Raw genomic sequence first — 56,196 nt, forward strand, 5'->3', positions numbered from 1 at the left:
TTCGTGCTGGAGGGTTTCCTCTTCCAGTCGCACTTCCAGCTGCAAGCGGCGGACGCGGCGCGTTTCGACCCGGATCGCACCGCGCTGGGCCTCGAGACGGGCGCCATCCTGAGCTTCTGAGCGAGGGCCTCCGGCGCCTTCCGGAGGTCCCTACCACTCACGTTCCTTGGAGAGATTCGTGTACGAGCACGTGAAGTGGAAGAAGAACATGAGAACGAGCGTCACCAGGACCCTGAACTGCTGCTCACCGATGCTGGAGAAGCCATAGGCGCCGGTTCGACGGTTGTAGGTGAACGTAGCGGCGTTGAGCTCTTCCTTCAGCGACAGCTGCTTGATCTTGACGCCGCCCTTCACCGGAATGGCGGATTTGATGTCCTCGCCGCGGCGTTTCTGTGGAGGGCGAGCGGGCAAGGCCATGGTGCCGCCCATGGGGTACTGGAGAGCGAAGGGATCCACGCCCTCCAGTACCGTCGTGGGCCGGGTGAGCGGAATCCCCGTGTCGAGGCTGAACTTGAGACCGCCCGCGATCGAGATGTCGGCGAGGTGGATCTCGATGCGGTCGATGTACTCTTCGTAGACGGCCGAGTAGAGGATCTTGAGCTGGCCGTTGAAGGGCACCCATCCGGTCTTGGGCGTGATGCTCAGCGTACCAACGAGCTTCATCGCACAGGTCCGGATCGGATCGGTCGGCCGCCACGGACGTACACCGCCGGTCAAGTCATCCTTCGTGTTCCAGATCTCCAGCTGGGCTCCCGTGTAGTCTCCCCACAGCGCGTCCTGGAGCTCTCCCAGGCCGTTGTTCACGACATTGGCCACCACACCGCTCACACCCTCCCGCTTTGGCTTCTTGAAGTTGTAGCTGAGCGAGGCGTTGCATTTGAACTTGATATCCAGATAGGAATTGATCAGCTCGGTCAACGATGAGGTTGGGAAGATCCGGCCGAGATACTCTCGGGCGATGTACTTGCCGACGTCATCGAGCTTGACGCTGACCTTCGCGCCGCCGCCCGTGGTGGTGACGGAGATCTTCATCCCGAAGAGCTCGAACGGAATCGTGGCGCTTGGCACGCGGATGACGCGACCACCGGGGAGTATCAACATGGCGCTTGCTCTCCTTGCTCAGGCAGCCAAAAGAACACAGCCGTTCCAACTCCAGCAAGCACTCCCCTGGCCGTGTTTCGTGAAGCTGTCCCCAAGGTTCTCAGAGTCTGAGCGGCCGCATCGCCGTCTCGGATTGTGAAGGGATTGGCTGTGCATTTCGGGGCGGACACGGTATAGTCCGCTCTGTCCGGAATGACCGGACCAATTCCCATAGGAGCGACAACATGACGAAGCAGGCCAAGGGATTCTGGGCAATCGCTGCACTCGTGGTGGGGTTGGGCATGGGCTTCAGCGCGGGAGCGCGGCAGGAGCCGGCCACGCAGCAGGGCGCGGTGGAGTGTGTCCGGGACTCCCAGTGTGACGCTCGCTGTGACGGTCCGGGCAGCGGCGCCTGCCAGTCGGGCCGGTGCTACTGCCGCTGGTAGCCGTGGACCCGGCATCGCTCGCGTGCCTCGCGCGTGAGCGATGCCACTCCGCCTCCCTTGCGATGTGTGTTTCGTCCTGGCTCGCCCTTGTGGCCCGGCGTGCCATCTCCGCACAATGCCGGGCATGACGACGCCAGGCGCGACGAGCAGGCTCCCCACCCTCATCATCATCGTGGCGGGCAGTCTGTTGCTGATGCTGCTGCTGGCCTTCGGCGCGCACTGGCGTCTGAGGCAACGGGCCCGCGAGGCCGCGGACGTGGTGGTCGCGGAAACCCGCGAGCGCACCGCCGCCGCGCAACGCGTGGTGCGCCCCTCCCATCTGGACACGCCCGTCCCCGGGACACTCGCCGAGGCACTCGGGCCGCTGGTGCCGGAGCTCATCACGCTCCGTGATGCCGAGCCCACCCCCTCGCAGGAGGTGGACGCGGTCTGCGCGGACGTCCGCAACGGCGTGCGACCCGTCTCGGAGCTACCCCGGGAGTGCCGCGAGGCCCTCGACAGGGGCCGGCCGCTGATGCAGCGTGCGCTGAGGGCCTCCCGTACCGAGGTCGGCGGGTTGCCCGAGGGGCTGCGAATCCTCGATGACCCCCGGCACCCTTCCCAGCGCACGCTCTTGTTGCCGTTCCTGCACATCCTCAAGCTCGCCGCGCTCGAGACGCGCTCCCAGACGGCGCGAGGAGAGGCCGATGCGGCCCTGGAGACCTGTCTCGACGGGCTCGCACTCGCACGGGACCTGTCCTACGGCAATGCACTCATCGGGGCGATGGTCTCCGCCACCGGTCACAAAACCCTGTTCTTCCCTTGCGCCGAGGCGCTCGATCAGGCCTCCCCCACCCGTCGGCAGCAGGCCCGGTTGGCACTGCGTCGCATTCGCGCGGGCATGGCCCCACTCTCCACCGCCCTCCGGGATGAGCGCGTCTACATGCCCCTCTACCAGGCTGGCGCGATGTTCGATCAGGAGCAGCTCGACGCGCTTCCGGCCGGAGCCAGGGCCCTGGCCTTCCACGCGTCCGCCCAGAATCCGGACGCCACGGGCATCCTCGCACGGGAGTTGCTGCTGCAGTCCTGGCCCCTCGTGCATGAGTACATTGGACAGGCCCTGCCCCTGATGGACCTTCCCAGGGACCAGCGGGCTCCCCGGCTCGCCGCACTGGCCAGCACCATCACGTCCTCCTGGAACCCGTTCCTCTATGAGAACAACGACGGCTACGAGAAGTTCGCCACGCGCGTGGACAACCAGCGGGCGCAACTCGACCTCCTGCTCGCACTGGCCCTGGTGAAGCAGCAGCGCCAGGAGAGCGGCACGTGGCCCTCCGAGCCTCCGACGCTCTACCCCGGGCAGGAGGTGCTACTGCCCACCGCGCTGAAGCTCCAACCCGGTGAGGGAGGCAAACTGGTGCTCTACCCGGAGGACATGGAGCCCGAAACACTCTCGGTGACGGCGACACCGGATGCTGCTGAAGGATGAAGAACTGCTCGCGGGCAGCCTCACGCCCTGGAGAATCCGCCATGGATCCTCGAGTCGAAAACATGATCACCCGGCTGCTCGGGGACGACATCCTCGGCATGTATCTCTTCGGCTCGGCCGTGAACGGCGGACTGCGGCCGAAAAGCGATATCGACATCCTGCTCGCGGTCAAACAGCCCATCGCCGACGACCGGCGTGTACGGCTGGTCGAACAGCTGTTGGTGCTCTCGGGCGATCCAAAGCGAGGCGACCGGGCCCGGCCGCTCGAAGTGACCGCGGTCGTCATCACTGACGTCAAACCGTGGCGGTATCCGGCGCGGCGCGATCTCCAGTTCGGCGAGTGGTTGCGCGATGAGCTCGTGGCGAAGCGGATTCCGCCGCCGACCTTCGATCCGGATCTCGCGATCCTGCTCGCCATGCTGAGACAGCACAGCGTCGCGCTGTTCGGACCGCCCGCGACTGAGCTCTTCGACCCGATTCCCCTGGCCGATTTGAACCGCGCCCTCGCCGAAACGACCGCGCAGTGGACGAGCGAAGACACCTGGAAAGGAGACGAGCGCAACGTCCTGCTCGCACTCGCGCGCATCTGGGTGACACGCACGACGGGAGCGATCTTCCCCAAAGACGTCGCCGCGACATGGGCGCTGGAACGGCTGCCGCCGGCGCATAGGCCGGCGCTCGAACTGGCGCGCGCCGCCTATCTCGGCGAATGCGAGGACGATTGGACGAATCGCACCCAGGAGGTGGAGGCCTGCATGCGGCACATGAAGGGCGCCATCGAAGCGACGACCCGAAGCGGCCGTTCGCCCTGAAGGGGAGCGAAGAGGTAGAAGGAGTGCAAGGGCGCTTCGCCCAGCAGCAGGTCCGCCGCTTCATCCAGAGGCGCCGGTGAATACTTGCACGAGGGAGCCATGATGGGCATGCCGATGGAAGTTGCCGACCCCTATGGGCTGCTGAGCCCCGAGCGGAGGCAGAACCCCTATCCCTTCTACGCCCGGCTGCTGCGGGAGGCGCCCGTGCACTTCAGCGAGCCGTGGGGGGCCTGGGTGGTGACGCGCTACGCGGATGTGAATGCGGGCTTCCGCGACATGCGCCTGTCCTCGGTCCGCACGGGCATGTTCTCCAAGGGAATGCCCGAGGAGGTCGTCCGGAAGCTGGAGCCGATGGGCCGCAACATGGCCTCCTGGCTGCTCTTCCATGATGCGCCCTCGCACACGCGCCTGCGCTCGCTCATCAACAAGGCCTTCACGCCGCGCATGGTGGAGGCGCTGCGTCCTCGTATCCAGGCGCTGGTGGAGGAGCTGCTGGACGCGGCGAGCGGCAAGGAGCGGATGGAGGTCATCTCCGAGCTGGCCAACCCGCTGCCCGTCATCGTCATTGGCGAGATGTTGGGGCTGCCGCGGGAGGACCGGTACCGGCTCAAGCAGTGGTCGGACAAGCTGGCGAGCCTCATCGGCACGGGCCGTCCGACGCAGGCGGAGGTGGAGGGAGCGTTGGCGGCCATCCTCGAATTCGAGGACTACTTCCGGCCGCTCCTCGCCCGGCGGCGCACCCAGCCGGGAAATGACCTGCTGAGCGCGCTGGTGCAGGCGGAGGAGCAGGGCAACCTGCTGAGCGAACAGGAAGTGCTGTCCACCTGCACCCTGGTGCTCTTCGCTGGGCATGAGACGACCACGAACCTGATTGGCAACGGACTGCTGGCGCTGCTGCGCCACCCGGACCAGTGGGAGCTGCTGCGGGGCGCGCCGGAGCTGCTGCCGGACGCGGTGGAGGAGCTGCTGCGCTACGACTCGCCGGTGCAGTTCACGAACCGCGTGGCGGCGGTGGACCTGGAGTTCGGAGGCCACACCTTCCGGAAGGGGGACCGGGTGATGCTGATGATCGCGGCGGCGAACCGGGATCCGGCGCAGTTCCCGGAGCCGGACCGGCTGGACGTGCGGCGCAAGGAGCTGCGTCACCAGGGCTTCGGCATGGGCCCGCACTACTGCGTGGGCGCGGCGCTGGCACGAGTGGAGGCACAGGAGAGCTTCGCCGCGCTGCTGCGCCGCTTCCCACGAATGCAGGTGGCGCCAGGGGCCTTGCCGGAGTGGGTGGACAACGTGGGCTTCCGCGGCCTCCAGTCGCTGCCGGTGGTCCTCGGCCCCGCGGCGTGACCCCCAAGCTGAGCGCGGTGGCCAAGGCGCCGCTTCAGCCAAGTGCCGGCTGTGGCGCCCAGTCGTATTGCATCTGCCGCGCCGTCGTGCGCGCCAGGTCCACGCCGAGGATGCGCCCGACGATGTGCAGGCTCATCACGATGCCGGCCGAAATCCCGGCCGAGGTCAGCAGCGCGCCTTCGTCGACGAAGGGCACCGAGTCGACCACCCGCAGGCCGGGGTGCCTGGCGCGCAAATCCTCGATGTCCTCCCAGTGGGTCGTCACCGTGCGCTCCACCAGCAGCCCCAGCTGCGCGAGGATGAAGGCGCCGGTGCAGACCGAGGCGGTGAGCACGGCCTGGCCGGCGGCGCGTGCGACCCAGTTCAAGGTGGCCGGGTCGTTCAGCGGCTGCGTCACGATGCCGCCCGGCACGATCAAGACGTCGAAACGCGGGGCATCGGCAAAGCCGTGGCACGGCACCACCTGCAGTCCATGGCGTGCGGTGACCGGCGCGCGCGTGGCCGCCACGGTGGCGACCTCGAACGCCAGTGGCGCCTCGGGCCGGCGCCGGCGCGCCATGCGCGCGGCGACCGAAAACACCTCGAAGGGCCCGGCGAAGTCGAGCACCTCGACCTCGGGGAACAGCAAGATGCCTACCTGCAGGCTGCGGCCGGCCTTGACGAGGCCGGCCAGAGTGGCGTCGGTGGAAGTCATGAAGAAGCTCCGGAAGAATGGGGGTGCAGGGCCGGCCCCGCGCTGGTGGAAAACCGGTCGCGCCAGTCGCCCGGCGACACGCCGAGCCGGCGCAGGAACACGCGGCGCATCACGTCGCCGCTCTTGAACCCGCAGCGCGCGGCCACCGTCTCGATCGAGGCGCCGCGGTGTTCCAGCTCGCGCTGCGCGCGCTGCAGGCGGGCTTGCTCGATGAACTCGCCGGGGGTCATGCCGGTCTCGCGCGTAAACACCCGGGCGAAATGCCGCGGGCTCATGTGCACGCGCCCGGCCAACAGCTCGACCGGCAGGTCCTCGTCGAGATGCGCCAGCACCCAGGCCTGCAGCGCCTGCATCCCGGCGTCTCGCGTGGCCTGCAGCTGCAGCTCGGCACTGAACTGCGACTGCCCGCCGGGCCGCTTGAGGAACATCACGAGCTCCTGCGCGGTGCGCAAGGCGAGCGCGCGGCCGTGGTCCTGCTCGATCATCGCGAGCGCGAGGTCGATGCCGGCGGTAACGCCGGCCGAGGTCCAGACGCCGCGGTCCTCGACGAACAGTGCATCGGCTTCCACCTGCACCGCCGGGCGGCGCTCGGCCAGTCGGGCGGTCCAGTTCCAGTGCGTCGCCGCACGTCGGCCGTCGAGCAGGCCGGCCTCGGCCAGCAGCAGCGCGCCGCTGCAGATCGACCCGATGCGGCGCACCCGGGAGGCCATGGCGCGCAGCCATCCCGTCAGCGCCGGTCGCTGGGCAGCCGCTGTGGCACCCGCGCCGCCGGCCACCAGCAAGGTGTCGACGCGGCCGCAGTCCTGCAAGCCGCGGGCAGCCTCCAGCGCCAGCCCGGAGGAAGCGCGCACGAGGCCCGGCTGCTCGGCGACAACCTGCACGCGGTAGCCGACGCCGCCGAGCGCCTCGGCATTGGCAAAGGCCTCCAGCGGACCGACGGCGTCGAGCAGCTCCATGCCGGGGTAGGCGAGCATTGCAACGGTGCGGGGTCGGCGGGCGGCAGGGTGCGAACTCATGCCGTTATCGTCGCGACCGTCGCCTCTGTCCACAAGGACAACCTTCCGACGATTTCTGCCATGCCGCCGCTACCGGCGGTGCCCGGTCAGGGCTGGCCGTGCAGCGCGGCGGCGGGTGGGCTTGCCCCGATTACGTGGACAGTAGGGCGGCCCCCACTTGCGGGAGCCCTTCCTGTTGCCCTCTGTGAGCACCCTTACTCCTATCGGGTGAAGCGAGTCACAGCCCCACGACGGGCTCGATGACAGAGTGGAGCATGTCAGGCAGCAAAGCCAGACATCCACGCGGAGGGAAGCCATGTCGAGTACGGCGCAAAAGCTCCAGCTCAATCCTGCCAGCCCCGAGAATCTCCTCGATCCCAACCCGCTCTACCAGGTCCTGCGCCACAACGCCCCCGTGTACTGGTCGGACGCGGCGAATGCCTGGTTCATCACCCGCCATGACGACGTGGTGGCCTGCTTCCACGACCCGCGCCTGAGTGCCGCCCGGGAGATGTTCTACGAGGCGCAGCTCCAGGGAATGGACCTGGAGGCCATCCGCAACTTCCTGGAAATCGCCGGCCGGCAGATGGCCATGAAGGATGGTGCCGAGCACCTCCGGCTGCGCCGGCAAGTGAGTCCCTCCTTCTCGCACCAGGCAATCGAGGTCTGGCGGCCCGTCATCCGCCGCATCATGGATGCGCTGGTGGACCGGGTGCGAGACTGGGGGCGCATGGACCTGGTGCGGGAGCTCTCCTACCCGCTCCCGCAACTCGTCATCGCCGAGCTGCTCGGCATCCCCGCGGAAGACCGCGAGCTCTTCCAGCGCTGGTCGCAACCCATCGCCGAGTTCTCCGCTCCGGCGGCCCATTCGGACAGGAGGGAGGTGGCTCGCCGGGCCAATACGGCCATGGTGGAGCTCAGCCGCTACCTGACCCGCGTCATCGAGGAGCGCCGGCAGGCCCCGGGCAAGGACGTGCTCAGCCGGATGATCCAGGCCCAGGCGGCGGGAGGGATGAGCAACGAAGAGCTGGTGGCCAATGCCATCCTCCTTCTCTTCGCCGGGCACACCACCACCACCGACCTGATCAGCAACGCCGTCTACGAGCTGCTCACGCACCCCGACCAGCTCCAGAAGCTGCGGGAGGACCGCACCCTGCTGCCCTCGGCGGTGGAGGAGACGATTCGCTTCCGGCCGGCGGTGCCCAACATCTTCCGCATCGCCAAGGAGACCTTCCAACTGCGCGGAAGCACCCTCCGAAAGGGCGACCTGGTGTTCCTCGTGCTCGCGGCCGCCAACCGGGATCCGGAGGTCTTCCCCGACGCGGAGCGCTTCGACATCACCCGCGACCACTTCCACCAGAAGCATGTGAGCTTCGGCCTCGGAGCCCACTCCTGCGTGGGCGCCGGAGTGGCCCGCCGCGAGCTGGAGATCGCCCTCGAGGTGCTCCTCGAGCGCATGCCCCACCTGCGGCTGGAGGAGGGGCGGCTGCCGGAGCTCAAGTGCCACCACCTCACCTTCCGCGGCTTCGAGTCATTGCCCGTGCGTTGGTAGCCCGGCGGGGAGGGGCCGGATGAGAGACGTCCAGGAGCGAACGCCTGGTCCGTTCTGGAGAAGGCAGCCTTTCTTTCAGCGAACGGGAGCCACTGCTTGCCCCAGGCCAGGAGTGGCCGAGAACACTAGCTTGCCGGCCATGACCCTGCTGACTGTTGACAATCCCTACACCGGTGATGTCGCCTGCTCCGTCAAGCTCGCGGACGAGGCGGCCATCAACACCGTCCTCGATCAGGCCCGGGCCGCCGCCAGGGCCGCGCGTGCCACCCCGCTCTCCGAGCGCAAGGCCTGGTGCGAGCGCATGGTCGCCGCCATGGAGGCCCGCGCGGACGCCATCGCCACCGACATCTCCCGGATGATGGGCAAGCCCCTGAGCCAGGCCAGGGGGGAAATCCGGGGCATGGCCGAGCGCGCCCGCTACATGATCTCCATCGCCGACGCCTCGCTGGCGGACATCGTGCTGCCGCCCAAGCCGGGCTTCGAGCGCCGGATCGTCAAGGAGCCGCTGGGGGTGGTGTTGGATCTCCCGGCGTGGAACTACCCGCTGCTCACCGCGGTGAACGTGGTGGTACCGGCCGTGCTGGCGGGCAACGCGGTGGTGGTGAAGCACTCGCCCCGCTCGCCGCTGTGCGGAGAGCACTTCGCCCGCGCCTTCTCCGAGGCCGGAGCGCCCCCCCACCTCGTCCAGGCGCTGCACTGCGACCACCCCACGAGCGAGCGCCTGGTGGGAGACCGACGGGTGGACCACGTGGTGTTCACCGGCTCGGTGTATGGCGGCCAGCGGCTCGTGCAGGCGGCGGCCGGGCGCTTCCTCCACATGGGCCTGGAGCTGGGTGGCAATGACCCGGCCTACGTGGCGGCGGACTGCGACTTCGACAAGACGGTGGAGAACGTGGTGGACGGCGCCATGTACAACGCGGGCCAGAGCTGCTGCGCGGTGGAGCGCGTCTACGTGCACCGCTCGCTCTACAAGCGCTTCACCGAGGCCTGCGAGGCACTGGTGCGCGGGTACGTGCTCGGCGATCCGATGGATGACAAGACGAGCCTGGGGCCCATTGCCCAGCCCCACCACCCCGCCGAGCTGGAGCAGCTGGTGGACGACGCCCGGGGCAAGGGAGCCCGCGTGGTGGTGGGCGGCAAGCGGACCCAGGTGGACGGCCGGGGCCGCTTCTTCGAAGCCACGCTCGTGGCCGACCTGAACCCCTCCATGCGGCTGATGCAGCAGGAGTCCTTCGGGCCCATCCTGCCCCTGTCTCCGGTGGACTCGGACGAGGAGGCCCTGGAGTTGATGAACCGCTCCGAGCTGGGCCTGACGGCGAGCGTGTGGACGAAGGACCGCGAGCTCGCGGCCCGCTTCGCCACCCAGCTCGAGTGCGGCACCGTGTACATGAATCGCTGCGACTCGGTGGATCCGGCGCTGCCGTGGATTGGTGTGAAGAGCTCGGGTCGTGGACACAGCCTGAGCGCGCTGGGCTTCGACCAGCTCACCCGGCCGAAATCCATCCACTTCCGGCTGTCGTTCTGACTCAGCCGCAGGAGAGGTACGGAGGCGTGTACCTCTCCCAGCGCTCATCCCCCAGGCCGACGAGTCCCGCGTCGGCCTCCTCGCGGGCGAAAGTGGACGTCTCGGGCAATCCCGCCTCCCGGGGGCCCTCGAGCGTGAGCACGACCTGACCGTCCCGCAGCGAGTACGAGCCGTCATTCATGATGTCGGTGACGATGAGCAGGGCACGGCCGTTCGCGCACAGGTCGAGCGTCTGGTAGCAATTGACACCCGCCGCGCTCGCGCGCTCGCAGTTGGTATCACCGGCGAAGAACGTCCGGCGGTAGTAATGGCTCTCTTCGAAGTGCGTTTCGCCCTTCTCCTTCTCGGGGAGCTGCTCCCCTCCCCCACAGCCAACGAGTAGTGCCCCTGCCAGGAACAACGTCTGTGTTGTTTTCATGTGCCCTACGCAATTGCAACGCAGGTGCCAGCCCGCGCGAGAGGGACCTCCCCAGGGCGCGTCCCTCTCTCCCCGGCCACTGGAGACGCTGGGAGCGTCGGATATTTGAGGGAGCCGGTGGAAATCAACGTCGCGAGGCATCGGGGCAGACTCACCGGGGCGGTGAGCGTCTCACAGTCCTGTGCCCACCCGCGGGCTCCTCGAACAGGGCCGGGCCGAGCAACGCGAGGCACTCGGAGAGAACCTCGCCCGGGTCGCGCTTCCTCCCCGCGAAGAACGGCTGCTCCAGCGCGAGGCGTCCCGCCGTGGCCAGGACGGCGCCGGCCAGACGCGCCCGCTGCGAGTCCGGGGAGATACCCAGCCACTCGGCGGCGACGTGCGCGAGAGCGACCTCCGCGTCGGTGAGGATCTGCAGCCACACCGCGCGGAGACTCTCCGTCTCATTCAGCACGGAGAGGAGGTTCTCCCAGTTCATGGAGCTCTCCTCCGCGAGGGACCGGCTGAGCGCATCCGCCAGCGCCTCGCGCAGGGTCTTGCCGCGGGGTGCGGCGCGCAGGTCGGAGACGATGCGCGCGAGCGACGCGTCGACGGCGGGGCGGATGGCATCCTCCTTCCGGGGGAAGTACCGGTAGAAGGTCCGCTCGGAGAGGCCCGCGTGGGCCGCGAGCTCCTTGACGGAGAAGTCGCTCGTGCGCTCCCGCAGGAACAGGCCAATGACGGCGCGCGAGGCCTCGAGCATCGCCTGGTCGCGCCCCTCGCGCGGGGCAATGGTGAGGGGCGAAGACACCCGGTCCGCACCTGCGGCCGGCCGTTCCTGGGGTTGGGGGCGCACTCGCTGGGGCATTGGCGCGGAGCCTAACAAGTCGTGGCAGGAACTGTCACAACGGGGGGAGCCGTCATGTCGCGGTCGCGCACCCATCCCCACCCTGACGCACGTGGCGGTTTCTGCCAGTTCTGTGGCATGAACTGCCACGAAACCCAGGTGCCTTCGCATGAGGCACCGGAGCACCTGCCCGAGAACTCCACGACCATGAATCCGGCACCCTCCATCGGCACGACCCGTACCCTCCACGAGTACGCTCCCACCACCCTCGAGCTGCTCAAGACGGTCCGGCGAGAGGGGTTCCTTGGCTGGATGACGAACACCTGGCGCCAGCACGGGGATCTGATCCGCATCCGGATGGGTGCGCGGTCGTTCCTGCTGGTGACCCACCCGGACCACGTGCGCCACATCAACGTCACGCGCCGCGAGAGCTACGACAAGGCCGAGAGCTACGACGTCCTCCGCGAACTGCTGCTCGGCAATGGCATCGTCACCGCCACAGGCGAGGACTGGCGCCGGCAGCGCAAGCTCATGGCGCCGTTCTTCACCCCTCGCGGCGTGGAGAAGTTCTACCCCATCTTCCTCTCCGACACGCAGCAGCTCATCGAGCGCTGGCGGTCCCTCCACCAGGGCTCCGGCCGCCCTGTCGAGATGCTCGACGAGATGATGCGGGTCACCGCCTCCGTCATCCTCCACTCTGTCTTCAGCACCGATTCGGGCGACACCCTGCTGCGGATCAAGAACTCGATCGAGACGCTGGTCTCCCACATTTCGGGCATGCAGATGCGCCCCGTCCAGGTACCAATGTGGGTGCCCACTCCCGGGAACCTGCGGTTCCGCCGGGCCCAGAAGCTCGTGACGGCCTACATCCACGAGCTCATCGCGCGGCGCCGGGCCATCCCCACCGAGCAGTGGCCGGATGACCTGCTGACGAAGCTGATGACGACCCGGGACGAGGAGACGGGAACGTTCATGGCGGAGCAGCTCCTCGTCGACAACGGCCTGACCATGTTCGCCGCCGGGCATGAGACCACGGCGCGGACGCTCTCGTTCTTGTGGTACGCGCTGTCCCAGAACCCGGAGGTGGAGCGGCGGCTGCATGCCGAGCTGGACTCGGTGCTGGGCGACGCGCCTCCGACGCTCAACGACTTGAAGAAGCTCCCGTACACCCTCCAGGTCGTGAAGGAGGTCCTCCGGCTCTATCCGGCCGCGCCGATGTACGCCCGTGACGCCGTTGCCGATGACGAGCTCGATGGGGTCCGCATCCCGGCCGGCACGAGAACGATTGTCTTCGCCTACGCCACCCACCGGCACCCGACGTTCTGGGATGAGCCGGAGCGCTTCGATCCCGACCGCTGGTTGCCCGAGCGCGAGGCCGAGCGCCATGCTCACGCCTATCACCCGTTCGCCACCGGACCGCGCATCTGCCTGGGCAACAGTTTTTCACTGCTCGAGACACACGTGATGGCGGCCATGCTCGCACGCCGCTTCAAGCTGCGCCTGAAGCCCGGCCACGTGCCGCAGTTCGACATGTTCGGCACCCTCGGAGCGCGCAACGGCTTGCCGATGCTGATCGAGGCGCGGTAACCAACCCCGAGCAGTTCATCCTGGGCCGGCCGGAGCAGCACATGACGTTCAACACGGGTCCGCACCGGTGCGTCGGCCTGAATCTGGCCCGCCTGGAGATGAAGGTGTTCTACCAGGAGTGGTTGAAGCGCGTCCCGCCATTCCGGTTGGATCCCCAGGCCCCGCCGCGGTTCTCGGGTGGCTTCGCTCTGGCCATCACGAGCCTGCCGCTGGTCTGGGCATAGAGAGAGAACAGCTTTCTCATTCCCCGCCGGAGAGCATCCGCTCCAAGCCGACGACCTCCGCATCTCGACGATGATAGTCCATCATCGCCACCAGACTTCGGCCCTTGCGGAGGTGGTCGGACGCCTTTTCCCTCTGTTCCTCGGCTCCTTCCGGGGAGCCTCCACGACCCGCCAACCGGCTCATCGCGAAGCGCAGCCGGCAGGCTTCGAGGTGATAGTCAGCCAGATAGAGCCTCATTCCCGTCTTCTCCGCGACATCCAGCGCATCGTCCAGATCGGATTGGGCCTCGGCGAGCGCTCCGTGCGCGCGGCGCAACGCGGCGCGCGTCAGCAGCGCGAGAGGCAGATAATCTTGCCGTTCTGTTCCGCGCAGCCCCTCCACTGCCTCATCGAGGTGTACAGGAAAAGACGCCACCGCCAACGCACCCAACAAGGCCGCTTGAACGGCGGGGGATGATGTCGCTCCACCGCTGTCTCCGGTCATCATCATCACGGAAATCGATTTGTCGGCGATGCCGAGACTTCGTGGCTTCACTCGATTGAAGCCTCCAAAGCCTTTCCTCAAATATTCCAGGGTGAAGACGCGCCCGAGCGTCAGCTTGTGGAGCACGATATCCAGCTTGCTCCCATTTCCCTCCGCGAGGAGCAAAGCCCGATTGGCCCTGCTCCTTGCGTCCTCGTACTTTCCTTGATCCAACAGCAGGTCGCAGAAATCGAAGCCATCGACAGAACACAGAAATGGAATTTCCGGCTGCCGTTGCTTCTGCAGATCTTCCGCGTTCTTGAACCATTCCTCAGCCTGGGTTGCGTCACCCAGTTGATGCAGCACATGAGCCAGGGTCGAGCATGCGGACTGGCGGTGGAACTCATCGCCATCCCGATCGGCATGAGCAATGCTTTTCCTGGCATAGGCGACGGCTTTCTTCAGCTCTCCAAGCTTCAAATGAACACTGCTCAGGTTGTTCGCCTCACCCGATGCCCCTTTCCAGTTCTTCCCCTGGAGCTTCATGTCCAGTCCGGCCCGCATGGGTTCGGTGGCCTCACGCAGGCGCCCCATCGCCGCCAGGCCGTAACCGGCCAGATTGAGAATCCAGGCCTTGTAGGCATCTGACAGCCCGGAAGCGGGTCTGGTCCAGGGTCTTTCGAAGAAGTTTGAAATGACGACCAGGTGTGTACCGAGCGCGCCAAGCTGTTTGACGATGAAGGCCCCGTTCCTGTTGATTCGTTCTCCGTAGATCTCCTGAAGCGCCTCCTGGTGTCTGCCTGCCTGACAACCATGACGGATTGCTTGGAAAAGGGGCTCCATTTCTTCCAGTGTGGCGGGTTGGTGCGTGGCGGGCAACCCCTTGAAGTACTCGTATAGACAATCATGTGCCGCTCGCCACGCCCGCGGATTGTCCGCCCGAAGCTTGACGCCGAAATGCTCGCGGACCAATGGATGGCAGTCCAGGGTGTCCGGTTGCCCTGGATGCTCCTCAGCGATCAATCGTGCATCCCTCAGTCTGGCCAGGGCGAATTTCCAATCCTCGGTCGATATGCTTCTCAACCCGGAGGTCAACCCGTCAATCGGTTCCGCGGCAATGAGTGCCTCGAGCGCATCCAGGCTCGCCGGCCGGTCGAAGAGCCCCATCAGATAGAGAATGTTCCGTTCGGGGGTGTCGCCAATCCACCGCTCGTAGGCCTCCATCACCCTCCGCGCATGCCCACCGTGCTTGGGATCCTTGTAGATGCCGCCAGTCTGTGCGGAGACCTTGTCGCGCTGCCGTATGTCCCCATTGTAGGCGATGGCGATGTGCCGGCCCAGCAATGTCAGTCCAAGCGCATGTCCCTCGTAATCGGCTACTGCTCTTTCGAGCTCCTCTTGGAACCTTTCGGCCTCCAACTCGAAAGGCACCTCTCTTACATCGAGAGAGCGTAGCAGTTCGGCTCCTGCCTGCTTGGAGAGTCCCTCCAGGTTGATGGTTCTCGCGCCTCGGATGTCTTCCACCGGCAACCGCGTGGTGATCACACACAGGCTCTTGTGCTGCGTACGATCCAGTTCCTTCAGTAGCGCCTTGAGTCCGGCGTCCCTCAGTTGCCCTTGCAGGTCGCCGGGTGGGTACTGGAGTGGCTCGAGCCCATCCAGGATCAAGAGGGTGCGCTGTTCTCGAATCAGCTCGGCGAGCCGCACCCCCTTGGCCCAGGATGTATCATCGGCTGCCTCGGTATCACCAAACCATTCGAGGGCATGTGTCAGGAAGGCATCGGCGGAGGCCTGTCTTCCTTCCACCGCGCCCTGGCTGTAGAATGACCAGGCATAGACTCTCTCCGCACCGTCGAAGCCGCCGGCCTTGAGCCGTTCCAACCAGTGGTTGACGAGCGAGGTCTTGCCCACGCCTCCCCACGCCACCAGGCATAGGACAGAAGTGCTGATGTCATTCCAAGCCTCATTCAATTGCTTGAGTTCGTCTTCCCGCCCGAAAAGCGCGTGTCCAGTGGATGGAAGCTTGGATAGAGTCGCTTTGGCGGTGGCCCGTTCAATGCCCGTTGGAGGTGCGATCCTGTTCAGATCGGGCCAGGTCTCGTACGCCACTTCGATGGGGTGGATATAGGTGGTGGAGGGGCCCTTCTCTTCTTCACCGTGTTGAATGCCAACGACCACCTTCCGCCGTGGATCGAAAACCGGTGCTCCACTCATGCCCCCGACCGTGCTGCCGCCCGGCAGGGATGTTTCGAGGTTGTAGACCATCCCGAACGAATGAAGGTTCTGCCCGGGCCGGAGTGTACCGGTGATTCTGTAGCCGTCCGTGAACCCCATTCTGTATCCGAACAGACGCACCTCCGTGTCGGGCTTCGCGGAGCCCAGGGGTACGCACTCGACAGGCTCTTCGAGCGGACTGCTGACCCTCAGGACGGCCGTGTCCTTCTCGAGGTTTGAAATATCCTGCACGAGGCGTGCGTGAAGCACCGTCTCCCTGTATTTGAGGTGGACGTCAGAGGGGTCGAGACCATTGTCGGTGAGAACGTGATGGCAGGTGATGCAGTATCCCGCTGGCGAGACCCAGAAACCGGTGCCGACAATGGTCCAGGACTCAGGACGGAATCTCGACTTCCTCGGGAGCAGGATGCTCACGACGCAACGTTCGACGAAGTCATCGAAATTCATGGGGGCCCTCAATACCAGGCTTCAGCGAACCCGCCCCTCTTCCCCTTGTTGCCGATGCTCGTTCCTCGCACGGGAGGTTTCACGCTCCCGGTGCTGGCCGCGGACTGCGCGACGAGGGTGTTGGCTCCTACGGCCGTGAGATAGATCAGGAACCCATTGACCAATGCCACACCCCAGGTCAAAACCGTGGGATCCTCCACCCGGGAGGTGCCCAGGAACGACAGGGCAAGGGCCAGGAACAATCCGAACCATTTCTTGAGCGCCCTGCTATCCCTGGGTTCAATCAAGTAGCCGATCACGCTGGTGATCATCCAGACGGCTGTCGCCGAGCCGGTCAGGGAGAAAAGGCTATCGAGTGTATATAGTTCGTTTGGCACATCCATGGGTTGCCTCTCGGGCATGGGGCCCAGTGACCATCCGGACGGCCATTCCCGCTCCTGTGGACTGGAGTCCGGGTCAGACACCCCGCCCCGTCTCACTTTCGACAACAGGCATCTTCCAGTAATACTTTCAAAGAGGCTCTTGTCCCGGGTGCTCAGGTAGCGCCCGGCACGGCAGTCCTTTCATGATGAGAGCGCACTGCTCTCGAAGGGCCTGATACCAGGCGTTGCCGGGCAACACGTCTGGAACGGACATCTGGACCTGGGACGTTTCGATGGATGAATGCCATGGGGCCTCCGCGAAGCCCGCCTCGGCCAGGGACAGGACTCCGCCTTTGGGGTGGAGTCGGGCCTCCGGTGGATGTGAGCGCTGGCCCTCTCCCTCCACGGACGTCCCAACTGGGTAAGGCTCTTTGCCCGTGCTCCAGGCGAGCGAACGGCTCAGAAGGGAGACTCTGGGGTTTTGGCAGAGGCTCGAGCCGCCACCGAATTCACCCTGAAGTCACCTGGCCGTCCCACAAGCGCCTCACAGCAGTCGCAAGTCCCTACCTCACATGCGGATCATCTCCGAGCTCACCGAGGAGGGCTCCGTTTGAGAGCCAGCCCCCCTGATCCCTCCACGCCCTCCGCCCGCCCGAAGCTCCAGCCGCGCGGAGTGGTACTCCATGCCGCCGGCCTGCTGGTCGCCGCCGCCTGCCTCCATGGAGCCTTTCGCGAGGTGGACCTGTCGCGCGCCTGGGGCGCCGTCGCGCTGCTCGGCCCCACCGTGCTGCTCGTCCCACTGCCCTATGCCCTCTCGGCGACCGTGGATGGGGTGGCCTGGAGCCGCATCCTCGCCGTGCTCGAGCGACGCGTGGCGCCGCTGAGGCTCCTCTCCTTCCGGCTCTCCGCGGACGCCCTGCTCATCAGCCTCCCCGGCGGCGCCTTCTTCGCCGAGACGCTCAAGCCCATGCTCCTCACGCGCCGCTGTGGCGTGCCCCTCCACGAGAGCGTGAGCGTCCTCGCCGCCCGCAAGTGCCTCATCGTCCTCGGCCATGGCCTCTTCCTGGGCCTGGGCGTGGCGCTCGGGTGGGACTTCCTCGTCACCAGTTCCCAGCGCGTGCTCGGCGTCTCCGGGCTCCCGCACCTGGCGATGGGAGCGGCCCTGGCCCTCATCCTCCTGGCCGGTGGCTCGGCGTGGAGCCTCGGCGGGGGGGCGCTGGCCGGACGGCTGGGACGGCTCCTGGAGCGCCTCCCCAGCCGAGGCCTGAAGCGCTGGCTCGAGGGACGCAAGGCGGGCTTCGCGCGTGCGGACGGGCACCTCGGGAGGATGCTGGCTCCGCGCGAGTCCCTGCTGCCAGCCCTGCTCTACGTGGGCATGTGGGTGGCCGATGCCACCGAGACCTTCCTCCTGCTGCGCCTGCTCGGCCTGGAGGTGGGCTTTGGCGAGGCGCTCGCCCTGGAAGGCATCATGTCGGTGCTCAAGGTGCTCGTCTTCTTCGTGCCCGCGGGGCTGGGCGTGCAGGACGCTGGCTACGCGGCCTTCATCGGAGGCCTCGCCGGCCCGGGGGCGCTGCACCTGGCCGCCGCCTTCGTCCTGCTCAAGCGCGCCCGTGAGGTGCTGCTCATCGCCGTGGGCTACGGGCTGCTGTTGTCACAGCGCAAGGCGCGGAGGCTGGAGATGGCGCCCACGGCATGAGGCCGCTCAGGAGAGGGGGGGTTGCCGTGGCCCCAGTGCGCCCACGAAACCCAGCGACAGCCAGGTGCCGATGAGGGGGGAGACGCCGAAGCCGAGGACAGGCACGGGGAAATGACCGAAAGCGGGGGTGAGCGCCTGAAGCCCGAGGTACATCGCGAGGCCTGCGGTCACCCGCCGCGCCAGCGGGGAGGCGCGACTCCACCCGCGTCCCCCCACGAGAGCCAGTCCCAGCGGGATGAGCGCCAGCGACGCGAGGGCCGCGACGCCCCAGAGCATGCCGGCTTCGGCCGCGAGCCGAACGATGCCCTCGACGTGAGGCACGGGGAGCAACGGGTCCGGGCGCGCCCAGGCGAGCGCGATGGACAGCAGCACCACCGAGCCTAGACCCCAGCGCAGCAGCGGCGCTCCGGGGGAGAGGATGAGGAGTACCAGCGAGGCGGCTCCAAACGCGGTCGCCTGGGCGGCATCCGGCTGAATGAGATGGAGCGCCTGCATCAAGAGGACGACGCCCGCTGCGGCGAGGGGCCTCCCCGCGTCGAATAGGACAGCGGTCCCGAGAAGAACGAGGGGGGCGAGGAGCGACGAGGCATGCACCCGGAGGGGCCCCAACACCCACCAGCGATGAACGTCGTCCAGGCCGGGAGACACGAGCGTCAAGAAGCCGCAAAGGAGCCCGCCGGCGGCAAGCGCGGGGGCCCACGCAAGCACCTTGTCTGGCGGAAGACGGGCAACCCGCGCACCCATCCACCCCGCGAGGATTGCAGCCACGGCCTGGAGCACGATGACGGCGGGTGACACGCCGTGCCGGAGCATCACATAGACGCCGACCACAACCGCGGGCACAGGGGTGATGAGGAGTCCCCGGAGGCCGGAAAGACTGGCGAAGAGAGGGTGCACCGGCTCCGTATGGCAGGGTCACCCCCGGAAGCAAAGACCAGGAAGTCGTAGCCCACCAGGTGACCTCCCTACCGGCTCAACTTCTTTTCCAGAGGGGACACCCTGGCTTACCGTGGCCCGCGCAGTGCTCACTCAGGAGGCACATCACAAGATGCGAAGGACAATCATCGCAGGGTTGATGGCAGCGGGGATGCTGGCGGGTTGTGGAGGCACGTCCGACGAAGAGGTGTACATTTCGTGTGGCAACGGAACCTCGTGCACTGGTTCCGCTGAAAAGTGTGCGGAGCAGTGCGGCTCATCCGATGCGGACACGAAGCACGCTTCCTGGATCATCATTTATTGTTGCGACGGCTCCGAATGCCGTAGCCCCACCTCGGCTTCCGTCTGCTTCGAGTACTGCCAAACCCGCGACGGCGTTTGCTGACGCCGGGGTAACACCTCTCGTTCTGTCATGCGGCGGCCCGCCCCGAACTTTCAGGGCGGGCCGCTGTGCTTCACCCGCAGCGGAAAACCCATTCGCGTCAGGGTAGGCTCGGCGGACATGCGCTCCTCCCTTCATATTCGGCCCTACCACCCGGATGACCGGGATGCTGTGTATGACATCTGTGTGCGTACGGGTGCGGACGGGCAGGATGCTCGGGGTCTCTACCGGAGCGACGAGCTGCTGCCCGACGTCTACGCGGGCCCCTACCTCGAGCTCGAGCCGCAACTGGCGTTCGTGGTCGATGAGGGCGGACGCGCGGTCGGGTACGTGCTCGGCGCCGCCGACACGCCGGCCTTCGTGGAGGCCTGGCATGCCCGGTGGCTGCCGCGCGTGGCTGGCCGTCATCCCCGCCCGGTCGAGCCGGCCCTCTCCGCGGAAGAGCGGCTGATCGCCAGGCTGCACCATCCCGAGTGGATGCTGGCGCCCGAGCTGGCCCCCCACCCGGCGCACCTGCATGTCAACCTGCTCCCCCATGTGCAGGGGGCCGGTTTCGGCCGGCGCCTCGTGGAGACATTCCTTGCCGCGGCGGCCGCCGTGGGCGCGCCCTCGCTCCATCTGGGCACGAGCAACGACAATACCCAGGCACTGCGTTTCTATGAGCGTCTGGGCTTCCAGAGGCTCACCGTGGCGGGAGACGTGGGTACCACGTATTTCCACTGCCCCACGGGGACGCGCGGTTGACGGGGTCCGAGCCCCCTCTCCCGTTGCCCTCCAACAGGAAATCCACCGTATCCCGGACGCCGGGCAACTGGCCGCCCCCTGCATCCATTCGTGGCCTGGGAGCTTGTGACCGTGGGCGAACCTCTCCTAACCTGGGAGTTTGTCCGTCGATGGACTTGGAGAGGGGCTGAGCATGAATCGCGAGGGAAGTGAGCTCCTGAGCCGTAGACGGCTCCTGGTGCTGGGGTCAGCGGCGGGCACCGGACTGTTGCTCTGGGGTTGCAAGGATGACCCCAAGCCCGCGCCGTTCGATCCGAATGCCGCCGTCCCAGAGGGGCTCCTGGATCCTGAAAACACGGGAACGCTGAGCGCCGTCGAGGCCGCGTCCCTGTGGACCGTATTCTCCGCCATCGGTACGCGCTGGAAGAATGGTGGGTTCTGCACCATTGATCAGGAGGGACTGCGGGAGATCCTCGACCTCAAGACAACACAGACGCCGAGCTATTTCTCGGAGTACCAGCTGATCCATCGCGCTTACGAGCAGCTCAGCCAGCAATACGGCCCGGAGCGTGCCCTTGATGAGCTCTTCGCCATCCCAGCCGATGCTCCAGAGACGACGGTGGCGGGCCACATCCGCAAGTACACGCTGGCGGAGCTCATCAACCTGCAGGTCTCCCATGGCTCATTCCGGCAGATGGGTTACCTCAACTACCCGGGCTTCATGGGTGGAACCTACAACGATCCGTCCCATCTGCCGTACCGGGGGGCCTGAGCATGGCGCAGTCCACACGTACGTTGATCATCGGCTCGGGCGTCGCCGGTTCATTGATTGCCCAGGAGATGCTTCGCAAGGGCCATGGCCCCGTGGTCATGTTGGAGGCCGGCCCGGCCGTCCCCATGCGTGATCGCAGAGCCTGGCTCGACCATGTGATGAACGGGCGTCTGCCGTACACCAGCCTGTATGATCAACCCGATGACTTCTCGTCCTCGGGTGTGGTCCCCTGGCAGATCACGGGAGGACGGATCATCGGCCGTGGAGGCTCGACGCTCCACTGGGGTGGCTGGGCACCGCGCTTCCAGCCGGAAGACTTCCGGCTGAAGAGCAACACGAATCAGGGCATGGACTGGCCCTTCGACTATGCCGCGCTCGAGCCCTACTACTGTAAGGCCGAGCAATTCCTGCAGGTGGCTGGCGACTCCACGCCACCTCCGTTCCGGAGCCAGCCGTACCCCTTCCCGCCGCCGCCATACCCCGCGCTGGCGGCGCCGATCATCCAGTCTCTGCAGTCGTTCGGGTATTCCTTCCAGCACATGCCCATGGCTCGCAACACCGAGCCCATCGCCGGCCGGCCTGCCTGCGTGACGACGGGCACCTGCGACTACTGCCCCATTGGCGCTCGCTTCACGGGCGATCAGCCCCTGGAGCGGCTGGAGACCGACACGCGGTTCACGCTCCAGCTCCATTCCGCGGTCCGGAAGATCCTGATGAGCAGCCGGAAACAGGTGACGGGGGTGGAGTACGTCGACACCCGTAACGGCGAGGTCCACACGATCGAGGCGGAGCACGTCTTCATCTGCGCGGGTGCCATCGAGACGCCCAAGCTCCTGCTGGCCTCGGCCAACACCTATTGGGACACGGGCATCGGCAATGGCGCGGACCTGGTGGGGCGCTACCTGGTCGCGTCTCCCTTCCTGTCCTCGCAGGCGATCGCCAGCTCCAATCCGAACAAGCTCCAGGCCGAGCTAAACTTCCCCACGCTCTGCACGCGCCAGTGGGACACCGCCAGCCAGCAGGCGCAGGGCAAGGTGCTGGTGACGGCGAACTACAACACCCCGTTCCTCAACCTCGGCACCCTGATGAACCAGGGAAAGACGGCCGAGGAGATGGCCGCCGCCGCCACAGGGAGCATGAAATTCGAGCTGTGGGGCTCCCTGCACGAGTTCAGCCACGCGGAGAACCGGGTGCAGCTCGGTCGGGAGACGACGCGCTTTGGCCTGCCCAAGACGATCATCGAGACTCCGCGGGCCACCTATGATCAGCAGGTCGCCCAGGGCCACCTCGACAACATGAAGAAGATCCTCGTGCAGATGGGCCTGACGCCCGTGTACGAGGGGATCTACCCCCAGCGCGGCGACCACGCGATGGGGACCACCCGCATGAGCGCCTCGGAGGCAGACGGGGTGGTGACACCGGACCTGCGGGTCCATGGTGTCGACAACCTGTACATCGCCTCCAACTCCGTCTTCCCGTCCGGCGCCGCGGCGAACCCGACGCTCACGCTCGTCGCCGTCATCCTCAAGGCCCTCGAGTCCTTCCCGGTGAACTGAGAGCCGGGCACAGCTCCGCGGCAGGGAGGCCCGCGGAAGTGGTGGTCCCCCCGGCTGCGGGCACGGCTCGGGACGCTGGCGGGGCGCTCGCCATCTGGGTATTTGCCCCTGAGTGTGAGGAAATCCTATAGTCCCTCTGCTCGGACGTGCTGGTGGAACATGCTCCACGCATGATGGAGCGAGCCGAGTGGGGGGAGCATGAGTCTTCGGCGCGGGCCAACCCCGATCATCACTTTTCCGCGCTCCAGGGAGAGGGACATGACGGGTCGGTTGGTGGGGCTTTGGCAGGCGCGGCGGGGGGCGCGTACGGCGTTTCTCGGATTGCTGCTGGCCCTGGCCGCTTGCAATGAGTCCACTCCCCGAGAGAAACCGGTTGAAGGGCCCGCCACGACCGCGGATTCCCGGATCTTGCGAAAGCGCTTCTCCCTGGAGATCAACGGCTTCAACTACACCGATCTGTACATCGACAGCTTCTCGGTGAATGGGCAGGGTGGTGGCAACATCAACGTCAGCTCACCGACTTCGGGCGGGGGAGGCAGTGTGTGCTGCGTACTCTTCTCTCCGGGCAGCGAACTCCCTTTGCGAGTCAAAGTCGAATGGACACGCGACGGGGATCGCTGGTGCGAGCAGGAAGTGCTGATCACCGGCCCTGTGCCGGCCTCCCCCACGCACCTGGGAATCCATTTCTTCCCGGATGGGCATATCGAGGCCGAGCTCACAGAACACTACCCCACGCCGAAACTCCGGTTGGACAGAGTGGACCCGGGTAAGCGCAAGGAGTCGGGCAATACCGTGGCGGATGAACAGATGGGGAAATGCCGTAATGGCCGCTGAAAAATATCCGAAGCTCCAGCAGTCCAAGGAAGCACTTCAGCAGGCCGCGAAGCTCGCGGACGTGACCACCCAGAAGACATTGGTCATGGCTCCTGGGCTGACGATCTGCGCATTCCCGAGATGGTGGAAGAGTGCTTCCATCTGGCGGCTGGCCAAGAGATCCGCAACTCCTTTCCCCTGGACAGCGTCCTCCAGGGAAACTTCTACCCGAAGAATTGCTGGGAGATGGTCCTTCCCGGCGTCCACTCGGACGTGGGCGGTGGCTACCGCCCTGGCGAAGGGCACGAAGTTCGAAGCCCGGCTCGATGCTGAGCCTCATTCCGCTGCGGCTCATGCGTGACACCGCGATCCACGCCAAGGTGCCCCTCTACCAGACCCTCCCCGATAAGAGGAGGTTGAAGGACTTCGGGATGGATGAGGGCAGCGCGGGCGAATACAAGAAGCTCCTGGAGCGCTTCAATCACTACATGAATGCCGTGAAGGGCGGGGCGGGCGAGCCGCTGGGTCGGCAGGTGCTGGCCCACATGCGCGTCTACTACCAGTGGCGCTTCTACAAAATCGCCGCCAACATGAAGGCTCGGAAGGCCGGACTGCCAACGCAAGACGAGGCCCTTCTGCGTGACTTCGAACCAGGCTGGGCCGCACAGAGGGCAGCAACGCAAGCCGAGATGGACAGGCTGGATGCCGAATCGGAGAAATACCACGATGCCCATGACAAGGCCGTCTGGAGCATGCTCCGGGGGTCCAGGCCCGAGCATCACGGGGGACCCACCCGGGAGCAGCTCGACGAGGTGCGGAAACTCATGGACACCTCGAAGCAGAAGCGAAACGAGTACCTCGCCGTCAAAGCCGTCCATGACACGCTTCCCAGCTCGAATGGCTCGTTGGCAAAGAACCTACGCCTCTACGACGAGCAACTCCTGACCGATGCCCTGATGCTCAAGTTGATGTCCTTCACCGGAAAGCTGCGCCCGCATTACAAGGCACTGCTTGATGCCTACGGGGCCGAGTTCAAACACAGCAAGGGTCTACGCGACGAGAAGCTCATCGCGTTCTTCGACGAGTACGTTCACGACTCGTTGGCCGGCTTCGCCGGTGATGCGACGCTCCCGTCCGACCCTCGCGTCATCTTCATCGGCGGCAACCGGCGGTTGCAGTATGCCGTGAATCAGCTCCACCGGCCCTCGGTCTCGGAGCTCGCCTGAACAGGACCGTTCCCCCAAGCAGGTGTAGAGGAGCCCAGGGAGTGTTTGGGGCCACTAATCCCTACCGCCACCAGCATCAGTGAGGGGGTGCCTGTCGGCGAACAGCCACCCCTTCACCACCTACTTCACCTCGCCGCTCGCGGTGCTGCTCGCTGCCGGGCTCATCAGGATGGGCGGCCGGTCCTTGCCCTCCATCGCCCGCTGCAACTCAATCTCTTGCAGCAGCACCGCAGGGGCCACCGTCGACACCGGCACGTTCCCGCTCTCCGCACCGCAGAAGCCGTTGAACACGCCCTGCTTGCGGCCCGTCGCCAGAATCCGGTTCATCGACGACAACGGCGTGCCCACGATCTCCACCCCGCGCACCAGCGTCTCCTGCCCCGTCTTCACGTCCACCCGGTACACCATCCTCGGCATCCCCTTGAATGCCTGGTACCCGTAGCTCGACGTGTTCGTGTTCCCTCCCGTGATGTCCCGAATGATCAGCCCGTACGGCTTGCCCTGACGCTTCGCCTCGGCGATCAGCTGCTTCTTCAGCTCCGCGTCATCCACCTGCTTCGACGACTCGGCGATCAGGTTCGCCATCCGCGCCACCGGCTTGCGCGTCCCCTGGCTCCTCCCGTGCCCGTTGGACTGCAGGAAGCCATCCACCGGCCTCCTCGACACCAGGTAGCTCTTCAGCACCCCCTTCTCCACCAGCACCGTCCTCTGCCCCTTCACTCCCTCCTCGTCGTACTCGTAGTAGCCGTTGAGCGGCTCGCCCTGCAGCGTGCGCAGGGTCGGGTCATCCACGATGCTCAGGAACGTCGGCAGCACCTGCTTGCCCACCTGTCCGCGGAACGTCTTCCCCTCCCCTTCCCCATCCTGGCGGTCTCCCTCCAGCCGGTGCCCCAACGTCTCGTGGAAGAGCACTCCCGCCGCCTCCGGCGCCAGGATCGCAGGCCCCGTGTACGGATCGATCGACGGCGCCTTGCGCAGCGCCATCAGCTCCTCGATCACCTTGCTCGTCGCCTCCGCCAGCTTCTTCTCGTCCGGCAGCCCTGCCTCGGTGGGCGAGTAGTAGTTGCGCGAGTTGTCCAGCAGCTGCCCGTCGTCCGCCCGCGTCACCGCCATCACGTGCAGCCCGTACATCGTCTGCTCGCTGATGATGCGCCCCCCCTCGCTCGACACGAAGACGCGCGTCACCTTGTCCGCCGTCACCCGCACCTCCGAGTCGAAGATGTCCGGGTGGCCCTTGAACCGCGAGGACACGTCACGCGCCACGCGCACCCACCGCTCGCGATCGAACGGGAAGGCCAGCGGCGGCTGCGTGTACGTCGCCGGCTTCTCCTTGGAGAAGGACGGCGGCTGCTTCGGATCCTCCACCGCGTAGACGTTCTCCGCCTTCTTCTTGAGGAAGCTGGAGAGCGCGGCCTTGTACTTCTCGTCCGTCACCAGCCACAGCGAGGTGCGCAACGCCAGGGGCGAGTCGTCCAGCGGCGCGTCCTTGTTGGAGATGTAGCTGGAGCCCTTGCCTCCTCCAAAGAAGTCGTACTCCTCGGGGCCCGAGTTGTCGAACTCGTACGAGCCCACCCGCACGTCCACGTACAGCTTGCGATCCCGATACGTGTCATCCTGGAAGATCGCCCCGTAGCGGGCGACGATGCCGTACTGCTCCGTGTCCTTGAGCTGGTAGCTCATGAAGTACGGAGGCTCGTGGTTCTGCAGCTTGAGCTGCTGCTGGTTGCGCTGGAGCTCCTCCGCCATGGCGTCCATCAGCACCGCGCGCTTGTCCGGAGGGGGCGCGGCGGCGGTGAGCAGGGCGGAAGCGGCGAGCAGCGAGAGGACTGGCCAGGTTCGTATTCTCACACCCCGACTCTACCCGAGCCCTCCCTCGCTCCCCATCGGAGAAAAACGGAGCGCCCCTCCTGGACGGCTGGATTGGCACTCCTACCCGCCCGAGAAGCGACCGGCCAGGTTCACCCCTTTGTCGGCCATTACCCTCACCCCCCGCCCTCTCCCAGAGGGAGAGGGAGCATGCGCAACACGAGTATGTCCACGAACTCCGTGGAGACTCCATTAGCATGCGCTCCACGAGGAGACGGTCATGGACAAGAAGGTCGTGGTCATCACCGGGGCCAGCGCGGGTATCGGCGCCGCCCTGGCCGAGCAGGTGGGCAAGAAGGGCTGGCTGGCTGTGCTCGCCGCGCGGCGCGAGCCCGAGCTGCGTCAGGTGGCGGCACGCTGCGGGTCCGAGGCGCTTCCGGTCGCCGCCGACGTCTCCCGTCGTGAGGAGGTGCAACGCGTGCTGGACGCGGCGCTCGGCCGCTTCGGACGCGTGGATGTCTGGGTCAACAACGCGGGGCGCGGCATCAGCAAGCTCGTCTCCCAGCTCACCGATGACGACTTCGACGAGATGATGCGTGTCAACGTCAAGTCGGCCCTCTACGGCATCCAAACGGTGCTGCCGCATTTCCAGGCGCGCGGCAGCGGGCACATCATCAACGTGTCCTCCGTGCTGGGGCGGGTGCCCTATGTCCCCGAGCGCTCGGCCTACAACGCGGCCAAGCACGCGCTCAACGCGCTGACGGCCAACCTGCGCCAGGAGCTGCGCGAGCGCTACCCGGGCATCCACGTGACCACGTTCCTTCCGGGCGTGGTGGCCACCGAGTTCGGGGTGAATGCGCTCGGCGGCGGCGTGGACTCGCGCAAGATTCCCGGCGCCCAGCCCGTCGAGGAGGTCGCCTCCGTCCTCGTGGACGTCATGGAGCGGCCCCGCCCCGACGTCTACTCGCGGCCGGAGTACCGGCAGCAGGTCCTCTCCTACTACGCGTCCGAGGACCTGACCTTCCCCGTGCCCGGCGCGCCCCTCATCAAGCGCTGAATCGCATGCCCCAGAAAGAAGAAGGGTCCCGCGACATCCGCTTCTGGCCGTTCATGTCGGCCATCTTCCTCGGGTCGTTCATCTCCGTGTTGAGCTCCAGCTCGATCACGATCGCCATTCCCGAGTTCCAGCGGTATTTCGGTGCCGAGCTCTCCCTGATCCAGTGGACCCTGACGGGCTTCATGCTCGCCATGGGCACGGTCGCGCCGCTCACCGGCTACCTCGGCGACCGCTTCAGCTTCAAATGGCTGTACGTGGCCGCCCTGGTGGGGTTCATCCTGTCGTCCGTGCTGTGTGGGGTGGCCTGGAACACCTATTCGATCGTGGCCTTCCGGATCGTCCAGGGCGCGTTCTGCGGCCTCATCATGCCCGTCACCATGACGCTCATCTATCAGCTCCTTCCCCGGAGCCGACAAGCGATGGCCGTCAGTCTCTGGACCCTGTCCGCGATGCTCGCCCCCGCGTTCGGACCGACACTCGCGGGCTGGTTGATCACCCTGGGCAACTGGCAGTGGTTGTTCTTCTTCAACGTGCCGCTCGGCCTCGTCGCCGTGGGTCTGGCCGTGCGGAGGGTCCCCTACTACCGCCTGCGGGTCCCCAAGTCGTTCGATCTGCTCGGCCTCGTCACCGTCGTCACCAGCACCCTGTCGCTCCTGATGGCCTTCAGCCAGAGTGGAACCTGGGGGTGGACCAGTGGGAAGACCCTGGCCCTGTTCGCGCTCGGAGTCCTGTCACTGGTTGTCTTCATCGTCCGGGAGTTGAGGACGGACTCTCCCCTGCTCGACCTGCGTGTGCTCGCCAACGCCCGCTATCTGGTGACGCTGATCGTCTCGAGCATCATCACGATCAGCCTGTATTCGGGAGCGTTCCTCATCCCGGTGTTCCTGCAGCGGATCCAGGGCGTGACGCCGCTCGAGACCGGGTTGATCCTCCTCCCCGCCTCCCTGGCCATGGCGCTGCTCATGCCCCTGGTCGGCCGCGTGTACGGAACGCTCGGGCCGCGCACGCTCATGGCGGCCGGCGTCCTGCTGATCGCGGGCGGCACGTACGCCTTGAGCCATCTGACGCCGGAGATCTCACACACCTACGTGCTGTGGTGGATGCTGGTCCGTAACGTCGGCATCTCCCTGTCCACCATGCCGGCCAGCAACGCGGGCATGGAACAGATTCCCCCCAGCCTGAGCGGCCACGCCTCGTCCATCAGCAACTGGCTGCGCAACGTGTTCGGCTCGTTCTCGATCGCCATCTTCACGTCGCTCCTGTCCACCTTCGGGGCCCGGGAAGCGGCGGTGCTCATGAAGCAGGGCGTGACGGAGCCTCGTCAGCTCCAGCTGTTCGCGTTCGTGGAGAGCATCAACGACGTCTACCTGGTCGCCACGCTCATCACACTGGCCGCACTGCCACTCAGCTTGTGGGTCCGCCCCCAGCCGGCGGGCCTCGAGCCCTCCCCGCAGGCGCGGTAGGGGCCCCACCCCGAAAGAATAGAGGCCCCGCCCCGGCGTCCCCCCCTCCTTGGACGCCGTAGCGGGGCCTCCTGCTTCACCGGACGGCAACCGGGCCGGCCGGCGTCAGCGTCAGGCCTTGGTCACCTTCTCGCGGCCGGGCCCGATGTTCTTGCAGGCGTTGCGGGTGTCGACGACCACCGGCGCCTGCTTCACCACCATGGCGTAGTCGATGCTCGAGTGGTCCGTGAGGATGACCACCGCGTCGTACTTGCTGATCGTCTCCGGGGTCAGCGGCACCGACTGCATGGTGTAGTGGAAGCCGTGGCCCTCCTCGAGGCGAGGGACGTACGGGTCGTGGTAGTCGACCTCGGCGCCCTTCTCCTTGAGCAGCGAGATGACCCGGAGGCTCGGGCTCTCGCGCATGTCGTCGATGTCCTTCTTGTACGCCGCGCCCAGGCACAGCACCTTCGCGCCGTTGAGCGTCTTCTTGTTCTTGTTGAGCGCCTCCATGGTCCGGGTGACCACGTAGTACGGCATCTGCGTGTTCACCTCGCCCGCCAGCTCGATGAACTTGGTGTGGAACTCGTACTCACGCGCCTTCCACGTCAGGTAGAACGGGTCGATGGGGATGCAGTGACCGCCCAGGCCCGGACCCGGATAGAAGGGCATGAAGCCGAAGGGCTTCGTCGCCGCCGCGTTGATGACCTCCCACACGTCGATGTTCATCCGGTCGCAGAGCATCTTCATCTCGTTGACCATGGCGATGTTCACGCACCGGAAGATGTTCTCCAGCAGCTTGGCCAGCTCGGCCACGCGCGTGGAGGACACCGCCACCGTCTCCTTCAGGGCGCTCGCGTACAGCGCCTGCGCCACCTCGAGGCACGCCGGCGTGTGGCCACCGACGATCTTCGGGATCGTCTTCGTGTTGAAGCTCTTGTTGCCCGGATCCTCGCGCTCGGGGCTGAAGGCCAGGTGGAAGTCCACGCCCGCCTTCAGGCCGTTCTTCTCCAGCAGCGGCTTGAGCACCTCGTCCGTGGTCCCCGGATACGTCGTGGACTCCAGGATGAAGAGCTGCCCGGGCCGGACGTGGGGCGCGAGCGCCTCGCCCGTCTTGATGATGTAGCTCATGTCCGGCTCACGCGACGCCGTCAGCGGCGTGGGCACGCAGATGATGATGCAGTCCATCTCCCGGGCCTTCGAGAAGTCCGTCGTGGCCTTCAGCTTGCCCGCGCCCGTCAGCTCCTTCAGCGGAGCGCTGGGGATGTGCTTGATGTAGCTCTCCCCCTTGCCGATGCTCTCCACCTTCCGCGTGTCCACGTCGAGCCCCATCACGGGGAAGCCGGCCTCCGCGAACGCCATACCCAGCGGAAGACCCACGTAGCCCATCCCCACCACGCCCACCTTCGCCTCCCGCCGGCGGATCTGCTCCAGCAGCGGGCTCACCATGACGCGCATCTGCTTCCACCTCTCTGATGGCGTGCCGGTCCCCCGGTCACACCACGTCCCTGTCTTCAATTGAAGACGACCACCCACCTCAGCCTCGCCGGGGGCGACAGCCGCACCCCGAACACCACCACCAGTGACGCCACCACCTGGCCGTATCCCGGCGAGTACCGGGACGGCTCCAACCGCGGCTCCAGGCCCGACGCGAAGAGCACCAGCGCCTCCGGTGCTTCCGCCGATCCCAGCTCCACTCCAAGCGACTCGAAGCTCCGTGGGGCGTCCGGCACTCGCAGCGCCCTCGCCAGTTCCTCCGGCGTGGGTGCCCTCAGCCGTGCTTCGCGGTCCGGAAGGTGGATCCTCTCCACCACTTCGTGAAGCCCCACCCCCACCAATGCGTCCGTCACCCCGAGCGCACGCTCACGCTTGTCCAGCACGAAGGTGCGCTCCACGCCCACGGGCGCGGGCAGCACGCGGTAGCCGTCGTGCCGCACGGTGAGGCGATCCAGCTCGGCCCCCGGCTGGAACACCTGCACCCGCGCCCGCGCCGTCTCCGGCAGCGCGAACAGCCGGCCCGGCGACAGCGGCGTCTGCTCCACTCCGTCCACCTGCGGGGTGTTGTGCGCCGCCGTGGAGCGGAACGCGTTACGCATCTCCGGGTCGCGTGTGTACGTGCCCGTGCCTGGATCCACGATGACGGGGCGCCCGTGCAGGTGCAGCTCGAACGACAGCTTGTCGTTGTGGCTGTGTCCCCCCACTCCGCCCTGTCCCTGCGGGCCAGCGCTCACCGTCACCACCGCCCCCGCGCCACGCAGCACGTGGAAGCCTCCTCGCGGGAAGCTCACCGACTCCGCGGGCCGGGCCGGCCGCAGCGCCTGGAAGCGCTCGAGCCCGGGCCGTCCCAGCAGCCACGCCGCCTCGTCCGGGAACTCGCCCTCCGCGAGCTCCGCGGCTCCGAAGAGGGCCGCCCCCAGCGGCACCAGGTACCCCTGCTCGCGCGGCTCCCTCTCCCGGAACGGGAAGACGCGGCCCGAGTCGTTGTCCCCTATCTGTGGCGCCAGCCCGCGCTCGGAGCACCAGGCCCGCGAGGCCGCGTACATGCGGCGCAGCCGCATCTCGTATCTCGGGCCCAGCTCCACGCCCAGGCCCCGCCCCACCACCAGCGCCAGCGTGAACAGCTCCACCGCCAGCCGGTGGTACGGCACGGAGCCCTCGAAGGAGGTGCCTTCCGCGTGCACCTGCGACGCCATCTGCGCCCGCAGCCCCGAGACCGCCCGCGCCACCTGTCTCGGCGCGTCCGGCAGCTCCGGGAAGAGCAGCCCCATCATCAGCAGGCCCACGTAGTTGGAGACGAGGTGGTTGTTCGGCACCGCCCCCTTGTCCTCCAGGTGCGCCTCCACCCACGCGGAGTGCTCGGCCAGCGACTCGAGCACCGGCACGAGGAACTCCGGCCGCCGTGCCTCCGGCGCGTCCGCGAACATCACCAGCGCCTGCGCCAGGTTCGCCCCACGCAGCGCCACCTCCATGGCGCACGTCCAGTGCACCCCCTGCCCCACCGGGTTCGCCTGGAGGAAGTCCAGCGTCCGCGTCACGAAGGCCCGCGCGAAGGCCCTCCGCGGCTCCTCGTGGCGCCCCACCCAGTACCCCTGGCCCAGCGCCACCAGGCAGTCCAACCGGCCCAGCTCCCACGGGTACTTTGGATCCGAGCCCGGGCGCTCCAGCCGCAGCTGCTCCACCGGGATGACCGGGTAGCGGTAGCCACTCACCGGATCCCTCGACCAGTCCACCGGCTGGCCCTCGCCGAAGCACACGTGCGTCCCGAAGACGTCGAACTCGCCCCGCAGCGCCGCTCGGGCCCGCTCCAGCGCCCGTGTCTCCGCTCCCGGGATGGCCGCGAGCGCCTCCTTCACCGAGGCCCGCTGCGCCACCTCGCACCACGCCCCACCGGGACGCGACGACAGCACCCGCTCGGCCAGCGCTTCCGCCGTGGAGACCCCGAAGGCCTCCAGCAGCCTCGGCTCGTCGAGCCGCTCGCGCCTCTTATAGAGGGCCTGCCTCGCCGCCCCCTGGACCCGCCTCGCCATCCCCCTGGCGAACCCCCCGGGCGCGAGCCGCATGATCGTCGAGTAGTAACCCAGCGTCCCCATTCCGCTCCGTCCCATCCCGGGCGGCTTCGATAGCAAGTGCCCGGCCAACACCCTCCGAGGGGAAAACCGGCGCCAGCAACGAGGAAACCCTGTAGGCCAGTAAAAAAGTTGGGTGGACGGGTGAATGGGTGGGAAAGAGTTTTCCTTCCGTCATCCCTTTCGTTCCCAGGCAGGGTTGCGTTGCACCATTCGCCCACCGTGCCCATTCCTCCGTGTGTGCAGGCAGGTGCTTGGAGTGGGCGGCGTGTGGGTAGGAGTGCCAGCGCCTCCGAGGTGGAGCGAACGGTCTCGGCTGTCGCCGAGCTGGCGCTACATCACGGGGCGAGGGCCGGCCTCGATGCGCTCGCGGAGGCGGCTGTATTTCTCACGGGAGTGAGCGGCGCCGCGCTGTACGCGGCCGGCCGCCGCGTGGCCCTCTCCGGCCTCGCTCCCCCAACCCCGGCTCGCGCCCATCCTCTACAGATGCAGAAGGATGGGCACACGGCCCTGGTGCTCGGCGAGCCGTGCGTGGATGCCTCGGATCGGCAGCTCCTCACCCGCCTGGCCGTGCTGGGCAGCGCGCTGCTCGCGTGCCAGGAGCGCGAGGACGCCGCTCGGGCCGAGCGGACCCGCCTGCGCTGGGAGCGGCTCCGGTTGGTCGAGCTGCTCGCCCACTGGGACCGGGCGAGATCCCGGCAAGCGCATGACCTGCGCACTCCGTTGCAGGTCATCCAGGGTTATATCGACATGCTGAACCGCGGCATGGCGGGTGCGCTCACTCCCCCCATGCAGCGGTACCTCGAGCGCATCGGCCGCGCCGCCAGTGAGTTGAACGTGCGTCTCCAGCACCGGCCCTCTCGCGAGAATGTTCCCGCGGAGGATTTCCGCGTCCTGTTGAGCGCCAGCTTCGGGCCTGGACGGCCAGGGGATGTGCGGCTGGAGCTGCCCGCGATGCCTGTGCGCATCCGCGCTTCCCGGAGCCGGTTGGAGTTGATGGTCCGGACCCTGGAACGGATGCTGCGCGGAGTGCGCGCTTCGGAGATCGTGCTGCGCGTGGAGGCTCCGGAGAGCACCGAGGCGTGGCAGTTGACTCTTCAGGCTCGTGCCGAGCGCCCGTTGCCCGAGAAGGCTCGTGCGTCCCTGGAACGGATTGCTCGCGCGATGGAGGCTCGGATCTCCGTGAGGGAGGATCCGGAGCTCGAGGTGTCCCTGGTGCTGCCTCGTATCCTCGGGTAGGGGAGTTGTTGACCCGGGGTGTGCGGCTCGGGATGCGAATACCCTCACCCTGACCCTCTCCCAGAGGGAGAGGGGATGGACACGGGGCTACGGATCAACCTCGGGCGTTTGGATCACTCGCGCGGTTCTCAGCAAGGCGCGTCGTTTCATCCAGCGCACGCAGAGCATCCCCAGACCTGCTCCTACCGCCACGTAGAGCAGCCACCTCAGGCCCCCTCGGACGTCCGCCAGCACCGTCGGGCCGAACCGGTAGCCCAGCCACGTCATCCCCATCGCCGCCACCCAGGCCGCCGCTCCATCCGCCAGCAGGAATCGGCGATAGGGCAGTCCCGTCGCTCCCGCCAGCAGGAACGCCGGCGCCCGCAGTCCCGGTAGGAAGCGCGCCAGGAACACCGTCAATGAGCCTCGCCGCGCGAACATCTTCTTCAGCAGCTCGACGCGTGTTGGCGTCAGCATCTTCGCCATCTTCGGGTGCGAGAACACCCGCGGCCCCAGCGTGCGTCCGAGCCGGTATAGCGCGCTGTCCCCCGCCAGGATGCCCAGATACGCGGTGAGCGCCATCGCCGGCAGGCTGCCTCCGCTCCGAGCCACCACCAGCCCTCCGGTGATGACCACCAGCTCCTCGCTCAACGGCGCTCCCACTCCACAGAGAACGAGGAGCAGGAACACCGCCGGGTAGGAGAATCCCGCGATCCACAGCGCGACCTGCGCCTCCACGCCGCCTCCTGGCAAGAATGCCAAGGTGCTCACGCCCGGCCCTGGCGGGAAGAGACCTCCTCAACGAGGCCCCACTCCCTCGCCTGCTCAGGCGCTCGCGGGGAGCAGCTGGCGCACCAGATCCAACAGCTTGCCGCGCTCCACCTCGCGCTTGACGAGGTAGCCGTCCGCTCCCGCCTCCAGTCCGGCCGCCCTCTCCTGCGGACTGTCCAGCGACGTACAGAGGATGATCGGGATGTGCGACAGCTTGGGGTTCGCGCGGATGCGCCTCGTGAGCCCGATGCCATCCAGCCTCGGCATCTGCCAGTCACTCACCACCATCTGGCAGGGCGTCCGCTCGAGAATGCCCAGCGCCTCCTCACCGTCCCCGGCCGTCACCACCGAGTAGCCGGCGATCTCCAGCAGCGCCTTCATGGCGAAGCGCGTGGTGAGTGCGTCGTCGCATACGAGGATGTGCGGACGGCGCACCTCGGTGGCGGCGCGCAGCACCACCGGCGCCGAGGCGGCCCGCAGCAACTCCGGCGCGTTGAGCACCGGCACCACGCTGCCGTCGTCCAGCACGGCCGCCCCCGCCAGGTGCGCCACGCCCTGCATGTGCCGCCCCAGCGAGCGCACGACGATCTCCTGCTGGCCCACCACCCCGTCGATCGCGAACACCGCTCGCACGCCGCCAAGCACCAGCACCATGGCCGTCTGCGGCTTGCCCGTCTCGAGCGCCAACGGCAGCCGCGGCATGCCGATCGCCACCGACAGCGGGTAGAAGGGCAGGTGCTCGTCCTCCACCCGCGCCATCACGTGTCCGGCCACCGTGCCCACGTCCGACGGCGCCAGCCTCATCACCCGCTCCACCGCGTCCGACGGAATGGCCACCACCGCCGTTCCCGTGCGCACCAGCAGCCCCAGCGCGCCCGCGAGGATCAGCGGCAGATCGATGGTGAAGCGCGTCCCCTTCCCCTTCTCGAAGGAGATGTCCACCGCGCCCTGCAACCGCGTGGCCGTGGTCTGCACCACGTCCAGGCCCACGCCGCGCCCGGACATCTCCGTCACCTGCTCGCGGGTGGAGAAGCCCGGCTCGAACACGAGCCGCGCCGCCTGCATGTCCGTCAGCTTCGCGGCCTCCGCCTCCGTGAGCAGCCCCCGGCGCACCGCAGTGGCCCTCACGTTCTCCGGCGACAGGCCCGCCCCGTCATCCTCCACCACCACCGCCAGGCGCGTGCCCCTCGGCTCCACCCTCACCGTGAGCTGCCCGCGCGGGGACTTGCCCGCCGCCACGCGCTCGTTCACCGCCTCGATGCCGTGGTCCAGTGCGTTGCGCACCAGGTGCAGCAATGGGTCCTTCAGCACGTCCACGATGCGCCGGTCGATGCGCACGTCCCCACCGGCGATCTCCAGCTCCACGTCCTTGCCCAGCCGCGCGCACAGCTCTCGCACCGTGCGCTTGAGCGGCTCCAGCATCTGCGAGGCCGGCACCATCCGCAGATCCCTCAGGTCGTCGCGCACCACCTGCGCCACCAGCGCGAGCTGCTCGCCCTCGCGGTGCACTTCCTTGGACAGCTGCACCAGCCGCTTCTGCACCCCCCGCACCTGCCCCACCCCCGCGCGCAGCGACTCCAGCGCCCCGCCTCCACCGGACAGCGCCAGCTGCTGCGCCGCTCTCTCCAGTTGCAGCAGGGCCTGGTTCGTCTGCTCCAGCAGCTCGCGGTGGGCCTCCGAGCGGCGCATCTGCTGCGCCCGGCCCGCCGCCAGCTGCTCCACCTGGAGCGCCAGCGAGTCGAGCGTGCGCACCGACACCCGCACCGCCCGGTCCATGTCCTGCTGGCGCCGGCCACCCGAGGCCGAGCGCGCCGTCACCACCGGCTCCGCCGGGGCCACTGCGGGCTCGGCGGCGACCTCCTCGGTGAGCGACTCCAGCGCGCCCCTCAGCTGCACCAGCGCGCCCGCGATGTCCGAGGCCGCCACGCTCGCCCCGACGCCCGACTCCTCCATCCGCGCGAAGCCCGCGCGCACGGAGCTCGCCAGCGCCTCCACCGCGGAGATTCCGGCGGTGTTCGCCGCCGCCTTCAACAGCTCGGCCAGGCCCACCGCCTCCCACACCGCTCCGGCCCGGTCATCCAGGCCCGGCGAGCACAGCCGGCCCAGCGACGTCTCCAGCTTCTCCAGCGTCTGCAGGCCCTCGCGCCGGAAGTGCGCCGGCACCTTGGGCTTCGCCTCCGTGGGCAGCTCCACCCCGCCGCGCCCGAGCCCGGACAACAGCTGCGCCAGGTTCTCCACCGCCGGCTGCTCCCCGGCGTCCCCGCGGTTGATCGCGGTCTCGATGGCCGTGAGGCTGCGCAGGGTGCTCTCCACCAGCCCCGGCGGAGGGACGTGCCCCGGCGAGCAGCGCGCCAGTGCGTCCTCGATGGCGTGCACCAGCTGCTCGATGTCCGCCAGGCCCAGGCTGGCCGCGGAACCCTTCAGGCTGTGCACCTCCCGCTTGAGCGCGATGAGCTGCTCCGAGGCCTGCTCGGACGTCCCCTGCTCCAGGCCCATCACGGCCGTACCGATGGTCTGCAGCTGCTCGCGCGTCTCCGCGGCGAAGATGGGCCAGAGGCTCCGGAGTACCCGAGGATCCATGTGCTCCGCCTATCCCCGCCCCACGGCGGCGGGATCGGCCAGCTGCTCGAGGTCGAGCACCATCAGCCGCTCCCGGGTGAGGAACGTGAAGGGCCCCGGTGGCGGATGCGACAGCTCCGCGCGGGCCAGCTCCTGCCGTCCGTCCACCTCCTCCGCCGCCAGCCCGAAGAACTCCTCGGACACCTCCACCACCACCACGCGCGTCAGGTCCGACATGCCGCCCCCCTCCAGGCCGAGCACGTGCCTCAAGTCCAACACCGGCACCACCCGCGAGCGCGACACCAGCGCGCCCAGCACGTACCGGGGCGAGCCCGGCAGCGGGCACAGCCCCCTGGACTCCAGCACGTGGTCCACCGCGTCAATGGGCACCGCGTAACGCTCCCCGCCCACGCGGAAGGCCAGCACCGACATCGTCTCCCGGCGCTCCTCGTGACGTGACTCGGCCAGCGCGCGCGCGCGCTCGGCGAGGACCTCGCGGCGGCGCTCCGGGCTGAGCACCTGCGCGCCCTCGAGCACGGCCTGCGCCTCGTCCAGCTTGCGGCGCAGTGCCGCGTAGTCGATCTTCCCGCTCGACTCGTCGCCGGCCATGGCTGCTCTCGCTCCTCTAGTACTTGCTGGCGGGGAGCTTCAGGATGCTGCGCACCTTCTCGCGCAGATCGTCCACCGCCACCGGCTTGTTGAGAAAGGCGCTCGCCCCCACCAGGCGTCCCCGCTGGCGGCTCGCGTCATCCTTGAGCGAGGTGAGCATCACGAAGGGCGTGGCGAAGAGGATCGGATCCGCCCTCACCGCCGCGCACAGCGCGAAGCCATCCATCTCCGGCATCTGCACGTCGGAAATGATCAGATCCGGCTTGATCTCCCGGGCACGCGCGAGCCCTTGCACGCCATTGCTCGCCTCGAAGAACTCCAGCCCCCACCCCATCAAGTACACCTGGATGAGGTTGGTGATGGTCTTCGTGTCCTCGACGATCAGCACCTTCATTCTTCCACTGCCTCCCGACGCGCCGTGTGCTGTTGTCATAGCTGGTACTTTCCAACGAGGTCCGAGAAGCGCTTGGAGAGGTTGGACAGGTTGCCCGCCACCTGCTCGATGCGCTTGGTGCCCTCGACATTGTCTTGCATGGCGATGGTGAGCTCGTTCATCGCCGCGGCGATCTGCTCCACGCCAATGGTCTGTTGCCGGGTGTTGCCGGCGATCTGCCGCGCCGCCGACGACGACTCGCGGATGAGATCCGACAGGCCGACGATGGCCGAGCCCGCGCTCTGGGCCATTTCCATGGCGGCCAGGGCGCGGCGGCTGCCCTCCTCGGTGGCCGTCACGGCGGCACGGGTGCCCTTCTGCACCTCACCGAGCAGGGCGCGCACCTGATTGGCGGCCATCTTCGACTGCTCCGCCAGGGTGCGCATCTCCATGGCCACCACCGCGAAGCCACGGCCCTGGTCTCCCGCCTTGGCCGCCTCGATGGAGGCGTTGAGCGCCAGCAGGTTGGACTGCTCGGCCACGTCCTTCACCGTGGTGATGATGTCGCCGATCTGCAGCGTCTGCTCGTTGAGGTCGGTGATGGCCAGGGCGATGGCCTTCACCTGCTCGCTGAGCTTCTCCATGGCGGACACGCTCTCGCCGACCACCTTCTGGCCCTCGGCGCTCAGGGACTCCGAGCGCTGGGTGCCGCCGATGACCGTGTCCGCGAAGGAGGTGGCCTGCTTGGACGTCTGGGCGATCTCCGCCACCGTGGCGCCCGTCTCGTGGATGGCGGAGGCCTGCTCGTTGGCCATGGCGGACTGCTGCGAGGAGGTGGCCAGCACGTTGGTGGCCTCGCGCTCCATCTCCGCCGCCGCGCTGCGCAGATCCTTGAGCAGGTCCGTCAGCACCTCCGCCATGGTGCCGAAGCTGCGCGCCAGGTCTCCAATCTCGTCGGTGCCGCTGATGTCGATCTGCTGCCGCAGGTCTCCCGCCGCGATGCCGGCCGCCGCGCGCGCCAGCCGCTCCAGCGGGATGATGAGCACGCGGCACAACGCGGCCACCGCCGCCAGGCACCCGGCCAGCGACAGCAGGGCCAGGCCGAGCGCGCGCCACACCATGCGCGACACGGTCCCATCCAGCACGTCCAGCTCCATGCCCACCTGCACCGTGCCCACCTGCGTCTTCGAGTCCGCCCCGCCATTGGGGGCACGCGGCTCGAAGAAGACGGGGGCGGACGCCTCCTGCACGGCCCGGTTGCTGACCAGCAGGACGCGCTCCTCCTTCTCATCCTGCCCCGGGGCCTTGGGGAGCCGCCCCGCGTCCTCCTGGGGCCGCGCCGAGGCGTGGCCGAGGATCTCTCCCTGGCGATCCCTCACCACCACGTACGCCACGTCCGGGTTGTTCCGGAGGGTGGCGGCCGTGGCGCGCTCGATGCCCGCCTCGTCCCGCGCCCACGTGGCGATGGCCAGGTGGTGCGCCAGCTCGCGGCTGGCCGCGGTGGCACGCTTGGAGAACTCGGCCTCGAGCGACTCGCGCACCTGTAGCGAGAAAGCGGCCACGAGGATGCCCGCCACGAGCGTGCCCGAGACTCCGGTGATGGCCAGAATCTTGGTCCGCAGGCTGAGCCGCCGCATGTCCAGCCGCTGGATCGCGGGCGGCTTCATGCCGTTGCCTTCCACAAGTCCTCCCAGCTCCTACGGGCGCCTCTCATCTCGCCCCCGACTTTCCCTGCATCGTCCCCGGCACGAGCGCCCGCCGCAGTCCACCGGCCGTCATCGTCTCCACGCCTCGCAGCACGTGCTCGTCATCCAAACCTTCCAGCGCCCGGAGGGCGTTGCGCCGGGCCCGCTCTGCCTCTTCGGGGTGTCCCAGCCGTCCATACAGCGCCACGAGCATGGCATGGCCGATGGCCAGTTGTGGCTCCAGATAGAGCGCCTTGCGAACCGCGGCCACGGCCCCCTGCACGTCCCCCCGCCCTTCGGACACCATGGCCAGCAGCAGGTAGGCCTCGGGTGACAGCTCCCGAGCCGCCAGCCGGGCGAGCTCCTCCGCCTGCTCGAAATGTCCCTCGCGCGCCGCGGTCAGCGCCCGCGTCAGCGTCTCCGGTACCGGGGGCGGGGAGGAAGCAGGGGAGGACACGGCCGGTGGGAGGGCCTCGGTCACCAGGGCCCGTGGAGCGGCCGGAGCCTCGGCGGCCCGAGCGGTATGGGAGGGAGCCAGCACCCGCCGCAGCGGGCTCGGCGCCCGCGTCGCGATCCGGAGGGGTCCGGGCCTGGAGGCGCGCAGGGCGACCCGCTCGCCGGGGAGGGGCTTGCGCAGGATGAGCTGCCCCCCCACCTCATGCTCCTCCAACCCCAGGCCCTTGGCGAAGGGCACCTCGGCCGGAGAGAGGAAGAGCCAACCGCCGGGCGCGAGCGCCAGGATGAGCCGCTCGACCACCTCGGGGATGACGTGGGTGGGGAAGTAGATGAGGACGTTGCGGCAGAAGACGGCCTGCGCACCGGCCACGGGCGGCGCATCCGTGACGAGGTTGTGCCGCCGGAGCTCCACCCGGGCGCGCACCTCGGGAGGCACGGAGACGGAGTCCGGCCGGAGGGAGAGGAAACGCCGCTCCAGCTCCGGCTCCATGCGCCGCACGGACCAGGGGGAGTACGTGGCCTGCCGGGCGCGCTCGAGGGCCCGGTTGGATACGTCCGTGCCCACCACGCGGACGTTGTCGGGCTGGACGCCCGCGGCCAGCAGGGACATGGCGATGCTGTAGGGCTCCTCCCCACTGGCGCACCCGGCGCTCCAGACGAGGAAGGGCCCCACGTGCAGGGCGGCCAGGCGCGACAGCTCGCGCAGCTGCTCCGGATGGCGGAAGAAGTACGTCTCGCCAATGACGGCGTAGCCGATGAAGGTCTCCACCGCCGCGGTATCCCGGGCCAGCAGCCGCTGGAGGAAGTCGGCGGCGGGCAGCCCCTGGGACTCGGCGGCGCGCGTCAGGGCGGTACGCAGGGAGCGGCGCACGCTGGGGGCCAGCACCATGCCGCATGCCGCGCGCAGGACGGACTCAAGTCCGCTCAGCGTCTGCTCATCGAGACGCTCCACGCGCGCCGGCTCCTTCACGACCCCTCCGAAATGGCCAGCACGGCCGAGGCGCGCAGCAGCGGCCGGATGCCTTCGGGGGTACGGCACAGGCCCGCCATCAGCCCCGTCCCATCCCAGGACGTGGGGGCATCACCCTCGCCGCCATCCACCAGCAGCGGGGACTCCACCAGATCGCGCACCCGGTCCACCAGCAGCGCCACCGTGCGCGGGCCACTACAGATGACCAGATGTGCGTCCAGGTCGGGTTCCCTGCGCACCCGGAGCATCGCGGCCAGATCCACCACCACCGCGGGGGTCCCCCGGTAGAGCATGGTGCCGAGCACGTGGGGCTGGGCCGCCGGCAGGGGCTCGATGGCCACCAGGCGCACCACCTCCACCACGGCCTCCACGGGCAGCAGCGCCGTGGTGCCCGCAACTTCCACTGTCAGGAAGAGACCCGGCAGCCGTTGGGCCTCGCCGAGCGTGGCCAGCTCCCGCCGGAGCCGGACGACCTCTTCTTCCAGCAACGCCAGGCGTTTCTGTACCGACGCACGCCTCGCCTGGGCTTCAGCCGTCATCGAAGGGGAATCGACCATCGCGAGCCCGCGTGAGTCCATGCACGGGAGAATTGAACGGTAGTCCGACATTGCGGGAAGCGTCAATGCGGGCGGCATGGGGTGAACGAGCGGACGGCTGCCGGGCAGGCACTGATCTCCCAAGTCGCGTGTTTCCAGGAGATGTGGTTTCATGACGCGACAGACGATGGTTCTCTCACCCAGGCCAAGACCGGGGGAGCATGACGAATGGTGACCGGCGACTCGCAGGGTCCGAGTGATACCGGGGCGGATCCTCTCATCGGGCGGACGCTCAACGGCCGCTTCAGCATCCTCGAGCCGATTGGCATCGGGGGGATGGGTCGGGTCTACCGTGCCCAGCAGACGCCCTTGGATCGGGTGGTCGCGCTCAAGGTGCTCAACCCCAATTTCCCCACCAGCAAGGATCCGGGCTTCCAGAAGCGCTTCCTGCGCGAGGCCTCGCTGTCCTCGAAGCTCCGCCACCCCAACACGGTGACGGTGATCGACTACGGGCAGACGGACGACGGCATCTACTACATCGCCATGGAGTACCTGGAGGGGCGCACCCTCGGCCAGGTGCTTTCGGACGTGGGGCCGCTGCCCTGGGCGCGGGCGCTCAACATCGCCCAGCAGGTGTGCCGCTCGCTGCGCGAGGCCCACAACCAGGGCATCGTCCACCGCGACCTGAAGCCCGCCAACATCATGCTCCTCAACGAGGCCGATCAGGATCTCGTGAAGGTGTTGGACTTCGGCCTGGTGAAGTCCATTGCCCCGGGCTCCGAGGAGACGCCCAACCCGGAGATCACCCAGAGTGGCACCTTCCTGGGCTCCCCGGCGTACATGGCGCCGGAGCAGGCGCGCAACGAGTCGGACGTGCGCAGCGACGTGTACTCGCTGGGCGTGGTGCTCTACCAGATGCTGGTGGGGCGGCCGCCGTTCGTCTCGAAGGATCACATCGAGCTCATCTTCGCCCACCACAAGGAGCTGCCCCCGGCGCTCAGCTCCGTGCGGCCGGACATCTCCGTGCCCCAGGAGATCGAGACGCTGGTGCGCCGGTGCCTGGCGAAGGATCCGGCGCAGCGCTTCCAGACGATGGACGAGTTGCTGGAGGCGATGCGCGGGGCCAGCATGGCCGCGGGCGGCCACAGCGGCATCTTCAAGCGTCCGGGTGGGCATACCACCACGGGGCCGCACAAGACGCCGCTCTTCGCGGGCATCGCGGGCGAGCCCCCCTCGGGCGGCGACACGATCGCGGTGGACATCAGCGTGGAGGTGCCGCCGGACATGAAGAAGGCGCGCCGGCGCACGCTGCTGCTGGGAGGGCTGGTGGGCGGAGGCATCGCCGTGGCCCTCACGGGCGGCCTGCTGCTGTCCTCGGGCCTCTTCTCGCCCAAGCCCCCGCCGGCGGAGACGGTGGCACCGGCCGCCCAGGCCGCCGCGCCCGCCGTCGAGAAGGCTCCGGTGGAGGTGGTGCGCTTCCAGCTGATGAGCAAGCCCAACGGCGCGCGCGTCAGCTACAAGGGCCAGGAGCGCGGCACGACGCCGATGGTGCTGGAGATTCCCAAGGAGGCGGGCCAGGACACCGTCACCGCCGAGTTCACCTTCGCGCTCGACGGCTACCAGACGGAGACGGTCATCACCGGCGGCTCGGGCGAGGTCGTCTTCGCCCAGAAGATGCAGCGTGCGCGTGGGGGCTCGTCCGCCTCGGCGCGCAACGCGAACGCCGGGAGCCGGGTGGAGCAGGCCTCGGCCAGGTCGGGCGAGTCCCAAACGGTGGCGGCCATGGGCTCGTCCATCTCGGCGCCCGTGATGCTGGAGTCCGATCCGCCCCCGGCGCCGGTGCCCGCGGGAGCCGCGAAGCCCGGGGCGGAGTCCACGGGTGGCCAGACGGTGGCCGCGTCGGCGCTGGCCAAGAGCGCGATCCCCGTGGGTGACGGCCCCGTGCCCTACCAGGACGGCATGCCGCGCCTGGTGCAGCTCGAGGGCAAGGACATCGTCTACACGCGCGAGGCCCTCGCGGCCCGCGTCGAGGGGCTGATGGTGGTGAAGTGCGTCATCACCAGGCAGGGCCGGGTGGACAACTGCCGCGTCATCAAGGGCCTGCCGCACATGAACGAGGCGGTGGTGGCGTCGCTGCAGTCGCGCCTCTACAAGCCCATTGCCCTCGAGGGCAAGCCGGTGGCGGTGGACTACGTCTTCACCGTCCGGCTGGTGGCGCCGCGCCGCCGCTGAGCCCCCGCCCCGCTCACCGAGAGGAGACGTCCAGCGTCGCGTCTCCTCCGCCGCCCGGCACGCCCCAGTCCACCACGGGCCAGCCACGCCGCAGGGCCTCGCGGCGCAGGCGGCGATCCGGGTGGACGGCCACGGGGCGGCCCACCACCTCCATCACCGGCAGGTCCGAGTACGAGTCCGTGTAGAAGGCACACGCGGACAGCTCGACGCCGGCCTCCGAGGCGAAGGACAGCGCGTAGGTACGCTTGCCCTCGCCGAAGCACACCTCGCCCAGGGGGCGGCCGGTGCACAGCCCCGAGACATCCACCTCGAAGCGGTTGCAGAGCACCGCGTGCAGGCCGAGGTCTCTCGCCACCAGCTCGGACAGGTAGCCCGAGGACGAGGTGAGCAGGACGAGCGTGTCTCCGGCCGAGCGGTGCTCCTCCAGGGCGCGCAGGGCGCCGGGCCGGAACTGCGAGCGGACCCGCTCCTCGTAGAACTGGACGGTGCGCTCACGCAGGTACCGCTCGCCCATGCCCTGGAGGTGGGTGATGGCCTGCACCAGCGCGTCCTGCATGGAGACGAAGCCCAGGTGGTAGCGGGCCAGCCAGTAGCTGGCGCGCAAGGCCTGCACCCGGGTGATGTGACCCTGCTCCAGCTCGCGGCGGATCCACAGGGCCCCCGAGTTGACCGCGAGCAGCGTCTTGTCCAGGTCGAAGAAGGCGATCGCCATGCGCCCTTTCTTCCTACTCACGCGACCCGCGCGGGACACGGCCCTGCTCGCCAGGACGCTCGCGGCGCCGGCCGAGCGCCAGCAGACCCAGCAGCGCCACCGGGGCGAGGAGCGCACCGGGCGCCGCGCCGCAGCCCACGCCCGTGCCGCGCGACACCGCCTGGACGTGGCGGCCCAGATCGGGAATCTCACCGCACTGGGTGGGGGGCAGGCCCCGGGGGTAGGCGTCGCAGAAGCCCGCGGCGCTCCCCACGTCGATGATGCGCTTGTGCGTCTCTCCCGGGGGCGCGGTGGGCTCCATGGTGGAACCGGACACGGACACGTGGTCCAGCCCGACGACGTGGCCCAGCTCGTGGGTGACCGTGTTCTGCACGTCCGTGGCGACGCAGTTGGTGGTCTGTATCCCCCCCTCGCACGGCGGCGAGTCGACGGTGGTGAAGAGGAAGCCCCTGCCCTGGGTGCCCGCGTTGAGCTCGATGTCCGCATCGAGGATGTAGCCGGTGCGGAAGCTGAACGTGGTGGTGGTCAGCCCGATGGTGGCGCCACCGTGCTCCCAGCAGGAGTAGTCGTTGGAGCAGGTATCGGCATCGAGGCACGGATCATCCGGCTCGACGACGTCGTTGCAGTCCCGCTCGCGGAAGGTGATGACGTTCTGGTTGTCCTTGCTGTCCTTGTCGTACCCCACCCTGGGCTTCGCGATGTCCGGGCCGCGGGTGAAGGTGTAGTCGCTGCAGGTGCTGGAGACCGCCCGCCAGGAAGCGATCGCGGCCTCGATGGCCACGAGCTCGGAGTCTCCGGGAGTGCGGCTGCTACCAGTGGGATCCAGGTGGTACAGGTAATCACGCCCGGGCCAGACGACGCAGAAGGGCCGGCCGGGAACCAGGGTGCGCTGGTACGTCTGCGCCTCGGCCCCGGGAGCGGCGAGCGCGAGCGCGGCGAGGGCGAACCACGGAAGGGAGCGCATCACGGGCGGGCGCCTCCCCGGCGGCGGCGCCACGCGAGCAGGGCGAAACCGGTCATCGCGGGCAGCCACGTTCCGGCGCCGGTGCTGGAACAACCGAAGGCCGCGCCTCCCAGCTTCGCCGAGCTGGCGCCCGAGTCCGGCGTGGGAGTGAAGCAGCTCTGACTGGCGAGGCCCCTGGGGTACGTCTGGCACACGAAGTCGCGCGAGCCCTCGTCGATGATGCGCTTGGACGTCTCGCCCACCGGGGCCCGTGGAAACATGACGGAGTTGACCGCCTGGGTGTGGTCCAGGCCGATCAGGTGGCCGATCTCGTGTGTCATGGTGTTCTGCACGTCGGTGCCCACGCAATTGCCGGGGTTGCTGGCGATGGGCTGGGGGCAGATGGGATAGGGCGGGCTGTCCACGGTGGTGAAGACGAAGTGGGCCGCGTTCAGCTGGATGTCCGAGTCGTAGATGATGCCGGACTTCTCGTCGTAGGTGGTGAGCGTGAGGGCGATGGTGCGCTCATCGTCCTCCCAGCAGTCGTAGGTGTTGCCACAGTCCGCGTCCGCGTCGCACCTGACACCGGCGGGAACGACGTCCTCGCATCTGTTGGAGCGGAAGAGGACGAGGTTGCGGTTCGGACCCTTGGGGTCGTAGCCCACCTTGTTGCGCTCGCCGTCGACCAGGGGCCCCTCCTCGAAGCGGAGGTTGCCGCAGTCCTCGAAGACGTCCTGCCAGCTCTGGAAGGAGCGGCGGATGGCCGCGAACTCGTTCTGCTTCTGGGCCTCCGAGCTCTTGGGGTTGCCCACACTGCTGAGCTGCCACCGGATGGTGGACGCCGTCCAGAAGAGGCACTGGGAGCTCGCGTTGCCCTGCTGCACCCGGCTGCGAACGTAGGGGTCCGAGCTCTGTCCGAGGGCGAGCGAGACCAGGAGAGAAGCGACGATCACGGCCGCTTCTCCTGGGCGCGGACCGGGGGCTGTTGGAGCGCGGTGCGGATGGACGCCTTCAGCTCCGGGAGCGACAGGGACTGGAGCGAGGAGGTGGTGGGCTGCCGGGTGTCCGGATCCACCAGGAGCGTGTCACCGATGGGCTCGGGCACGGCCATGGCGCGGGTGCCATCCGCCGAGCGCTGCACCTTGTACTTGCCCTGGGCCATGGCGGCCACGCGGAAGGACTGGGTCCCCCGGCGCTCGAGGAAGAGCACCACCTCCTCCCCCGGGGTGAACGAGGCCAGGCCGCTCACCCGCTGGCCGATGTCGCCTACTCGCCCACCAGGCTGGGTGACGAGCACCGTGCCGCCCGCCTGCCCCTTGAGGGTCTCGGTCACCTGGATTTCCACATCGGTGACGATCCGGCGGCCATCACCGCTCCACCGGCTTTCCATCCGGCGCACCGTCCCGTGGACGATGGTATCGGCCGAGCGGGCGAGCTCCGGCAGGTCCGCCCGCAGCATCGTGGTGGCGCCCGCCGACAGGGAGAGCAGGAGAACGAAGGGGAGGAGCGCGCGGAGCGCGTTGGGAAATTTCATGCAAGGACCCTCGGTGCGCGGCAGTTTAATGCATCGGCCACGCCACGGGCAGTGAACTCGGCCGCTCGTTGACCACCCAAGCCCGCTCCTGCTATCCGCGCCCCTTCTATGGCATCCGTACCCCGCGTCCGTTTCGCGCCGTCCCCCACTGGCTACCTCCACATCGGTGGTGCCCGCACGGCCCTCTTCAACTACCTCTACGCGCGGCGCCACGGCGGCGTCTTCATCCTGCGCATCGAGGACACGGACCAGGAGCGCTCCACCCCCGAGTCCGTGAAGGCCATCCTCGACGGCCTCACCTGGTTGGGCATCGACTGGGACGAGGGCCCGGGCAAGGAGGGCCCCTCGGCGCCCTACTTCCAGACGCAGCGGCTGGAGCTGTACACGAAGTACGCCGAGCAGCTCATCGCCGAGGGCAAGGCGTACCGCTGCTACTGCACACGCGAGGAGATCGACGCGCGCCGCGCCGCCGTGGAGAAGGCCACGGGCAAGCCGGGCACCTACAAGTACGAGGGCACCTGCCGCGACCGCAAGGACATCCCCGAGGGCCGCACCTCCGTGGTGCGCTTCCGGATGCCGGACGGCGAGGGCCAGGTGACGTTCGATGACAAGGTGCTCGGGCCCATCACCAAGGCGTACTCGGACCTGGATGACTGGGTCATGCTGCGCGCCGACGGCATCCCCCTCTACAACTACGGCTGCGTCATCGACGACCACACCATGGACATCACCCTGGTGGGGCGTGGGCAGGAGCACGTCAACTCCACCTTCCCCCAGCTGATGCTCTACCAGGCCTTCGGGTGGAAGCCGCCCGAGTTCGCCCACTTCCCGCTCATCCTCGGGCCGGACCGCGAGAAGCTCTCCAAGCGCAAGCACCCCGAGGCGGACGTGATGCTGCACAAGCGCAACGGCGTGCTGCCCGAGGCGCTGCTCAACTACGTCATCCGCCTGGGCTGGAGCCACGGCAACGACGAGGTCATCAGCCGCGCGCAGATGGTGGAGTGGTTCGACTTCGACCACGTGGGCACCACGTCCGGCGTGTGGAGCCCGGACAAGCTGATGTGGCTCAACCAGCAGTGGCTCAAGATGCTGCCCCCCGCGGTGGTGGCCGAGACGCTGGTGGACTTCCTGGTGGCCAAGGGCGTGCAGGTGAAGAAGGGCGACCCGCGGCTGGAGCGCGTGGTGATGGCCTTCCGCGAGCGCGCCAAGACGCTCCAGGAGATGGCCGACACGGCCCTCAAGTACTTCCAGCATGGCGTGACGCTGGACGAGAAGGCCGCGGCCAAGCACCTCACCGCCGAGTCCAAGCCGCTGCTCACCCAGGTGCGCGAGCAGGTGGCCGCGCTGCCGCAGTGGAGCGCCGCCTCGCTGGACGAGGTGGTGAAGAAGGTGAGCGAGCAGGCCGGAGTGGGCATGGGCAAGGTGGCCCAGCCGGTGCGCGTGGCGGCGACGGGTGGCACGGTCAGCCCGGGTATCGGCGAGACGCTCGAGCTGCTGGGCCGCGAGGAGACCCTCCACCGGCTGGACGCGGCGCTCGCCCGGCCGTAGCCCCTCGACGAGGGCCCGCACACGGGGGTGGACACCTCCGGCGTCGGGCCCTATTCTCCCCCGCGATGACACGAGCGCTTGACAGCCTGAAGGGCCTTTTCTATAAGCCGCGCCCGCTCGGGACGGCGGTGGTCGCGGCGCTCTGGGCGTCGGTGGCGGTGGCGGAGGTGGTGAGTGGGGCACAGATGCCTGATGGCGCTCAGAAAGTGGGCGAGAACAGGTATCGGGCGCCGGGGGACCTCGAGAAGACGATGGAGTACTACAAGATCGTCTACCCGGTGAGCGCCTACCCTCGGAGGGCAGTCGTCAACCAGCCGGGCGTGAAGGCGGTTCACATCGCCAACCCCTCGGGGAAGAATTTCGAGGGTCTGAACATTTACGAAGCGAACGACGAGGTCCGTATCTACGTCGTTCCGCTGCAGGCCGCGCCGGCGAAGTCCACACCGGCCAAGCCCGCGAAGAAGGCTGAACCGAAGGGTGGGAAGAAGTCGCGGTAGCCCGGTGGTTCGGAAAAAAGGCAGTTGAAGTGGTAGGGCAGTTGCGGTAGTCAGGAGCGCAGTTCTTGGGGAATCGTCTAACGGCAGGACAGCAGACTCTGACTCTGCTTATCTAGGTTCGAATCCTAGTTCCCCAGCTCGTTGTACCCGGTAGCAAACCGGCCCTGTCGTCTAGCGGTTAGGACGGTGCCCTCTCACGGCACAAACTCGGGTTCGAATCCCGGCAGGGTCACTCGTAGCAAAGGCACCCACCTTCTTGGGAAGGTGGGTGCTTCGTTTTCCGGCCCTGTCGTCTAGCGGTTAGGACGGTGCCCTCTCACGGCACAAACTCGGGTTCGAATCCCGGCAGGGTCACTGAGGCGCCCGCTTCTCGCAAGGGAAGCGGGCGCTTCGCTTTTGCGGGCACCGCGCCGTGCCCGCCCTCCCCTACCCTCCCTGCTGGAGGCTCTTGCGGAAGGCGGCCAGCGCCGTGGCCAGCCCCGCCTGGGCGCGCTGCAGGTTGCGGCGCATCAGCAGCATGCGCACCCGCTCCGGCAGCACCTGGGGCGACGAGGAGCCGAAGCCCACCAGCTCCAGCCGCAGGGTGATGGCATCCAGCAGGTCCGCCAGGTCCGCGTTCGGGCCCGCCAGCAGCACCAGGTCCGGCGCGGCGGACTGGAGGCGCTCGGCGAGCTCCCACCAGCGGGGCGCGCCCGTCTCCAGCACCACCACGGCCGCGCCCAGCAGCGCCGGCGAGTCCGGGGGCAGCGCCACGGCCTCGAGTCCCTCGCGCAGCAGGGCGTCCAGCGCCTCGGGGCTGCCCACCACCGCCACCTGCCCGCCCGCAGCCATCCGGCTGGCCTGCTCGTACGTGGCCAGCTGGGACTCCAGCAGATCTCGCGCCTCGGGCGAGGCCTGCCCGCCCGCCTCCAGCAGCGAGGCGGCCTCGCGCGCCATGCGCCGCGCCAGCTCACGACCCCGCACCCGCTCGGCCCGGCGCTCCAGCGCGGCGCGCACCTTGGCCCGCACCAGCCGCAGGTCCTCGAAGGGCTTGAGGATGTAGTCGCTCGCTCCCGCCGCGAAGGCGGCGATCACCGACTCCGTGCTGGAATAGCCGGTGATCATCACCGCCTCCAGCGCGGGCTGCAGCGCCCGGGCCTCGGCGATGAGCTCCACGCCGCCCAGGCCGGGCAGGTTCTTGTCGGTGATGAGCACGTCGAAGCGCTGGGCGCGGAGCAGCTCCAGGGCCTCCTCGGCATCCTGGGCCAGGCTCACCACCAGGTCCGGCTCACGCGCCAACAACCGGGCGCACACGTCGCGCACCACGGCTTCGTCGTCCACCACCAGAACGGTCGAGGCGAGGGTTCCCCCACGGCCCTGCTCACTCCCGCCACCCTCATCCGTTTCGAAGGGGAGATCCATGCCTTCGAGAATCGCACAGCTCGCGCCGGACTTCGAGCGAAGCGGAACGGGGCCTATGCTGTGAGACGTGGCGAGCTTCGAGAAAGCACTCGAGGAGAACCCCGCGCCCAAGCGGCTGGGCGATGTCCGCCTGCGCTACGAGCCCGGCCGACTGCTCGGGGAGTCCCTGCCGCCCTCCTTCCTGAGGAGGCAGCTGCCCGGCGCATGCCTGGTGCTGGCGGCCCTGTGCACGGCGGGCGCGGTGGTGGGGGTGTTGCTGGGCGGCACCCACGAGGCAGTGCCCTCCGTGTCCCTGGCGCTGGGCACGGTGGCGCTGGCGCTGGTGGGCTACGCGCTGCGGCTGGAGAGCCAGCTGGGACGGCGCCGCTTCGTGCTGCACTTCCCCACCGAGCGCCTGCGGGTGGAGCAGCTGCGGTGGGCGCCAGGGGCCACGCGCACCCAATGGGTCCCCTTCGACGAGGTGTCCGCCGTGGAGATCGTCGAGCGCGCACCCAAGCGCTACGCGCTGGTGGTGGCGTGGCGCCCGGGTGGCGATCAGGAGACGCGGCGCGCGGTGCTGGTGGAGCACATCGGCGCCACCGAGGAAGAGGCCCTCTTCCGCGTGTGGCGCATGCTCCACAACGCCTTCGGACTCAGGGGAGCTGGCCTCGCTTGAGGGTGAGCTCCACCTCGGTGCCCTCGCCCGGCTTCGACGACAGCCGCACGGAGCCACCGGACTGAACCACCAGCTCCTTGCAGATGGACAGGCCCAGGCCGGTGCCGATGCCCACCGGCTTGGTGGTGAAGAGCGGCTGGAACACCTTCTCCTGAAGCTCCTGGGGGATGCCGCAGCCGTTGTCCGCCACGGTGAGCACCACCTCCTGCTCGCGTGACGTCCACCGCACCTCGATGCGTCCCGAGCGGCCCGTGCCCTCCATGGCCTGCGCGGCGTTGACGATGAGGTTGAGCAGCACCTGGGTCAGCTTCACCGGGCCGAACGTCACCTTCACCGGCTCGCCCATGGTGGTGATGCGGGCGCGATCACGCACCTCGGCGCGCGCCAGCTTCACCGCGAAGGACACCACCTCGGCCACGTCCGCCGAGACCTCCATGTCCTCGCCCCGCGCCTGCGCCCTCAGGCCCAGCGCCACTCCGCGCAGGTGGTCCGCGCCCGAGGCCAGGTCCTGCAGCAGCGACGGCAGATCCTCCAGCACGCTCGCCACTTCCTGCGACGGATCATTCGCCAGGTGCTTGGAGGCGTACTGCACCACGCACTCCAGATCCCTGCGCAGCGAGGCCACGTTCTGCGACAGGTAGCCCACCGGGCCCATCAGCTCGTGCGCGATGCCGGCCGTCACCTGGCCCAGCGTGGCCAGACGCTCGGCCTTCATCATCCGCCCTTCCACCTCGCGGATGCGCAGCTCCAGGCGGGCGATCTTCAGGCCGTCCTCGAGCGCGGCCAGCACCTCGGCGCGGTCCCACGGCTTGACGAAGTAGCGGCTCACCTGGCCGCGGTTCACCGCGTCGATCACCGCCTGCATGTCCGAGTAGGCCGTGACGAGCATGCGCTTGGCGTCCGGCGCCAGCGTGCGCGCGCGCTCCAGCAGCTCCACGCCCGTCATCCCCGGCATGCGCTGGTCCGACAGGATGACGCCAATCTCGTTGCGCTTCTGCTCCAGCAGTGTCAGCGCCTCGGCCGGTGTCGAGCAGCGGAAGATGCGGAACTTCGAACCGAAGTTCGCCTCGAACACCCTCAGGTTGAGCGCGTCGTCGTCGACATAGAGGACGGCGGGGAGGTCAGACGGATTCATGGAATTCCTCTCCGGGCCAGGCCGACCGACACCCTCACCACCCTGCCAACCCACTGCGCCCACGCCCCAAGAGATACCACGTCGCGAGCAAAACCCGATGGGCCGTGTTTCAGGATGTAAGAGAACCCGCACGCGCCGGGGACCCCAGCACGCTCGGCGTCCAGGCCACCTCCCCCACACGAGCGCCGGAGCGACTCAACGAGGAGGCATGGGAGCCATCGAAAGCTCTGTCGCCTGCTCGCCTACCTGGGCCTGGGACTCCAGCGCCTGTTGGACCGCATCCAGCGATTCGAACCACCGCTGGGGAAGGTTGCCCAACAGCGACAGGACGACGGCGGGGGTGTCGTTCTCCCGGGCCAGCCAGACGAGCTGCTCCGTGGAGAGAGGAAACACGGCTCCCAACAAGGCCTCATGGAGCGGCTGGGCCAGGGGCGAGGGGCCCCCCATGCGCGTCTCCAGTTCCTTCACGCCCTCTTCGAGCAGGGTGCGTCTCGTGTCGTCGTCGGTCATCGAGGCCAAAGTTAAGCAGCTCACGAAGGACTTGCGTGTCCTTTTCAGTGCCTACCCAGCAAGCAGGTGTGCAACCCACATGGAGACGACCCCCATGGCCGTCTCCCACCTCGACCCCCACCGTAATCCCGGGACCCTACACACGACCCGAGGAGGGACGAGATGGCTGACAACAAGGACCCGAGCTACGCGGAGCACATCGAGCACGTGCAGGCCACCCATCCGGATCCGTGGCCCGGCATCAAGGGGCGCTCCGAGGAGCGTGAGACGGAGCTGCCCACCGGCACGAAGCGCGAGGACCAGGCCAGCGTCACCGATGCCCAGCGCCGGCTGGAGCACGAGATGCACGAGGAGCAGAAGGAGCCGACCCGCGAGTGACGGGCGGCGAGTCCCGGGCGGGCCGCCGGGGAAGGCGACCCGCCGGGACGGCGGTGGCTAGAACAGCAACCGCATCGGGTGCTCGAGCAGGTTCTTGAGCTCCCGCAGGTACTCGGCGCCGATGGCGCCGTCGATGACGCGGTGGTCGCCCGAGAGCGTCACCGTCATCATCTTGCGCACCACCATCTGCCCATCACGCACCACCACCTTGTCCGAGACGGAGCCCACCGCGAGGATGGCCGCCTGGGGCGGGTTGATGACGGCGATGAACGAGTCGATGCCGTACATGCCCAGGTTGGACACGGTCAGCGAGCCGCCGGTGTACTCGTCCGGCTTGAGGCCGCGCTTGCGGGCCCGCTCGGCCAGGTCGCGCGCTTCGGCGGAGATGGCCGACAACCCCTTCTTGTCCGCGTCGCGGATGATGGGGGTGATGAGGCCGTCCTCGATGGCCACCGCGATGCCCACGTCCACCGTCTCGAAGTGCAGGATGGTGTCACCGTGCAGCGAGACGTTGATCTTCGGGTAGCGGCGCAGCGCCATGGCCGAGGCCTTCACGATGATGTCGTTGACCGACACCTTCGACTCGAGCGCCTTGGCCTCCTCGCGGATCTTCAGCGCGGCGTCCATCTCCACGTCCACCGACAGGTAGAAGTGGGGCACGCCGGGCTTCACCTCGGCCATGCGCTGGCTGATGACCTTGCGCATGGTGGTGACAGGCACCGACTTCGGCTCGGGACGCACGCCCGGAGCCACGGCGGGAGCCTTGCGAGCGGCGGCCGGAGCCGGCGCCTGGGTGAGCGCCTTCTCGATGTCGCTCTTCACGATGCGGCCGTGCGGACCGGAGCCACGCACCTGGCTCAGGTCCAGACCGCGCTCCCGGGCCATGCGCTTCGCGAGCGGACTGGCGCGCAGGCGTCCCCCCGGCGTGGGAGCCGGAGCCGCGGCCTTGGGCGCGGGCGCCGCGGAGGGCGCCGGAGCCGGAGCAGGCGCGGCGGCCTGGGGCGCGGCGGCGGGCGCCGGAGCGGCGGCCTTGGCGCCCCCCTTGCCGGCCAGGAACGCGATGGGCGCTCCCACCTTGGCCATCTGGCCTTCCTGCACGACGATGCGAGCCAGCACACCGTCGTCGTAGGCCTCGACCTCGAGGTTCGACTTGTCCGTCTCCACCTCGGCGATGGCCTGACCGGAGGAGACCTTGTCGCCCTCCTTCTTGAGCCACTTGACGAGCTTGCCCTCCGTCATGGTCGGGGAGAGCGCGGGCATCACCACGGGGATGCCGTCTCCCCCACCGGCGGGAGCGGCCGGCTGCGCGGCGGGCGCGGGAGCCGAAGCGGGCGCGGGAGCCGGAGCGGGCGCGGCGGCCTTCGGGGCCTCGGCCTTCGGAGCGGCGGCGGGCGCGGCGGCCTTGGCGGCACCCGCGTCGACCTTCTCTCCCTTGGCACCGAGGATCGCGATGGGCGAACCCACCTTGGCCATCTCGCCTTCGGGAACGACGATCTTCAGGAGGTAGCCGTCGTCATAGGCTTCGATCTCGAGGTTCGACTTGTCGGTCTCGCACTCGGCGATCGCCTCGCCAGAGGAGACCTTGTCGCCCTCCTTCTTGAGCCACTTGACGATCTTGCCCTCCGTCATCGTCGGAGAGAGGGCAGGCATCTGGATGGGCGTGGCCATACGGTTCTCAGGCTCCCTCGCGGTAGAGGACCTTCTTCACGGCGGCGACGATCTTGGGCGCGTCCGGCTGGATCGCGTTCTCCAGGTTCGCCGCGTAGGACATGTTCACGTCGAGGCCGGTCACGCGCACGACGGGAGCATCCAGGTCATCGAAGCCCTTGGACTGGATGATGTCCACCACCTGCGCGCCCACGCCGGCCAGGGGCCAGCCCTCTTCCACCACCACCGCGCGGTTCGTCTTGCGCACCGTGGCGAGGATGGCCTCCTCGTCCAGCGGCCGCAGCGTGCGCAGGTCGAGGATCTCCACGGAGATGCCCTCGGCCTCCAGCTGCTTCGCGGCCTCCTCGCAGAAGTAGTACATGCGCGACCAGGTGATGAGGCTGACGTCCTTGCCCTCGCGCTTCACGTCCGCCTTGCCGATGGGGACGATGTGCTCGCCCTCGGGCACCTCGCCCTTGAGGGCGTAGAGGCGCTCGCCCTCGATCATGATGACGGGGTTCTCGTCACGGATCGCGGACTTGAGCAGGCCCTTGGCGTCCGCCGGGGTGGCCGGAGCCACGACCTTGAGACCCGGGAAGTGGGCGTAGGTGGACTCCAGCGCCTGGCTGTGCTGGCTGGAGAGCCGGCCGCCCGCGCCACCGGGGCCACGGAACACGATGGGGCAGCGCAGCTGGCCGCCGGACATGTGCCGCAGCTTCGCCGCGTTGTTGACGATCTGGTCCATCGCCAGGATGGCGAAGTTCCAGGTCATCATCTCCACCACCGGGCGCAGGCCCACCATCGCCGCGCCGACACCCAGGCCCGTGAAGCCCAGCTCGGAGATGGGCGCGTCGATGATGCGCGCGCTCCCGAACCGGTCCAGCAGTCCCTGCGACACCTTGAAGGCGCCCTGGTAGCGACCCACTTCCTCACCAATGAGGAACACGTTGGCGTCGCGCTCCATCTCCTCGGCGAGCGCCTGGTTCAGCGCCTCGCGGTACATCAACTCGGCCATCTTTGGCTCCGAATGCGAAATCCGTAGGTTGAGAAGTCAGTGTGATGAGGAAGAACTAGCGCTTGAGGCCCGCGGCCTTGTCCGCCTTCTCGGCCTGCTCGCGCGGCTCGAGGTCCCACGTCACCTTCAGCTCCTGGCCCGACGGGTACTTCGGCCAGTTCGTCACCTTCACGCCCAGCACGCGCTCGCGGGGGCGCACGTCCTCCTCGCCCTCCTCGACGATGGTGTCCTTCCACAGCTCGTCCAGGCTGGGCTCGGGCGACTCGTCGGCGAACTTCACCGCCGCGTCCACCTGCTGCTTCACCTCTTCCTCGATGGCGTCGAACTCCTCCGCCTTCGCCAGCTTCTGGGCGATGGCGTAGTCC

General features: G+C 68.1%; 51 protein-coding genes and 3 tRNA genes (2 of these 54 cut by a window edge). 26 read left to right on the forward strand and 28 right to left on the reverse strand.

The features are described from left to right. Positions 1-120, forward strand: the 3' portion of a protein-coding gene (locus NR810_RS25500; protein ID WP_257456081.1) for a hypothetical protein. The gene continues 1,185 nt to the left of window position 1, outside the view; 120 of the gene's 1,305 nt are visible here — the last part of the coding sequence; the start codon falls outside the window, past its left edge; it ends in the stop codon at positions 118-120. 30 nt (positions 121-150) lie between these two features. Here the strand turns inward: NR810_RS25500 and NR810_RS25505 are convergent, their stop codons facing one another. Next, entirely contained in the window at positions 151-1,032 is an 882-nt protein-coding gene (locus NR810_RS25505; RefSeq protein ID WP_257456082.1) for a hypothetical protein, read from the reverse strand. A gap of 293 nt (positions 1,033-1,325) precedes the next feature. On the opposite strand from NR810_RS25505, the gene NR810_RS25510 reads away from it, so the two are divergent. The 4 genes from NR810_RS25510 (at position 1,326) to NR810_RS25525 (ending at position 5,147) form a co-directional block, all read left to right on the forward strand. Then, on the forward strand, positions 1,326-1,526 hold the full coding sequence (locus NR810_RS25510; RefSeq protein WP_257456083.1) for a hypothetical protein: 201 nt from the start codon (positions 1,326-1,328) through the stop codon (positions 1,524-1,526). A 124-nt stretch (positions 1,527-1,650) separates the two neighbouring features. Continuing rightward, complete coding sequence (locus NR810_RS25515; RefSeq protein ID WP_257456085.1) at positions 1,651-2,994, forward strand: hypothetical protein; 1,344 nt, start codon at positions 1,651-1,653, stop codon at positions 2,992-2,994. 41 nt (positions 2,995-3,035) lie between these two features. Beyond that, on the forward strand, positions 3,036-3,806 hold the full coding sequence (locus NR810_RS25520) for an aminoglycoside adenylyltransferase family protein (protein ID WP_257456086.1): 771 nt from the start codon (positions 3,036-3,038) through the stop codon (positions 3,804-3,806). 108 nt (positions 3,807-3,914) lie between these two features. Continuing rightward, a complete protein-coding gene (locus tag NR810_RS25525) occupies positions 3,915-5,147 on the forward strand; it encodes a cytochrome P450 (protein ID WP_257456087.1) in 1,233 nt (410 codons plus the stop codon). Positions 5,148-5,181: 34 nt separating this feature from the next. On the opposite strand, the gene NR810_RS25530 is transcribed toward NR810_RS25525, so the two are convergent. Together NR810_RS25530 and NR810_RS25535 are read right to left on the reverse strand one after the other, a co-directional pair. Continuing rightward, positions 5,182-5,841, reverse strand: coding sequence for a DJ-1/PfpI family protein (locus NR810_RS25530; protein ID WP_257456090.1), 660 nt, complete (start codon positions 5,839-5,841; stop codon positions 5,182-5,184). Continuing rightward, the gene (locus NR810_RS25535; RefSeq protein WP_257456095.1) at positions 5,838-6,857 is read right to left on the reverse strand and encodes a GlxA family transcriptional regulator; all 1,020 of its coding nucleotides are present in this window, start codon (positions 6,855-6,857) and stop codon (positions 5,838-5,840) included. Before NR810_RS25535 ends, NR810_RS25530 begins: the two co-directional genes overlap by 4 nt. A gap of 295 nt (positions 6,858-7,152) precedes the next feature. Here NR810_RS25535 and NR810_RS25540 point away from each other — a divergent pair, with 295 nt between their 5' ends. Next, positions 7,153-8,388 carry a cytochrome P450 gene (locus tag NR810_RS25540; protein ID WP_257456096.1) on the forward strand — a complete coding sequence of 412 codons (1,236 nt, stop codon included), beginning with the start codon at positions 7,153-7,155 and terminating at the stop codon, positions 8,386-8,388. Between the two features lie 139 nt (positions 8,389-8,527). After that, a complete protein-coding gene (locus NR810_RS25545) occupies positions 8,528-9,913 on the forward strand; it encodes an aldehyde dehydrogenase family protein (protein WP_257456098.1) in 1,386 nt (461 codons plus the stop codon). Between the two features lies 1 nt (position 9,914). On the opposite strand, the gene NR810_RS25550 is transcribed toward NR810_RS25545, so the two are convergent. Both NR810_RS25550 and NR810_RS25555 read right to left on the reverse strand, forming a co-directional pair. After that, complete coding sequence (locus NR810_RS25550; protein WP_257456100.1) at positions 9,915-10,331, reverse strand: hypothetical protein; 417 nt, start codon at positions 10,329-10,331, stop codon at positions 9,915-9,917. A gap of 151 nt (positions 10,332-10,482) precedes the next feature. Beyond that, entirely contained in the window at positions 10,483-11,118 is a 636-nt protein-coding gene (locus NR810_RS25555) for a TetR/AcrR family transcriptional regulator (RefSeq protein WP_257456102.1), read from the reverse strand. A gap of 243 nt (positions 11,119-11,361) precedes the next feature. Between NR810_RS25555 and NR810_RS25560 the strand changes: the two genes are divergently transcribed. Continuing rightward, entirely contained in the window at positions 11,362-12,741 is a 1,380-nt protein-coding gene (locus NR810_RS25560; protein ID WP_257456104.1) for a cytochrome P450, read from the forward strand. Positions 12,742-12,761: 20 nt separating this feature from the next. Continuing rightward, positions 12,762-12,965 carry a cytochrome P450 gene (locus NR810_RS25565; RefSeq protein ID WP_257456284.1) on the forward strand — a complete coding sequence of 68 codons (204 nt, stop codon included), beginning with the start codon at positions 12,762-12,764 and terminating at the stop codon, positions 12,963-12,965. A gap of 16 nt (positions 12,966-12,981) precedes the next feature. Here NR810_RS25565 and NR810_RS25570 read toward each other — a convergent pair whose 3' ends face one another. Next, positions 12,982-16,110 carry a trypsin-like peptidase domain-containing protein gene (locus tag NR810_RS25570; protein ID WP_257456105.1) on the reverse strand — a complete coding sequence of 1,043 codons (3,129 nt, stop codon included), beginning with the start codon at positions 16,108-16,110 and terminating at the stop codon, positions 12,982-12,984. An 8-nt stretch (positions 16,111-16,118) separates the two neighbouring features. Further along, a complete protein-coding gene (locus tag NR810_RS25575; protein WP_257456107.1) occupies positions 16,119-16,493 on the reverse strand; it encodes a hypothetical protein in 375 nt (124 codons plus the stop codon). Positions 16,494-17,082: 589 nt separating this feature from the next. On the opposite strand from NR810_RS25575, the gene NR810_RS25580 reads away from it, so the two are divergent. Then, on the forward strand, positions 17,083-18,168 hold the full coding sequence (locus NR810_RS25580) for a flippase-like domain-containing protein (RefSeq protein ID WP_257456109.1): 1,086 nt from the start codon (positions 17,083-17,085) through the stop codon (positions 18,166-18,168). Between the two features lie 6 nt (positions 18,169-18,174). Here the strand turns inward: NR810_RS25580 and NR810_RS25585 are convergent, their stop codons facing one another. Further along, positions 18,175-19,011, reverse strand: coding sequence for a hypothetical protein (locus NR810_RS25585; protein ID WP_257456111.1), 837 nt, complete (start codon positions 19,009-19,011; stop codon positions 18,175-18,177). 595 nt (positions 19,012-19,606) lie between these two features. Here NR810_RS25585 and NR810_RS25590 point away from each other — a divergent pair. The 5 genes from NR810_RS25590 to NR810_RS25610 all read left to right on the forward strand — a co-directional run bounded on the left by NR810_RS25590 (position 19,607) and on the right by NR810_RS25610 (position 24,576). Then, a complete protein-coding gene (locus NR810_RS25590; RefSeq protein WP_257456112.1) occupies positions 19,607-20,230 on the forward strand; it encodes a GNAT family N-acetyltransferase in 624 nt (207 codons plus the stop codon). A 172-nt stretch (positions 20,231-20,402) separates the two neighbouring features. Then, a complete protein-coding gene (locus NR810_RS25595; RefSeq protein ID WP_257456113.1) occupies positions 20,403-20,981 on the forward strand; it encodes a hypothetical protein in 579 nt (192 codons plus the stop codon). A 2-nt stretch (positions 20,982-20,983) separates the two neighbouring features. Next, positions 20,984-22,537, forward strand: coding sequence for a GMC oxidoreductase (locus NR810_RS25600; RefSeq protein WP_257456114.1), 1,554 nt, complete (start codon positions 20,984-20,986; stop codon positions 22,535-22,537). Positions 22,538-22,795: 258 nt separating this feature from the next. Continuing rightward, the gene (locus NR810_RS25605) at positions 22,796-23,371 is read left to right on the forward strand and encodes a DUF3304 domain-containing protein (protein ID WP_257456115.1); all 576 of its coding nucleotides are present in this window, start codon (positions 22,796-22,798) and stop codon (positions 23,369-23,371) included. Between the two features lie 305 nt (positions 23,372-23,676). Next, positions 23,677-24,576: a hypothetical protein gene (locus NR810_RS25610; protein ID WP_257456117.1), complete on the forward strand. Its 900-nt coding sequence runs from the start codon at positions 23,677-23,679 to the stop codon at positions 24,574-24,576. 120 nt (positions 24,577-24,696) lie between these two features. On the opposite strand, the gene NR810_RS25615 is transcribed toward NR810_RS25610, so the two are convergent. Continuing rightward, entirely contained in the window at positions 24,697-26,424 is a 1,728-nt protein-coding gene (locus NR810_RS25615) for a TldD/PmbA family protein (protein ID WP_257456119.1), read from the reverse strand. Between the two features lie 238 nt (positions 26,425-26,662). Between NR810_RS25615 and NR810_RS25620 the strand changes: the two genes are divergently transcribed. Further along, on the forward strand, positions 26,663-27,439 hold the full coding sequence (locus NR810_RS25620; RefSeq protein WP_257456123.1) for an SDR family oxidoreductase: 777 nt from the start codon (positions 26,663-26,665) through the stop codon (positions 27,437-27,439). 5 nt (positions 27,440-27,444) lie between these two features. Beyond that, a complete protein-coding gene (locus NR810_RS25625) occupies positions 27,445-28,902 on the forward strand; it encodes a DHA2 family efflux MFS transporter permease subunit (RefSeq protein ID WP_257456126.1) in 1,458 nt (485 codons plus the stop codon). A 111-nt stretch (positions 28,903-29,013) separates the two neighbouring features. Here the strand turns inward: NR810_RS25625 and NR810_RS25630 are convergent, their stop codons facing one another. Next, on the reverse strand, positions 29,014-30,339 hold the full coding sequence (locus tag NR810_RS25630) for a nucleotide sugar dehydrogenase (protein ID WP_257456127.1): 1,326 nt from the start codon (positions 30,337-30,339) through the stop codon (positions 29,014-29,016). Between the two features lie 56 nt (positions 30,340-30,395). Then, positions 30,396-32,471 (reverse strand): alginate lyase family protein, encoded by a 2,076-nt coding sequence (locus NR810_RS25635; RefSeq protein ID WP_257456128.1) that lies wholly within the window; start codon positions 32,469-32,471, stop codon positions 30,396-30,398. A 246-nt stretch (positions 32,472-32,717) separates the two neighbouring features. Between NR810_RS25635 and NR810_RS25640 the strand changes: the two genes are divergently transcribed. Continuing rightward, positions 32,718-33,686 carry a histidine kinase dimerization/phospho-acceptor domain-containing protein gene (locus tag NR810_RS25640; RefSeq protein ID WP_257456129.1) on the forward strand — a complete coding sequence of 323 codons (969 nt, stop codon included), beginning with the start codon at positions 32,718-32,720 and terminating at the stop codon, positions 33,684-33,686. An 87-nt stretch (positions 33,687-33,773) separates the two neighbouring features. Here NR810_RS25640 and NR810_RS25645 read toward each other — a convergent pair whose 3' ends face one another. From NR810_RS25645 to NR810_RS25675, 7 genes are all read right to left on the reverse strand, one after another. Next, complete coding sequence (locus NR810_RS25645; protein ID WP_257456130.1) at positions 33,774-34,403, reverse strand: DedA family protein; 630 nt, start codon at positions 34,401-34,403, stop codon at positions 33,774-33,776. An 87-nt stretch (positions 34,404-34,490) separates the two neighbouring features. After that, on the reverse strand, positions 34,491-37,016 hold the full coding sequence (locus tag NR810_RS25650) for a hybrid sensor histidine kinase/response regulator (protein ID WP_257456132.1): 2,526 nt from the start codon (positions 37,014-37,016) through the stop codon (positions 34,491-34,493). Between the two features lie 9 nt (positions 37,017-37,025). Next, complete coding sequence (locus NR810_RS25655) at positions 37,026-37,604, reverse strand: chemotaxis protein CheW (RefSeq protein ID WP_204220200.1); 579 nt, start codon at positions 37,602-37,604, stop codon at positions 37,026-37,028. A 16-nt stretch (positions 37,605-37,620) separates the two neighbouring features. Beyond that, positions 37,621-37,998 (reverse strand): response regulator, encoded by a 378-nt coding sequence (locus NR810_RS25660; protein WP_257456134.1) that lies wholly within the window; start codon positions 37,996-37,998, stop codon positions 37,621-37,623. A 35-nt stretch (positions 37,999-38,033) separates the two neighbouring features. After that, positions 38,034-39,644, reverse strand: a complete 1,611-nt coding sequence (locus NR810_RS25665; RefSeq protein ID WP_257456135.1) for a methyl-accepting chemotaxis protein — start codon at positions 39,642-39,644, stop codon at positions 38,034-38,036. Between the two features lie 43 nt (positions 39,645-39,687). Then, positions 39,688-41,088, reverse strand: a complete 1,401-nt coding sequence (locus NR810_RS25670; RefSeq protein ID WP_257456136.1) for a CheR family methyltransferase — start codon at positions 41,086-41,088, stop codon at positions 39,688-39,690. Continuing rightward, positions 41,085-41,645 carry a chemotaxis protein CheW gene (locus NR810_RS25675; RefSeq protein ID WP_257456137.1) on the reverse strand — a complete coding sequence of 187 codons (561 nt, stop codon included), beginning with the start codon at positions 41,643-41,645 and terminating at the stop codon, positions 41,085-41,087. The genes NR810_RS25670 and NR810_RS25675 overlap by 4 nt, the downstream gene beginning before the upstream one ends. Before the next feature lie 207 nt (positions 41,646-41,852). Here NR810_RS25675 and NR810_RS25680 point away from each other — a divergent pair, with 207 nt between their 5' ends. After that, positions 41,853-43,856, forward strand: coding sequence for a protein kinase domain-containing protein (locus tag NR810_RS25680; RefSeq protein WP_257456138.1), 2,004 nt, complete (start codon positions 41,853-41,855; stop codon positions 43,854-43,856). 13 nt (positions 43,857-43,869) lie between these two features. On the opposite strand, the gene NR810_RS25685 is transcribed toward NR810_RS25680, so the two are convergent. Genes NR810_RS25685 through NR810_RS25700 form a run of 4 tightly spaced genes read right to left on the reverse strand, consistent with a single transcriptional unit; the run spans position 43,870 to position 47,045 of the window. Then, positions 43,870-44,568: an HAD family hydrolase gene (locus NR810_RS25685; RefSeq protein WP_257456139.1), complete on the reverse strand. Its 699-nt coding sequence runs from the start codon at positions 44,566-44,568 to the stop codon at positions 43,870-43,872. Positions 44,569-44,581: 13 nt separating this feature from the next. After that, positions 44,582-45,532, reverse strand: coding sequence for a myxosortase-dependent metalloprotease, MXAN_2677/MXAN_2678 family (locus tag NR810_RS25690; protein WP_257456285.1), 951 nt, complete (start codon positions 45,530-45,532; stop codon positions 44,582-44,584). After that, entirely contained in the window at positions 45,532-46,464 is a 933-nt protein-coding gene (locus NR810_RS25695) for a myxosortase-dependent metalloprotease, MXAN_2677/MXAN_2678 family (RefSeq protein ID WP_257456143.1), read from the reverse strand. The genes NR810_RS25690 and NR810_RS25695 overlap by 1 nt, the downstream gene beginning before the upstream one ends. Then, complete coding sequence (locus NR810_RS25700; RefSeq protein WP_257456144.1) at positions 46,461-47,045, reverse strand: hypothetical protein; 585 nt, start codon at positions 47,043-47,045, stop codon at positions 46,461-46,463. Before NR810_RS25700 ends, NR810_RS25695 begins: the two co-directional genes overlap by 4 nt. 108 nt (positions 47,046-47,153) lie before the next feature. Here NR810_RS25700 and gltX point away from each other — a divergent pair, with 108 nt between their 5' ends. The 5 genes from gltX (at position 47,154) to NR810_RS25725 (ending at position 49,444) form a co-directional block, all read left to right on the forward strand. Then, on the forward strand, positions 47,154-48,593 hold the full coding sequence (gene gltX / locus NR810_RS25705) for a glutamate--tRNA ligase (RefSeq protein ID WP_257456145.1): 1,440 nt from the start codon (positions 47,154-47,156) through the stop codon (positions 48,591-48,593). Between the two features lie 65 nt (positions 48,594-48,658). Continuing rightward, a complete protein-coding gene (locus NR810_RS25710; RefSeq protein WP_257456146.1) occupies positions 48,659-49,090 on the forward strand; it encodes a hypothetical protein in 432 nt (143 codons plus the stop codon). A gap of 66 nt (positions 49,091-49,156) precedes the next feature. Then, a tRNA-Gln gene (locus tag NR810_RS25715) sits at positions 49,157-49,227 on the forward strand. Between the two features lie 23 nt (positions 49,228-49,250). Next, a tRNA-Glu gene (locus NR810_RS25720) sits at positions 49,251-49,322 on the forward strand. A 50-nt stretch (positions 49,323-49,372) separates the two neighbouring features. Beyond that, a tRNA-Glu gene (locus NR810_RS25725) sits at positions 49,373-49,444 on the forward strand. A gap of 72 nt (positions 49,445-49,516) precedes the next feature. Here NR810_RS25725 and NR810_RS25730 read toward each other — a convergent pair. Further along, a complete protein-coding gene (locus NR810_RS25730) occupies positions 49,517-50,491 on the reverse strand; it encodes a response regulator (RefSeq protein ID WP_257456147.1) in 975 nt (324 codons plus the stop codon). 67 nt (positions 50,492-50,558) lie between these two features. On the opposite strand from NR810_RS25730, the gene NR810_RS25735 reads away from it, so the two are divergent. Further along, positions 50,559-51,146: a hypothetical protein gene (locus NR810_RS25735; RefSeq protein ID WP_257456148.1), complete on the forward strand. Its 588-nt coding sequence runs from the start codon at positions 50,559-50,561 to the stop codon at positions 51,144-51,146. Here NR810_RS25735 and NR810_RS25740 read toward each other — a convergent pair. Both NR810_RS25740 and NR810_RS25745 read right to left on the reverse strand, forming a co-directional pair. Then, the gene (locus NR810_RS25740) at positions 51,124-52,281 is read right to left on the reverse strand and encodes a sensor histidine kinase (RefSeq protein WP_257456149.1); all 1,158 of its coding nucleotides are present in this window, start codon (positions 52,279-52,281) and stop codon (positions 51,124-51,126) included. The two genes, NR810_RS25735 and NR810_RS25740, sit on opposite strands and share 23 nt — an antisense overlap. 195 nt (positions 52,282-52,476) lie before the next feature. Next, positions 52,477-52,791 (reverse strand): DUF2795 domain-containing protein, encoded by a 315-nt coding sequence (locus NR810_RS25745; protein WP_257456150.1) that lies wholly within the window; start codon positions 52,789-52,791, stop codon positions 52,477-52,479. Between the two features lie 162 nt (positions 52,792-52,953). Between NR810_RS25745 and NR810_RS25750 the strand changes: the two genes are divergently transcribed. Continuing rightward, positions 52,954-53,169 carry a hypothetical protein gene (locus NR810_RS25750; RefSeq protein ID WP_257456152.1) on the forward strand — a complete coding sequence of 72 codons (216 nt, stop codon included), beginning with the start codon at positions 52,954-52,956 and terminating at the stop codon, positions 53,167-53,169. A 57-nt stretch (positions 53,170-53,226) separates the two neighbouring features. Here the strand turns inward: NR810_RS25750 and NR810_RS25755 are convergent, their stop codons facing one another. The 3 genes in view from NR810_RS25755 to pdhA are tightly spaced (at most 55 nt apart) and all read right to left on the reverse strand, a layout consistent with a single transcriptional unit that may run on beyond the window. Further along, the gene (locus NR810_RS25755; protein WP_257456154.1) at positions 53,227-54,837 is read right to left on the reverse strand and encodes a pyruvate dehydrogenase complex dihydrolipoamide acetyltransferase; all 1,611 of its coding nucleotides are present in this window, start codon (positions 54,835-54,837) and stop codon (positions 53,227-53,229) included. Between the two features lie 7 nt (positions 54,838-54,844). After that, positions 54,845-55,831, reverse strand: a complete 987-nt coding sequence (locus tag NR810_RS25760; protein ID WP_257456156.1) for a pyruvate dehydrogenase complex E1 component subunit beta — start codon at positions 55,829-55,831, stop codon at positions 54,845-54,847. Positions 55,832-55,886: 55 nt separating this feature from the next. Continuing rightward, positions 55,887-56,196 carry the 3' portion of a pyruvate dehydrogenase (acetyl-transferring) E1 component subunit alpha gene (gene pdhA, locus NR810_RS25765; RefSeq protein ID WP_257456158.1) on the reverse strand. It continues 815 nt past the right edge of the window, so the window shows 310 of its 1,125 coding nt (coding positions 816-1,125); the start codon falls outside the window, past its right edge; it ends in the stop codon at positions 55,887-55,889.

The organism is Archangium lipolyticum, from assembly GCF_024623785.1.
GTDB classification, from domain to species: Bacteria; Myxococcota; Myxococcia; order Myxococcales; family Myxococcaceae; genus Archangium; species Archangium lipolyticum.

Coding starts and splice junctions, on each gene's coding strand:
- NR810_RS25505 (WP_257456082.1), bottom strand. CDS start 1,032: ATGAAGATCTCCGTCACCACCACGGGCGGCGGCGCGAAGGTCAGCGTC.
- NR810_RS25510 (WP_257456083.1), top strand. CDS start 1,326: ATGACGAAGCAGGCCAAGGGATTCTGGGCAATCGCTGCACTCGTGGTG.
- NR810_RS25515 (WP_257456085.1), top strand. CDS start 1,651: ATGACGACGCCAGGCGCGACGAGCAGGCTCCCCACCCTCATCATCATC.
- NR810_RS25520 (WP_257456086.1), top strand. CDS start 3,036: ATGGATCCTCGAGTCGAAAACATGATCACCCGGCTGCTCGGGGACGAC.
- NR810_RS25525 (WP_257456087.1), top strand. CDS start 3,915: ATGCCGATGGAAGTTGCCGACCCCTATGGGCTGCTGAGCCCCGAGCGG.
- NR810_RS25530 (WP_257456090.1), bottom strand. CDS start 5,841: ATGACTTCCACCGACGCCACTCTGGCCGGCCTCGTCAAGGCCGGCCGC.
- NR810_RS25535 (WP_257456095.1), bottom strand. CDS start 6,857: ATGAGTTCGCACCCTGCCGCCCGCCGACCCCGCACCGTTGCAATGCTC.
- NR810_RS25540 (WP_257456096.1), top strand. CDS start 7,153: ATGTCGAGTACGGCGCAAAAGCTCCAGCTCAATCCTGCCAGCCCCGAG.
- NR810_RS25545 (WP_257456098.1), top strand. CDS start 8,528: ATGACCCTGCTGACTGTTGACAATCCCTACACCGGTGATGTCGCCTGC.
- NR810_RS25550 (WP_257456100.1), bottom strand. CDS start 10,331: ATGAAAACAACACAGACGTTGTTCCTGGCAGGGGCACTACTCGTTGGC.
- NR810_RS25560 (WP_257456104.1), top strand. CDS start 11,362: ATGAATCCGGCACCCTCCATCGGCACGACCCGTACCCTCCACGAGTAC.
- NR810_RS25570 (WP_257456105.1), bottom strand. CDS start 16,110: ATGAATTTCGATGACTTCGTCGAACGTTGCGTCGTGAGCATCCTGCTC.
- NR810_RS25575 (WP_257456107.1), bottom strand. CDS start 16,493: ATGGATGTGCCAAACGAACTATATACACTCGATAGCCTTTTCTCCCTG.
- NR810_RS25590 (WP_257456112.1), top strand. CDS start 19,607: ATGCGCTCCTCCCTTCATATTCGGCCCTACCACCCGGATGACCGGGAT.
- NR810_RS25595 (WP_257456113.1), top strand. CDS start 20,403: ATGAATCGCGAGGGAAGTGAGCTCCTGAGCCGTAGACGGCTCCTGGTG.
- NR810_RS25600 (WP_257456114.1), top strand. CDS start 20,984: ATGGCGCAGTCCACACGTACGTTGATCATCGGCTCGGGCGTCGCCGGT.
- NR810_RS25605 (WP_257456115.1), top strand. CDS start 22,796: ATGACGGGTCGGTTGGTGGGGCTTTGGCAGGCGCGGCGGGGGGCGCGT.
- NR810_RS25610 (WP_257456117.1), top strand. CDS start 23,677: ATGCTGAGCCTCATTCCGCTGCGGCTCATGCGTGACACCGCGATCCAC.
- NR810_RS25620 (WP_257456123.1), top strand. CDS start 26,663: ATGGACAAGAAGGTCGTGGTCATCACCGGGGCCAGCGCGGGTATCGGC.
- NR810_RS25625 (WP_257456126.1), top strand. CDS start 27,445: ATGCCCCAGAAAGAAGAAGGGTCCCGCGACATCCGCTTCTGGCCGTTC.
- NR810_RS25630 (WP_257456127.1), bottom strand. CDS start 30,339: ATGCGCGTCATGGTGAGCCCGCTGCTGGAGCAGATCCGCCGGCGGGAG.
- NR810_RS25635 (WP_257456128.1), bottom strand. CDS start 32,471: ATGGGGACGCTGGGTTACTACTCGACGATCATGCGGCTCGCGCCCGGG.
- NR810_RS25650 (WP_257456132.1), bottom strand. CDS start 37,016: ATGGATCCTCGGGTACTCCGGAGCCTCTGGCCCATCTTCGCCGCGGAG.
- NR810_RS25655 (WP_204220200.1), bottom strand. CDS start 37,604: ATGGCCGGCGACGAGTCGAGCGGGAAGATCGACTACGCGGCACTGCGC.
- NR810_RS25660 (WP_257456134.1), bottom strand. CDS start 37,998: ATGAAGGTGCTGATCGTCGAGGACACGAAGACCATCACCAACCTCATC.
- NR810_RS25665 (WP_257456135.1), bottom strand. CDS start 39,644: ATGAAGCCGCCCGCGATCCAGCGGCTGGACATGCGGCGGCTCAGCCTG.
- NR810_RS25675 (WP_257456137.1), bottom strand. CDS start 41,645: ATGGTCGATTCCCCTTCGATGACGGCTGAAGCCCAGGCGAGGCGTGCG.
- NR810_RS25680 (WP_257456138.1), top strand. CDS start 41,853: ATGGTGACCGGCGACTCGCAGGGTCCGAGTGATACCGGGGCGGATCCT.
- NR810_RS25685 (WP_257456139.1), bottom strand. CDS start 44,568: ATGGCGATCGCCTTCTTCGACCTGGACAAGACGCTGCTCGCGGTCAAC.
- NR810_RS25690 (WP_257456285.1), bottom strand. CDS start 45,532: ATGCGCTCCCTTCCGTGGTTCGCCCTCGCCGCGCTCGCGCTCGCCGCT.
- NR810_RS25700 (WP_257456144.1), bottom strand. CDS start 47,045: ATGAAATTTCCCAACGCGCTCCGCGCGCTCCTCCCCTTCGTTCTCCTG.
- gltX (WP_257456145.1), top strand. CDS start 47,154: ATGGCATCCGTACCCCGCGTCCGTTTCGCGCCGTCCCCCACTGGCTAC.
- NR810_RS25710 (WP_257456146.1), top strand. CDS start 48,659: ATGACACGAGCGCTTGACAGCCTGAAGGGCCTTTTCTATAAGCCGCGC.
- NR810_RS25730 (WP_257456147.1), bottom strand. CDS start 50,491: ATGGATCTCCCCTTCGAAACGGATGAGGGTGGCGGGAGTGAGCAGGGC.
- NR810_RS25740 (WP_257456149.1), bottom strand. CDS start 52,281: ATGAATCCGTCTGACCTCCCCGCCGTCCTCTATGTCGACGACGACGCG.
- NR810_RS25745 (WP_257456150.1), bottom strand. CDS start 52,791: ATGACCGACGACGACACGAGACGCACCCTGCTCGAAGAGGGCGTGAAG.
- NR810_RS25750 (WP_257456152.1), top strand. CDS start 52,954: ATGGCTGACAACAAGGACCCGAGCTACGCGGAGCACATCGAGCACGTG.
- NR810_RS25755 (WP_257456154.1), bottom strand. CDS start 54,837: ATGGCCACGCCCATCCAGATGCCTGCCCTCTCTCCGACGATGACGGAG.
- NR810_RS25760 (WP_257456156.1), bottom strand. CDS start 55,831: ATGGCCGAGTTGATGTACCGCGAGGCGCTGAACCAGGCGCTCGCCGAG.